Origin of the sequence: Trichormus sp. NMC-1 (assembly GCF_001858025.1) — a bacterium.
Lineage (GTDB): Bacteria > Cyanobacteriota > Cyanobacteriia > Cyanobacteriales > Nostocaceae > Anabaena.
The window spans coordinates 32,863-90,533 of sequence record NZ_LZQD01000009.1 but is presented as its reverse complement, the minus strand read 5'-3'; the positions used below and the strand labels follow the sequence as shown (position 1 = coordinate 90,533).

General features: G+C 39.5%; 55 protein-coding genes, 1 tRNA gene and 2 pseudogenes. 20 read left to right on the top strand and 38 right to left on the bottom strand.

Going from position 1 to position 57,671, the window contains the following annotated elements; translation table 11 throughout:
- Window positions 1-14: 14 nt before the first annotated feature.
- Window positions 15-152 carry a photosystem II reaction center protein PsbN gene (gene psbN / locus A9Y75_RS22345; RefSeq protein ID WP_071191731.1) on the top strand — a complete coding sequence of 46 codons (138 nt, stop codon included), beginning with the start codon at window positions 15-17 and terminating at the stop codon, window positions 150-152.
- A 268-nt stretch (window positions 153-420) separates the two neighbouring features.
- Here the strand turns inward: psbN and A9Y75_RS26905 are convergent, their stop codons facing one another.
- A complete protein-coding gene (locus A9Y75_RS26905; RefSeq protein WP_343232448.1) occupies window positions 421-612 on the bottom strand; it encodes a DUF3352 domain-containing protein in 192 nt (63 codons plus the stop codon).
- Window positions 613-764: 152 nt separating this feature from the next.
- On the opposite strand from A9Y75_RS26905, the gene A9Y75_RS29865 reads away from it, so the two are divergent.
- Window positions 765-938 carry a hypothetical protein gene (locus A9Y75_RS29865; RefSeq protein ID WP_236721495.1) on the top strand — a complete coding sequence of 58 codons (174 nt, stop codon included), beginning with the start codon at window positions 765-767 and terminating at the stop codon, window positions 936-938.
- Window positions 922-1,326: a biopolymer transporter ExbD gene (locus A9Y75_RS22340; protein ID WP_071191730.1), complete on the top strand. Its 405-nt coding sequence runs from the start codon at window positions 922-924 to the stop codon at window positions 1,324-1,326. Before A9Y75_RS29865 ends, A9Y75_RS22340 begins: the two co-directional genes overlap by 17 nt.
- A gap of 81 nt (window positions 1,327-1,407) precedes the next feature.
- Here A9Y75_RS22340 and ccsB read toward each other — a convergent pair whose 3' ends face one another.
- The 4 genes from ccsB to A9Y75_RS22320 all read right to left on the bottom strand — a co-directional run bounded on the left by ccsB (window position 1,408) and on the right by A9Y75_RS22320 (window position 5,794).
- Complete coding sequence (ccsB, locus tag A9Y75_RS22335; protein ID WP_071191729.1) at window positions 1,408-2,451, bottom strand: c-type cytochrome biogenesis protein CcsB; 1,044 nt, start codon at window positions 2,449-2,451, stop codon at window positions 1,408-1,410.
- Between the two features lie 633 nt (window positions 2,452-3,084).
- Window positions 3,085-4,773, bottom strand: a complete 1,689-nt coding sequence (locus A9Y75_RS22330; protein ID WP_071191728.1) for a DUF3352 domain-containing protein — start codon at window positions 4,771-4,773, stop codon at window positions 3,085-3,087.
- Between the two features lie 194 nt (window positions 4,774-4,967).
- Window positions 4,968-5,591, bottom strand: a complete 624-nt coding sequence (locus tag A9Y75_RS22325; protein ID WP_071191727.1) for a chorismate lyase — start codon at window positions 5,589-5,591, stop codon at window positions 4,968-4,970.
- 122 nt (window positions 5,592-5,713) lie between these two features.
- Window positions 5,714-5,794 (bottom strand) — tRNA-Leu (locus A9Y75_RS22320).
- Between the two features lie 255 nt (window positions 5,795-6,049).
- Here A9Y75_RS22320 and accC point away from each other — a divergent pair.
- A complete protein-coding gene (gene accC / locus A9Y75_RS22315) occupies window positions 6,050-7,396 on the top strand; it encodes an acetyl-CoA carboxylase biotin carboxylase subunit (RefSeq protein ID WP_071191726.1) in 1,347 nt (448 codons plus the stop codon).
- Between the two features lie 98 nt (window positions 7,397-7,494).
- Here the strand turns inward: accC and A9Y75_RS22310 are convergent, their stop codons facing one another.
- Window positions 7,495-7,788, bottom strand: a complete 294-nt coding sequence (locus A9Y75_RS22310) for a YggT family protein (RefSeq protein WP_016952644.1) — start codon at window positions 7,786-7,788, stop codon at window positions 7,495-7,497.
- A 245-nt stretch (window positions 7,789-8,033) separates the two neighbouring features.
- Here A9Y75_RS22310 and A9Y75_RS22305 point away from each other — a divergent pair, with 245 nt between their 5' ends.
- From A9Y75_RS22305 to A9Y75_RS22290, 4 genes are all read left to right on the top strand, one after another.
- Window positions 8,034-8,153 (top strand): photosystem II reaction center X protein, encoded by a 120-nt coding sequence (locus A9Y75_RS22305; RefSeq protein ID WP_028083398.1) that lies wholly within the window; start codon window positions 8,034-8,036, stop codon window positions 8,151-8,153.
- Window positions 8,154-8,367: 214 nt separating this feature from the next.
- The gene (locus tag A9Y75_RS22300) at window positions 8,368-9,276 is read left to right on the top strand and encodes a Ycf66 family protein (protein ID WP_071191725.1); all 909 of its coding nucleotides are present in this window, start codon (window positions 8,368-8,370) and stop codon (window positions 9,274-9,276) included.
- A gap of 47 nt (window positions 9,277-9,323) precedes the next feature.
- A complete protein-coding gene (locus A9Y75_RS22295) occupies window positions 9,324-9,878 on the top strand; it encodes a TolB family protein (RefSeq protein ID WP_071191724.1) in 555 nt (184 codons plus the stop codon).
- Window positions 9,879-9,922: 44 nt separating this feature from the next.
- Window positions 9,923-10,450 carry a TolB family protein gene (locus A9Y75_RS22290; protein WP_071191723.1) on the top strand — a complete coding sequence of 176 codons (528 nt, stop codon included), beginning with the start codon at window positions 9,923-9,925 and terminating at the stop codon, window positions 10,448-10,450.
- Between the two features lie 58 nt (window positions 10,451-10,508).
- On the opposite strand, the gene A9Y75_RS22285 is transcribed toward A9Y75_RS22290, so the two are convergent.
- Window positions 10,509-11,507, bottom strand: a complete 999-nt coding sequence (locus tag A9Y75_RS22285) for a succinate dehydrogenase/fumarate reductase iron-sulfur subunit (protein WP_177176275.1) — start codon at window positions 11,505-11,507, stop codon at window positions 10,509-10,511.
- Window positions 11,508-12,517: 1,010 nt separating this feature from the next.
- Here A9Y75_RS22285 and A9Y75_RS28795 point away from each other — a divergent pair.
- The 4 genes from A9Y75_RS28795 (at window position 12,518) to A9Y75_RS22265 (ending at window position 16,097) form a co-directional block, all read left to right on the top strand.
- Window positions 12,518-12,664: a hypothetical protein gene (locus A9Y75_RS28795; RefSeq protein ID WP_177176270.1), complete on the top strand. Its 147-nt coding sequence runs from the start codon at window positions 12,518-12,520 to the stop codon at window positions 12,662-12,664.
- A gap of 439 nt (window positions 12,665-13,103) precedes the next feature.
- The gene (locus A9Y75_RS22275; RefSeq protein WP_071191720.1) at window positions 13,104-13,541 is read left to right on the top strand and encodes an AbrB family transcriptional regulator; all 438 of its coding nucleotides are present in this window, start codon (window positions 13,104-13,106) and stop codon (window positions 13,539-13,541) included.
- A gap of 430 nt (window positions 13,542-13,971) precedes the next feature.
- Window positions 13,972-14,841, top strand: a complete 870-nt coding sequence (locus tag A9Y75_RS22270) for a CPBP family intramembrane glutamic endopeptidase (RefSeq protein WP_177176269.1) — start codon at window positions 13,972-13,974, stop codon at window positions 14,839-14,841.
- A gap of 131 nt (window positions 14,842-14,972) precedes the next feature.
- The gene (locus A9Y75_RS22265; protein WP_071191718.1) at window positions 14,973-16,097 is read left to right on the top strand and encodes an RNA-guided endonuclease TnpB family protein; all 1,125 of its coding nucleotides are present in this window, start codon (window positions 14,973-14,975) and stop codon (window positions 16,095-16,097) included.
- Window positions 16,098-16,147: 50 nt separating this feature from the next.
- Here the strand turns inward: A9Y75_RS22265 and A9Y75_RS22260 are convergent, their stop codons facing one another.
- From A9Y75_RS22260 to A9Y75_RS22245, 4 genes are all read right to left on the bottom strand, one after another.
- Entirely contained in the window at window positions 16,148-17,269 is a 1,122-nt protein-coding gene (locus A9Y75_RS22260) for a geranylgeranyl reductase family protein (RefSeq protein ID WP_071191717.1), read from the bottom strand.
- A gap of 212 nt (window positions 17,270-17,481) precedes the next feature.
- Window positions 17,482-18,030, bottom strand: coding sequence for a ribosome recycling factor (frr, locus tag A9Y75_RS22255; protein WP_071191716.1), 549 nt, complete (start codon window positions 18,028-18,030; stop codon window positions 17,482-17,484).
- Window positions 18,017-18,745, bottom strand: a complete 729-nt coding sequence (gene pyrH / locus A9Y75_RS22250; protein WP_071191715.1) for a UMP kinase — start codon at window positions 18,743-18,745, stop codon at window positions 18,017-18,019. The genes frr and pyrH overlap by 14 nt, the downstream gene beginning before the upstream one ends.
- Before the next feature lie 81 nt (window positions 18,746-18,826).
- A complete protein-coding gene (locus A9Y75_RS22245) occupies window positions 18,827-19,408 on the bottom strand; it encodes a thioredoxin family protein (RefSeq protein WP_071191839.1) in 582 nt (193 codons plus the stop codon).
- A 342-nt stretch (window positions 19,409-19,750) separates the two neighbouring features.
- On the opposite strand from A9Y75_RS22245, the gene A9Y75_RS22240 reads away from it, so the two are divergent.
- Window positions 19,751-20,641 (top strand): alpha/beta fold hydrolase, encoded by an 891-nt coding sequence (locus tag A9Y75_RS22240; protein ID WP_071191714.1) that lies wholly within the window; start codon window positions 19,751-19,753, stop codon window positions 20,639-20,641.
- A 143-nt stretch (window positions 20,642-20,784) separates the two neighbouring features.
- Here A9Y75_RS22240 and A9Y75_RS28790 read toward each other — a convergent pair whose 3' ends face one another.
- The 5 genes from A9Y75_RS28790 to A9Y75_RS22215 all read right to left on the bottom strand — a co-directional run bounded on the left by A9Y75_RS28790 (window position 20,785) and on the right by A9Y75_RS22215 (window position 27,321).
- Window positions 20,785-20,988, bottom strand: a complete 204-nt coding sequence (locus tag A9Y75_RS28790; RefSeq protein ID WP_177176268.1) for a hypothetical protein — start codon at window positions 20,986-20,988, stop codon at window positions 20,785-20,787.
- Between the two features lie 318 nt (window positions 20,989-21,306).
- Window positions 21,307-21,582, bottom strand: a complete 276-nt coding sequence (locus A9Y75_RS22230; protein ID WP_071191712.1) for a hypothetical protein — start codon at window positions 21,580-21,582, stop codon at window positions 21,307-21,309.
- A 662-nt stretch (window positions 21,583-22,244) separates the two neighbouring features.
- Window positions 22,245-24,413 carry a peptidase domain-containing ABC transporter gene (locus tag A9Y75_RS22225; protein WP_071191711.1) on the bottom strand — a complete coding sequence of 723 codons (2,169 nt, stop codon included), beginning with the start codon at window positions 24,411-24,413 and terminating at the stop codon, window positions 22,245-22,247.
- 87 nt (window positions 24,414-24,500) lie between these two features.
- A complete protein-coding gene (locus A9Y75_RS22220; protein ID WP_071191710.1) occupies window positions 24,501-26,030 on the bottom strand; it encodes an HlyD family efflux transporter periplasmic adaptor subunit in 1,530 nt (509 codons plus the stop codon).
- Window positions 26,031-26,613: 583 nt separating this feature from the next.
- The gene (locus A9Y75_RS22215) at window positions 26,614-27,321 is read right to left on the bottom strand and encodes a diacylglycerol/polyprenol kinase family protein (protein WP_071191709.1); all 708 of its coding nucleotides are present in this window, start codon (window positions 27,319-27,321) and stop codon (window positions 26,614-26,616) included.
- Window positions 27,322-27,372: 51 nt separating this feature from the next.
- Here A9Y75_RS22215 and yidD point away from each other — a divergent pair, with 51 nt between their 5' ends.
- The gene (yidD, locus tag A9Y75_RS22210) at window positions 27,373-27,618 is read left to right on the top strand and encodes a membrane protein insertion efficiency factor YidD (RefSeq protein ID WP_071191708.1); all 246 of its coding nucleotides are present in this window, start codon (window positions 27,373-27,375) and stop codon (window positions 27,616-27,618) included.
- Window positions 27,619-27,659: 41 nt separating this feature from the next.
- The gene (locus tag A9Y75_RS22205) at window positions 27,660-28,337 is read left to right on the top strand and encodes a M15 family metallopeptidase (RefSeq protein ID WP_071191707.1); all 678 of its coding nucleotides are present in this window, start codon (window positions 27,660-27,662) and stop codon (window positions 28,335-28,337) included.
- Between the two features lie 52 nt (window positions 28,338-28,389).
- On the opposite strand, the gene A9Y75_RS22200 is transcribed toward A9Y75_RS22205, so the two are convergent.
- Window positions 28,390-28,863: a TspO/MBR family protein gene (locus tag A9Y75_RS22200; RefSeq protein ID WP_071191706.1), complete on the bottom strand. Its 474-nt coding sequence runs from the start codon at window positions 28,861-28,863 to the stop codon at window positions 28,390-28,392.
- 27 nt (window positions 28,864-28,890) lie between these two features.
- On the opposite strand from A9Y75_RS22200, the gene A9Y75_RS28785 reads away from it, so the two are divergent.
- Together A9Y75_RS28785 and A9Y75_RS22190 are read left to right on the top strand one after the other, a co-directional pair.
- Window positions 28,891-29,124 (top strand): hypothetical protein, encoded by a 234-nt coding sequence (locus A9Y75_RS28785; protein ID WP_071191705.1) that lies wholly within the window; start codon window positions 28,891-28,893, stop codon window positions 29,122-29,124.
- 58 nt (window positions 29,125-29,182) lie between these two features.
- On the top strand, window positions 29,183-29,773 hold the full coding sequence (locus tag A9Y75_RS22190) for a DUF3611 family protein (RefSeq protein WP_071191838.1): 591 nt from the start codon (window positions 29,183-29,185) through the stop codon (window positions 29,771-29,773).
- On the opposite strand, the gene A9Y75_RS30280 is transcribed toward A9Y75_RS22190, so the two are convergent.
- The 5 genes and pseudogenes from A9Y75_RS30280 to A9Y75_RS22170 all read right to left on the bottom strand — a co-directional run bounded on the left by A9Y75_RS30280 (window position 29,764) and on the right by A9Y75_RS22170 (window position 33,687).
- Complete coding sequence (locus A9Y75_RS30280; protein ID WP_269086327.1) at window positions 29,764-29,895, bottom strand: hypothetical protein; 132 nt, start codon at window positions 29,893-29,895, stop codon at window positions 29,764-29,766. The genes A9Y75_RS22190 and A9Y75_RS30280 overlap by 10 nt on opposite strands.
- Before the next feature lie 108 nt (window positions 29,896-30,003).
- A complete protein-coding gene (gene era, locus A9Y75_RS22185) occupies window positions 30,004-30,978 on the bottom strand; it encodes a GTPase Era (RefSeq protein ID WP_071191704.1) in 975 nt (324 codons plus the stop codon).
- A gap of 126 nt (window positions 30,979-31,104) precedes the next feature.
- Window positions 31,105-31,479: pseudogene (era, locus tag A9Y75_RS22180) on the bottom strand (GTPase Era); the annotation flags it as partial.
- A gap of 335 nt (window positions 31,480-31,814) precedes the next feature.
- The gene (locus tag A9Y75_RS22175) at window positions 31,815-32,948 is read right to left on the bottom strand and encodes a succinylglutamate desuccinylase/aspartoacylase family protein (RefSeq protein ID WP_071191703.1); all 1,134 of its coding nucleotides are present in this window, start codon (window positions 32,946-32,948) and stop codon (window positions 31,815-31,817) included.
- Between the two features lie 100 nt (window positions 32,949-33,048).
- Complete coding sequence (locus A9Y75_RS22170) at window positions 33,049-33,687, bottom strand: histidine phosphatase family protein (protein ID WP_071191702.1); 639 nt, start codon at window positions 33,685-33,687, stop codon at window positions 33,049-33,051.
- Between the two features lie 125 nt (window positions 33,688-33,812).
- Here A9Y75_RS22170 and A9Y75_RS22165 point away from each other — a divergent pair, with 125 nt between their 5' ends.
- Together A9Y75_RS22165 and A9Y75_RS22160 are read left to right on the top strand one after the other, a co-directional pair.
- On the top strand, window positions 33,813-35,207 hold the full coding sequence (locus A9Y75_RS22165) for a carotenoid oxygenase family protein (RefSeq protein ID WP_071191701.1): 1,395 nt from the start codon (window positions 33,813-33,815) through the stop codon (window positions 35,205-35,207).
- A gap of 214 nt (window positions 35,208-35,421) precedes the next feature.
- A complete protein-coding gene (locus A9Y75_RS22160; RefSeq protein ID WP_071191700.1) occupies window positions 35,422-36,477 on the top strand; it encodes a J domain-containing protein in 1,056 nt (351 codons plus the stop codon).
- 27 nt (window positions 36,478-36,504) lie between these two features.
- Here the strand turns inward: A9Y75_RS22160 and A9Y75_RS22155 are convergent, their stop codons facing one another.
- The 5 genes and pseudogenes from A9Y75_RS22155 to A9Y75_RS22135 form a co-directional block, all read right to left on the bottom strand.
- Window positions 36,505-37,341 carry an alpha/beta hydrolase gene (locus A9Y75_RS22155; protein ID WP_071191699.1) on the bottom strand — a complete coding sequence of 279 codons (837 nt, stop codon included), beginning with the start codon at window positions 37,339-37,341 and terminating at the stop codon, window positions 36,505-36,507.
- Window positions 37,342-37,639: 298 nt separating this feature from the next.
- Window positions 37,640-38,233 (bottom strand): nucleoside triphosphate pyrophosphatase, encoded by a 594-nt coding sequence (locus A9Y75_RS22150; RefSeq protein WP_071191698.1) that lies wholly within the window; start codon window positions 38,231-38,233, stop codon window positions 37,640-37,642.
- An 81-nt stretch (window positions 38,234-38,314) separates the two neighbouring features.
- Complete coding sequence (psbP, locus tag A9Y75_RS22145; RefSeq protein ID WP_071191697.1) at window positions 38,315-38,860, bottom strand: photosystem II reaction center PsbP; 546 nt, start codon at window positions 38,858-38,860, stop codon at window positions 38,315-38,317.
- 100 nt (window positions 38,861-38,960) lie between these two features.
- Window positions 38,961-39,540: pseudogene (locus A9Y75_RS22140) on the bottom strand (hypothetical protein); the annotation flags it as partial.
- A gap of 20 nt (window positions 39,541-39,560) precedes the next feature.
- Window positions 39,561-39,764 (bottom strand): ribbon-helix-helix domain-containing protein, encoded by a 204-nt coding sequence (locus A9Y75_RS22135; protein WP_071191696.1) that lies wholly within the window; start codon window positions 39,762-39,764, stop codon window positions 39,561-39,563.
- Between the two features lie 274 nt (window positions 39,765-40,038).
- Here A9Y75_RS22135 and A9Y75_RS22130 point away from each other — a divergent pair, with 274 nt between their 5' ends.
- The gene (locus A9Y75_RS22130; RefSeq protein WP_071191695.1) at window positions 40,039-43,488 is read left to right on the top strand and encodes an Eco57I restriction-modification methylase domain-containing protein; all 3,450 of its coding nucleotides are present in this window, start codon (window positions 40,039-40,041) and stop codon (window positions 43,486-43,488) included.
- A gap of 188 nt (window positions 43,489-43,676) precedes the next feature.
- On the opposite strand, the gene A9Y75_RS22125 is transcribed toward A9Y75_RS22130, so the two are convergent.
- From A9Y75_RS22125 to hpsC, 11 genes are all read right to left on the bottom strand, one after another.
- On the bottom strand, window positions 43,677-45,068 hold the full coding sequence (locus A9Y75_RS22125) for a PP2C family protein-serine/threonine phosphatase (protein WP_071191694.1): 1,392 nt from the start codon (window positions 45,066-45,068) through the stop codon (window positions 43,677-43,679).
- A 1,586-nt stretch (window positions 45,069-46,654) separates the two neighbouring features.
- On the bottom strand, window positions 46,655-48,640 hold the full coding sequence (gene ftsY / locus A9Y75_RS22120) for a signal recognition particle-docking protein FtsY (RefSeq protein ID WP_083389711.1): 1,986 nt from the start codon (window positions 48,638-48,640) through the stop codon (window positions 46,655-46,657).
- Between the two features lie 146 nt (window positions 48,641-48,786).
- The gene (gene nusB, locus A9Y75_RS22115; protein WP_071191693.1) at window positions 48,787-49,428 is read right to left on the bottom strand and encodes a transcription antitermination factor NusB; all 642 of its coding nucleotides are present in this window, start codon (window positions 49,426-49,428) and stop codon (window positions 48,787-48,789) included.
- Window positions 49,429-49,499: 71 nt separating this feature from the next.
- Window positions 49,500-50,210 carry a DUF502 domain-containing protein gene (locus A9Y75_RS22110; RefSeq protein WP_071191692.1) on the bottom strand — a complete coding sequence of 237 codons (711 nt, stop codon included), beginning with the start codon at window positions 50,208-50,210 and terminating at the stop codon, window positions 49,500-49,502.
- A 343-nt stretch (window positions 50,211-50,553) separates the two neighbouring features.
- Window positions 50,554-51,408, bottom strand: coding sequence for a glycosyltransferase family 2 protein (locus A9Y75_RS22105; RefSeq protein ID WP_071191836.1), 855 nt, complete (start codon window positions 51,406-51,408; stop codon window positions 50,554-50,556).
- 530 nt (window positions 51,409-51,938) lie between these two features.
- The gene (locus A9Y75_RS22100) at window positions 51,939-52,775 is read right to left on the bottom strand and encodes an HpsJ family protein (RefSeq protein WP_071191691.1); all 837 of its coding nucleotides are present in this window, start codon (window positions 52,773-52,775) and stop codon (window positions 51,939-51,941) included.
- Between the two features lie 301 nt (window positions 52,776-53,076).
- On the bottom strand, window positions 53,077-53,745 hold the full coding sequence (locus A9Y75_RS22095) for a TIGR04282 family arsenosugar biosynthesis glycosyltransferase (RefSeq protein WP_071191690.1): 669 nt from the start codon (window positions 53,743-53,745) through the stop codon (window positions 53,077-53,079).
- Between the two features lie 146 nt (window positions 53,746-53,891).
- Entirely contained in the window at window positions 53,892-54,458 is a 567-nt protein-coding gene (locus tag A9Y75_RS22090) for a type II secretion system protein (protein WP_071191689.1), read from the bottom strand.
- The gene (gene hpsE, locus A9Y75_RS22085) at window positions 54,455-55,504 is read right to left on the bottom strand and encodes a hormogonium polysaccharide biosynthesis glycosyltransferase HpsE (protein ID WP_083389710.1); all 1,050 of its coding nucleotides are present in this window, start codon (window positions 55,502-55,504) and stop codon (window positions 54,455-54,457) included. Before hpsE ends, A9Y75_RS22090 begins: the two co-directional genes overlap by 4 nt.
- 229 nt (window positions 55,505-55,733) lie before the next feature.
- Complete coding sequence (locus A9Y75_RS22080) at window positions 55,734-56,387, bottom strand: type II secretion system protein (RefSeq protein WP_083389709.1); 654 nt, start codon at window positions 56,385-56,387, stop codon at window positions 55,734-55,736.
- Between the two features lie 170 nt (window positions 56,388-56,557).
- On the bottom strand, window positions 56,558-57,671 hold a 1,114-nt coding region (hpsC, locus tag A9Y75_RS22075; protein ID WP_343232447.1), incomplete at its 5' end, for a hormogonium polysaccharide secretion pseudopilin HpsC.

Below are 57,671 nucleotides of genomic sequence, written 5' to 3'. Positions count from 1 at the left end.
ATAAACCTAAATTTATGGACTTAGAACCCGGTTTAGTGCTTGGCGTTTCTTTCTGTGCAATCCTAGTTGCCATTACTAGTATGGCAATTTACACATCTTTTGGGCCTCCTAGCACTCAGTTAGACGATCCTTTTGAAGACCACGAAGATTAATCAACTTATCCGAAATTAGGCTGAAAACCCTGGAATCAAAACCTTCCTGCAACCTGCAATCTGCTGTATCACTGATTTAATTCCGACTATTCTGATCCTATCTAGTTTTGGTCATTGCTAATTGGGTGATATCAAGTCCCGCTAATTGCTATTCAAAAAAACTCCACCCCTCCCCCTTTCTCCCCATCTCCCCATCTCCGCGTCCCCGCGTCCCCGCGTCAGCCCCAATGATCAGTATTTAACCGGAAAGAATATAACTCCCCAGTTCCTATTGACCGACTTTCTTAAGTTCTAAAAAAATGTCATAGCGCCGACTACGACTATCATCAACCGCAGTTGTTACACCAATATTCCGTGTCGCTGCGAGAAATTTCTGTTGATTGGGAAACAAAGAATTGAGAGTAAAACTTTTAACAGTCCTATCCACATCCAAGAAAAATTGACCATTGGGTGGATTCAGTTCTGTGGGGACTGTTTGTTGAAAAGAGAGATTACTAGCTAAAGAATTATTAGGCAGGAGTAAAACCCTTTTGTAGTAAGAGTTTCATTATCAATTGATGTCCTAACCACCCTGTCTACGGCTATAAAAACCCAAAAAGTTTTGAGATTTTGGTGTCTTTTCAGCCAGAGATGAAAGCTTCTCATCCTTTCAGCGTTTGGTTTTGCTGGTGTTTGTTTGTGGCGATCATTTTTGCTATCTGTCAAGAATATAGCGGACAGCTAAAATTACTATACGGCTGTCGCTACGAACAAGGAGGAGAGAAAACCTATGCGCCTACCAGATGAACCAGATATTCCAGCACAGATCAACATCGTCCCCATGATTGATGTGATATTTGCGATTTTGACTTTTTTTATCATGTCAACGCTATTTTTAACCCGACAAGAAGGTTTACCTGTAAATTTGCCAAAGGCGGCGACATCACGGCAATCCCAAATTCCTACTAGAATTACTGTGACGGTAGAATCATCTGGACTCGTCAGCCTGAACAAAAAGCCGACTACAGTTGATGCTTTAGCTGAGGAAATACGTAATTTAATGGGTACAGATTCAGAATCTATCGTAATAATTAATGCGGATGCTCAAGTTGAACATGGGAATGTGATAGCGGTGATGGATAAAGTGCGTCAGGTGAAAGGTGCAAAATTAGCGATCGCTACTCAAAAGCCTTAGAGTAAGATTTGGTAAGTTTGTCGGAATTTTTAAGTTTTTATTTTCCCCCTCTCTGTGGAGAGGGAGTCAGAGGGTGAGGTTCTAGAAAAACCAACCGTAAGAATGTAAACCCTTACCCAAAAGATTTACACCGAGATAGCAAATCCAAACAACAACAAAGCCAGTAGCGGCTAAAATTGCTGGTTTGCGTCCTTGCCAACCGCGAGTGATTCTAGAATGCAGATAAGCGGCGAAAACTAACCAAGTGATTAACGCCCAAGTTTCTTTTGGGTCCCAACTCCAGTAAGAACCCCATGCTTCATTAGCCCAAACACCACCAGCAATAATACCGATTGTGAGTAGGGGAAATCCCAAACCGATAATGCGATAACTGATATTGTCTAGGGTTTCCGCTAAAGTCAGGCGTTGAGGTGAAAGAATTTCAGCCGTGGAAATGGGAGTAGTTGTTACTGCATCCAAAACAGCAGTACCATTACCATTGTTGTTGCTTTCATAACGAGAAAAGCCATTGTTTTCCGATGGAGGTGTTGGCGGTTGAGTAACTAATTCTCCAGCTTTGAGCAGTTTGTAACCGTTGCTGCGATAACCACCATTACCAACAGAACTACCTTGTAATTGGATATTTTGTCCGCGAGTCACAATTAAAAATGCGATCGCTAACAACGCTCCCACCATCAAAGCCGAATAACTCAACATCATCACACTGACGTGCATCATCAGCCAATTCGACTTTAAAGCAGGAACTAAAGGCTCTGACACCTGCATTGTTGATGGTAGTGTCAAAGTAGCAAAAGCCGCAATTCCCATGGCGACAGGTGCAGTGACAACCCCAACCAAACGACTACGGCTGTTATTTTCTGCAATTAAATGAACAGCGGTAATTCCCCAAGTTAAGAAAAATAGAGACTCGTAAAGATTACTAAGAGGAAAATAACCAGCTTCTATCCATCTTGCTCCTAATAGGGTAGCAATACACAAATTAGCGATCGCCATTCCAGCTGTCCCCAAAGCCGCAGTCACCGATAAACTCGGAAAAGCCGCCCCCACCCAATACACCAACATGGTGCAGAATAAGATGGCAAAGGACGCATTATCTAGCCAGTTCTGGAGTACAACCAGATTCATAAACTTTTCTCTCCAGTGGATACTTGAATCAATTATCAGTTATCAGTTCTCAGAGAGAGTTAAAGAATAAACCTAACTCAAAAAAAGATCACTTACAGCAGAATTCAGGAGTTAGAAGTCAGTAGGGGTTTAGTAGCGAGAGCAACATGAGTATCAACTTAAGCTCAAACCGTTTTCCCACAGCCGTTCTACCCCACCCCTTAGTCCCCTCCCCTCTTGAGGGGAGGGGAAGTTTTACGTTAGTAAAACGGGGGTGGGGTTCTTCTTGCTGGATTGATTGGTCATTGAGTAAGTTGGATATAACGTCATTACAAGTCTTTCACGTTAAGTTGACACCAATGAGCTTTTGCTTTACCCGTACAGGAGTAAAAACCCCTTGATACCCGATTGTTGGTTTAAATTTCCTACTTCCTGCAACCTGCAATCTGCTGTATCACTGATTTAATTCCGACTATTCTGATCCTATCTAGTTTTGGTCATTGCTAATTGGGTGATATCAAGTCCCGCTAATTGCTATTCAAAAAAACTCCACCCCTCCCCCTTTCTCCCCATCTCCCCATCTCCGCGTCCCCGCGTCCCCGCGTCAGCCCCAATGATCAGTATTTAACCGGAAAGAATATAACTCCCCAGTTCCTATTGACCGACTTTCTTAAGTTCTAAAAAAATGTCATAGCGCCGACTACGACTATCATCAACCGCAGTTGTTACACCAATATTCCGTGTCGCTGCGAGAAATTTCTGTTGATTGGGAAACAAAGAATTGAGAGTAAAACTTTTAACAGTCCTATCCACATCCAAGAAAAATTGACCATTGGGTGGATTCAGTTCTGTGGGGACTGTTTGTTGAAAAGAGAGATTACTAGCTAAAGAATTATTAGGTTTGGGAAGAATTTTATCGGTAATGGGAGCGCCCAAAACAAAGAAAGCCACATCATCATCTAACCAGCCATGAGTAGCCGTTAAAGTTCCAAAAGGTGAAATCCAGTTGACAACAGGTTTACCAGCCACCTTCGCCTCTTGAATCTTAAATTGGTATTGATTTTGCATCGCCTCATCTAGCTGTTTTAAGGAATTTTCCCCAGCTTGGCGTAGGCTTTGCCCGCCGTAGGCATCGTTTGCCTGTACCATAAATACTAAACCTGACCGAAAATTATCTGGTGAACCATCGTTGGGAGTATTAGGAATCACCGCCACAGAAAATTCTCCTTTCATCCAAGTCAGCAAATCTTTCTCTAAATCCAGATTTGTCAAAGATTTTACACCCTGTCGCACTTGTTCTGGCGAGATGGGTGATAAAGGATTTCTTTGAGAAGTAGAAACATAGTCTCCCCAAAGCCGCTGTAAGTTACTCCCAGACAGCATCATGAAAGTTTCACTAGGAAGACGATTTTGCATTTTCCCAGCTTTATTCTCTACCGCCAACACCCGCTGACTATTAGGATTTAACCAAGAAACACCCTTTAAGCCTATTCCTTTGTCCTCTAAGATCACAGTTCCCGCTAAACCTTGGTTATTTTGAAGTTGAGATAAAACCTGAGCAGGTAAAGGCCGATTCCTATCCGTAGCAGCTATTCTCGCAGCGGTGGGAATATTGACGTAAAACTGGGCAAAAGGTTGATAACTGGAAATTTTTGGGAAATTCTCAACAAAGCCACCGCTTGTCGCTAAAGATACTTTAGTTTTATAAGCATCAATTGTTCTTTCTGCGGCTTGAGGATTATCGGTGATGACGAGATACCGCTCATCTATTAGCGCTGCTGAGAGATTTTCCCCAGCTTGTCCCTCAGTTTGTTTAATGGCGATTCCTTGATAAATCCGGTCAATCCATTTACCTTGTTTGAGCGGTTTAGGTTGTGCCAAGATATTATTGGCGATTTCTGGATTTTTGATTGGTAGCACCATTACCACTGATTGCTCAGAAGCAACTTCCGCATTAGTAGCTATTGGTTTAGGTGCAGGTTTTCCCACCGGGGGAGCCAAAATTGCAATGGTGACTTCATCACCTACCCAAGGTTGAATATCTTTCTGGAAATCGTAACCATTATTAGCCAGAAATCGTTGTTGCAATTGTACTAAATTCTTATCCAGTTCCGCTTGGGTTTCTGATGTCCCAAACTCCCGCAACTTCTGCCATTGTTTAGTATCCGTCGTCAAGGAAACTGTTAATAAGGCATCTTGAGGAATAATATTTGCACCCACCGGCAAATCTCTAGATAATGGTTGTCCTTGGGTTAAAAACCAATATGCTACACTCCCCGCACTAATCAATAACCCAGCAGCTGAGAGTGTCAGCAGCAAAGACGGTTTCTTTTTTTTATTCATCACATCAAACACAAACCGTAGTTGTTAGTAGTAACGCTATAGCGCCTCAGATACTATTGATAACTTCAGCACTGACTACAAACTATTTTTTCTCCGATACAAAAAAGCTAACAAATGCTAACAAATGTGCGCTTTTTCTTCCTGCTTCATCCTGTTCGTGTCGGCACTATCCAGTCCACAGGCTAACACCTAATTCAATTACCATTAGCACTCATCTGTGTGTTTCCCAAATATTTGGTTAGATAAGGGGAAAATACTTCATAAATCAAGGTTAGAGGCTGTCCATGATGCCAAAACAAATAATGACGACCCCAAAAGGGACCAACTTCATCAAAGCCTGACTCTAACGCAGCTGAGTAACCACAGTAAATTCCTCGAATATCTCGATACAACTCGGTGCGAATCCGAGCTAAACTCGCCCAAATTGGTAAGGAACGGTTTTGCAGATACTCATCTACATGACTCGCTTCCCACCATGAAGTAGCATATCCCAATCGCTGTCCAGAGGCAGTACGTAGCCACACCTGTCGGCGCAGTCTGGGACTGGGAACAACTTGAATTAAGTCGGGAGCGTTATCCGGGTTTGTGCCAATTAACGACATATCGATAACATCCACTTCTATCGGCTCACAAGTGAGTAATTGTAAGTGTCTGGTGGGGGAGCCATCACCCAAAAGTAGCAATTGCCAAGCAGGTGCTAACTGAGTGTGAGACAAACCTTTTTGAATATCTTCCTCTTTACCTTGCCAAATCGGATTTAGCCTATGCCAAGCGGTTGGCAATGTCAAGTTATTTGTTTGTGTAACAGTAGTAGTCAATTTTATTTACAAAACTTCACCTATCTCTATGAAAGCACAAAAAACCCAGTGTCCCAAGGGGAATCTGGGTTAGATAAGCTGACAAATATATTATCAGCACTTGTCAATTAAGACCTAAAAAATGCGGATGGCGAGACTCGAACTCGCAAGGCAAAGCCACACGCACCTCAAGCGTGCGCGTATACCAATTCCGCCACATCCGCACGGGTTGCCTAGATTTAGAATATAGCATAAAAAAGAGAATATCCCAAATATTTCCCAAATTTCTTTATTGGGGTGATGGGGTGATGGGGAGACGCGGGGACGCGGAGACACGGAGAAATAATTATCTACTGCCCCTGCCTCCTGCTCCCCTGAACGCTTACAAAATTTGTGAGAATTTGCAGTAATGCGACAGCTTTATCTCAACGGGATGGGAGAGAATGTCAATCTACTGGTACTAATATCAAAGCTAGAAAATGAAGTTTGACAAAATTTTAATTGCTAATCGGGGAGAAATAGCACTTCGCATTCTCCGAGCTTGTGAAGAAATGGGAATTGCGACTGTTGCTATTCACTCCACTGTTGACCGGAACGCTCTCCACGTCCAACTTGCGGATGAGGCAGTTTGCATTGGCGAACCTGCCAGCAGTAAAAGTTATTTGAATATTCCCAATATTATTGCCGCCGCCTTGACGCGCAATGCCACCGCCATTCATCCTGGTTATGGCTTTTTAGCTGAAAATGCTCGGTTTGCAGAAATTTGTGCTGACCATCACATTGCCTTTATTGGCCCTAGCCCCGAAGCTATCCGGTTGATGGGGGATAAAGCCACGGCCAAAGAAACCATGCAAAGAGCGGGAGTACCGACTGTACCGGGCAGCGATGGTTTGGTAGAATCTGAGCAAGAAGGTAAGAAAATTGCTCAAGAGATCGGCTATCCTGTGATGATCAAAGCCACAGCCGGTGGTGGTGGACGCGGTATGCGCCTTGTCCGCTCAGAAGACGAGTTTGTCAAACTTTTTTTAGCAGCCCAAGGAGAAGCAGGAGCCGCTTTTGGTAATGCTGGCGTTTATATAGAAAAATTTATCGAACGTCCCCGCCACATTGAATTTCAAATCTTGGCAGATAACTATGGTAATGTCATCCACTTAGGCGAGAGAGATTGTTCAATTCAGCGTCGCAATCAAAAGCTACTGGAAGAAGCCCCTAGCCCTGCGCTCGACTCAGCCCTCCGGGAAAAAATGGGAGATGCTGCCGTCAAAGCAGCCCAATTCATCAACTACACTGGCGCAGGAACTATCGAGTTTCTTCTGGATAAATCCGGTAAATTCTATTTTATGGAAATGAACACCCGGATACAAGTTGAGCATCCTGTCACAGAGATGATTACTGGTATAGACTTAGTGGTTGAACAAATCCGCATTGCCCAAGGTGAAAGACTGCAACTGACTCAAGATCAAGTAGTTCTACGGGGTCATGCCATTGAATGCCGCATTAATGCCGAAGATCCCGATCATGATTTTCGTCCCTCTCCTGGAAAGATTAGCGGCTATCTACCACCTGGAGGACCCGGCGTGCGGATTGATTCTCATGTATACACAGATTACCAAATTCCCCCCTATTATGACTCTCTCATTGGGAAGCTAATTGTGTGGGCTCCAGACCGCCCCACTGCCATTAACCGCATGAAACGCGCTTTGCGGGAATGTGCCATTACCGGACTACCAACTACCATCGGGTTTCATCAAAAAATCATGGAAACTCCGCAGTTTTTGGAAGGCAATATTTACACCGATTTTGTCCAGGAAATGAAATTGCAGTAATTGGCAAGATGGGGAGATGGAGATCGGAATGCATCCCCGCGTCTCCCCCTCTCCGCGTCCCCGCGTCTCCCCCTCTCCCATCTCCTGCCTCCAATCACCTAATTCACACGAGACATCATGGTCAGTAATCCTTGCTGACCTAGTAAAATTTCTCGAATGAGGCTCAAAATAGCAACCCAAATAATGGGGGTGATATCCACTCCGCCAATAGGTTGTACTAGCTTTCGCAATGGGACTAAAAAGGGTTCCGTTGGCCAAGCGATGAGATTAAAAGGCAAACGATTGAGATTCACTTGTGGATACCAAGTGAGAACGATACGGAAAATAAACAAAAATGTCATCACTCCCAAAACGGGTCCGAGAGTCCAAGAGGTCAGGTTAACACCAGTCATCACTTTCAGCTACTATCTGTGAAGAAATCAAAAACTTGGGGTCTGCCAAAAAAGTTTAAGCTTTGTAAAGCATTCTCTCTCTCATTTTAACCAAATGCTGTCGTCTTACCTGAGATTGGTGTCTTTTTTTGTCGAGAGATGAAGCTGATAATTGATAATTGATAACTGATAACTGATAATTGCTTCTCAAGAAAGTGATACAAGATTAAAATTAGGATGAACAGTGTAAAAAAAGGTTGAGAACTATGACACCCTCTTTAGCAAATTTTCTTTGGAGTCTGGTTTGGGGTACTGCAATTGTGGTTATCCCTGCAACAGTTGGGCTGATTTTCATTAGCCAAAAAGATAAAATCCAACGTTTTTAATGCTTGGGGACTAGGGACTGGGGAATGAGGACTGGGAAATTGATATTTCGTATCTGCTCCCCAGCACCTATGCCCTAATGGTGCTAAAAAGCTTCAGAGCTTCTTTGCCAGATGCTTTGAAGCTTAATTTGAAGCTTAAATATATGGTCAATAGTTTAGAGTAGTGATTTTAATTGTGACTCGCTAACATAGATTTGATATTGGGAAAACAGAAATGATAAATTTTGGGCTGAATTCAGCTGGTGTTTTGGCTCAGGTTAATTTTGGGACGAACTCAGCCAGTATTCTAGGAATTTTCCTGGCTGTGGCTGGAGCAGCACTGTATTTTCTTCGCACTGTGCGTCCAGAACTTTCACGAGATCAAGATATCTTTTTTGCAGCAGTAGGCTTGCTGTGTGGTTTTATTTTGATCTTCCAAGGATGGCGGCTAGACCCAATTCTACAATTTGGTCAGTTGCTTTTAGTTGGTACTACTGTATTTTTTGCCGTTGAAAGTATTCGTCTACGGAGTATAGCGACCCAACAAGCTAAACGGAATACGCCAATTGTGGACGATGAGCGCGAGGTCAGCAGAAAATATTCTTACTCTGAGCGGCGGAATTATCAAGCTGAGATGGATGCAGATTTGGAACCACTGCCTTACGAGGAGGAAGAACGTCCTCAACGTGCTAGGATTCGCGGTAGCAGAGATGAAGAATCAGGGCGTGATGATTATTATGAGGAGCAACCTCCCCGCCGTTCAGAACGCCGCAATAATAGGGACAAACCAGAAACAGGAGAAACGAACCGTCGTTCTAGCTCTAGGCGTTCAGTGAGTCGTCCTACTGAAAGTTATGAAGAAGAAAATTGGGGTTCTGTTTCTAGGGGAGTTGATGATTGGGAAAGTCCACCAGAGGATGTAAAAAAAACACCCCGTCGTACTAATAACCGACCCCAGCGTCCAGAAAGTCGTGAGGATGATGTTGCTCCCAGACCGAGAAAGCGTCGTCCACCCACTGATTCTACTCCCGGCAGACAGAGGGATGATGATGAGGCAATTCCCACTGATTATGTGCCATACAACCCAATCGAAAAGCCAAGTGAGCGACCAGATAATTCCAACGATTTTGATGACGATATTTAAATCATTTGGGGTGGTGGTAGTGTCGGAGGAGAGGGAAAAAGTTTGATGTGAAAACATTTATCTCTAGATTTTGGCTCCAAAAACCAATTCATTGGAGCCTAATTTGTGGTTTGACAAGTTTACTTATATCCTGTGGTGCTAATGAGATTTCTTTAGGGCCTACTTCTCTGAATAGTCGCTATAAGGAGGAGCAACCTGCATTTAGTGGAAATGGTCGGTTTTTAGCTTTTGTATCCAATCGCAATGGTAGTCAGCAGTTGTTAGTGTACGACTTAGAAACCCAAGTTTTTATTCGTACACCGGGTTTAAACAGACGGGAAACAATTGCCGAAAGTCCTAGCCAGAGCTATACAGGTCGTTATATCTGTTACATTACTAGCGACCAAGGCAGACCAGTGATAGCATTGTACGATCGCTCTATACAACAGTCACAAATCCTCACTCCCACCTATCGGGGTTGGATCAGAAATCCTTACATCAGTCCTGATGGGCGTTATGTTGTGTTTGAATCTGCTAGTCGTGGACAGTGGGATATTGAAGTTTTAGATCGAGGTCCGACTGTGGAGTTAGATATTCCCAATGGTGCAACTGTAAACAATTAAAAATTAAAAATTAAGAATTAAAAATGAAGAATAATTAATAACCAATGACCAATGATAAATTACTTATTATTTTATTTTTATGCTCTAGTTTGTTGACTGGGTGTTTTGGCTACCCGCGTTTGTTAAGTTATCCATTTGATGCCGGTGGTCGGAGTCTCAATAGTCTGGCTTCAGAAGTAAATCCCCAAATTTCTGGGAGATATATTGTGTTTACGACTGACCGCAGGGGTAGCCAAGATGTCTATATGTTCGATACGGTGACTCGAAATTTGGTGGATTTACCGGATTTGAATTCCTTTGATAGCATCGCTTCTCATCCTTCAGTGACTCAAGATGGTCGTTATATTGTGTTTGTGGGGAGTCGTCAGGGACGATCTGGGATTTTTCTCTATGACCGGGAAACTCGTCAATCACGGAATTTAACTACTAATCTGCAAGCGGAAATCCGCAATCCTACAATTAGTGCTGATGGAAGTAGGATTGCTTTTGAGTTTAGTAATAATGGGCAATGGGATATTTTACTGTATGACCGTTCTGGACGACAGTTGAATATCCCGCAAGAACCGAGGTGAATACAATTAAAAATTAAAAATTAAGAATTAAAAATTAATTGTACTCACAACTCAGGATTCATGATTCGGTTTTTTGGACGGATTCGATGAGCGATCGCACTTGTTGTGTCCCTTCTGATGGTTCAAAGGAGAGGGGGAATTTACCCCGGACGAGCATTCGCAAGCCTAAAGGTGCAAGGCTGAGTAATCCTTTTAAATCGCGGAAGTAGTTACCAACTACTTGGATACCAAATTGACGTTCATCAATCCAACCACCTGCTTTCACTAACTCGATCAATACTTTGCGGTGACGAATTGAACGGCTATCGCTGGCTTGTTTGCGATCAAGAATTTCTTGTTTAATTTTGGTGATTTGTTCTAATGGTGCAACTTCCATTGGACAAACTGAATCGCAGTATAAACAGCGAGTACAACCCCAAACGCCTTTAGTACCTTCGTTATAGTTTTCTAAACGATTTTCAGTATCACTATCGCGGGAATCGGCTACCATGCGATATGCTTTGGCCAGAGCATGGGGGCCTACAAAGTCGGGATTGACTTCGCGAGCGTTGCATTCAGAGTAGCAAGCACCGCACATAATACAATTGCCAGTTTGATCGAGGAGCGATCGCTCTTGTGGTGTTTGCAAAAACTCTTTTTCTGGTACTTGTCGTGCTGCTGTACTCACATAAGGAGCAACAGCTTCTAAGTTATTCCAAAAACTGCTCATATCCACAACCAAATCCTTAATTACGGGCATATTACCCAAAGGAGCGATGGTGATTTCGTGAATGGTATTATCTTCGGTTTTCGATGATGAAATTTGTGGTAATCTAGCTAGTTCACTGCCAACATTTTCCTTACAAGCTAAAGCTGAACGTCCATTGATTCGCATCGCACAGCTACCACAAATCGTATTGCGGCAATTTTTGCGAAATGCTAAAGTTCCATCTTGTTCCCACTTAATCTGATTGAGGCAATCTAGGATTGTATTACCTGGTTCTACCTGCAAAGGATAAGTTTGCACAACAGGGACGGAATTTTGTTGCTGCCGAATAATCTTAAAAATAACTTCCATTGTTACCCACCAAATTATTAAAATTGCCTCACCTGGCTCCGAAATCATCAGTAAAGCCAGGTTATTGGGAAAAATAAACAGCTAAGAGGCTGACATTTAATGATCTCATGATTTCAATTCCAGGATAACCATTAAGATTTTAGTTGTAGAAATGCCGTCGGGGGCATTTGTCTCCAAAAAGCATATGGTTAGATTTCATTTACTTGTTGGACAGTACAAGGTAGGGGTGTTTAACCGTGCCAATTTTAGATTTTGGATAATGGAATTGTTTTTTGTACCCTTACGGGGAAGCAAGCTATATGCCCTAAACCTTGAGGGTGCAGTCAGTCTCAAATCTAAAATCTAAAATCCAAAATTGTTTGACCTAGAAAGGTGCTTGCCTGATTAAATGTACCTTAGACTATCATTACATCTTAAAGTCTGCTCCGGGATGAAGGCTTGGGGACTGGACTTTTCCACCTTTACAGGTATGAAGCATAAATTTTGAAAAATCTTTTTTTATTTTCGCCAACCAGCAGCGAGGGATTTACTGATAACTACTTTAACCTTGTTCCTTTACACTTGACACTTCTTTAGTCAAGTCCCAGTTATAAAAATTCTTCCAGCAGTAGGGAAGAACGATATTTTAAATATGTAGAAGTGTTAAAGCGGATGACAATCATCTGGTCGTGACTATCAAGCAGCGGATAGATGTGGTAAATTGATTCTTCCCCTAGACAGACTTACAGAATAATTGGAGAGATTTGGCCTGATGCTAATAAAAGGGTGGAAAATCCAGCCTGGTTTTTGTTTCATCTCTATCAAGAAAACTGTAGATTTAACTCACTCACTCAAAATTGCTCCTCTCAATTAGATAAATTTTGATAAAAGCCATGACCCAATACTCATGAGAGCATAAAGCCAGAGGAAAATCCACACTGCTTTTTCTCTACCCAAGTTCAGGGATTAAAAAAAAAGTTGCTCCGCAAGTTGAATTTTAAATTAAACAAATATTTTGCTATTATTAGTCCATGCTAGTATTTAATAGAAAATTACGAAGGAACAAAACCAAAGCTAATAACCGCACAAGTGCGGCTGTTGCTGATTTGTTTATTCGTAATGTAGAGATAAGAAAATTCACATCTCTACTGGCTGGACAAAAGGGTGTATGTCCGTAAGACCATAAGCAAATACTATGCTGTCCTAAGCTTGAGATGAGGAGTGGGGACTACCCTACAAGTCAAGGTCAAGAAAGGCAAGCACAGAAAGTGGAAAACCTGCAATTTGTTGTCTCTACGACTTTTTTGTAGTAGAACTAACCTGATTTGTAAAGGTGGCTTAAAATTACACCCCTACAGTAACGCCAAAAGATAAAATACTTTTATTTCTAATGGCGAATGATGGTTAAAAGTGCTGTAAAATCACCTAAATAAATGTCTGTGAATACCATGACCTCTAATTTATTGTGGATAGAGGTGCTTGGGCTGTTCATATCAGCAGGAATTCACTCCTCACCCTAGAGTCTTCAGTAGCTCTATGCAGTGGCTAAGAAGCCAAATACTGGAATAAAACGACATTGTTGATCAGCTTGGAGAGATTAAGGAAATTTTGAAAATAATGACTGAAACTGCAACCGCCGCATTAACTGGAAAAGCACTACTTGCTAAAGTAAAAGAGCTTTCTAATTTACCACGCCGAGAAAGAGCAAAGCAGTGCGGCTATTACACCGTCACTAAAAATAACCAAGTTCGTGTTAATCTCACCGATTTTTATGATGCTTTGCTGTCTGCTAGAGGTATTCCTCTTAGTCCAGAAGCACCTAAAGATGGACGTGGCCGCGAACCGACATACCGCGTAAGTGTTCACCAAAATCGTCAAATTGTCATTGGTGCTACCTACACCAAAGCAATGGGCTTAAAACCTGGTGATGAGTTTGAAATTAGGCTCGGTTACAAGCATATTCACTTGATTCAGTTGGGTGAAAGTGATAAAAAGTTAACATCCCAGGATGTAGACTCTGACGAAACAGAGTTAGAAGATGAAGAGGAAAATTAAATTTTTCTGATAGTAGGGGTAAGTTTTGGGTGAGTGCTTGATAACTTGTCCCTACTGCTACAGATAACTAGTACGGCAGTGCGGAATTAAAAATTAAAAATTAAAAATTAAAAAAGCAGATTACACCAGCTGTTGAAGAATTTTTAATGGTTGGTTGACGGCTGCTGTTGTGTACTAGGATTTGTAGCTTAAAAATTCGTTCACAGAAAAATTCCGATTTTACCAACAATTTTAGATTTCAGAAAAGCCGATTTGAGATTTTTTTGTTTGAGGTTGATGCGGGATTAAAGTTTCTCTAGGCCAAAACCCTTTGTGGGTGACATAAATCCAAAATCCAAAATCCAAAATTGCTGGAACTTGTGCATGAGTCACAAATTCTAGTAGAGTCTTGATTAATAAACAAGAACTCTATTTTGGATAGAAGTATATCGTGTTCTTTTTGTCGGTTTCAATAGCATTTTTAGAGCCATTGACCAATACTTTACTGACATTTCTTAAAGATTCGTCAGTACTGCTAGTTGTCATGGCTTTTTTCATTACTTGGGTAGGGTGCTGGTTGCCAATAGCAGTGATAATTGGGATGGTTATAAATTGGCAACTTAATAAACCTTTACAACCAGATCAAAAAATACCTTTATTGGTTTCTCTCTATTTATTAGCACCCTTGATTCTCTGGGGAATAAATGGGCTAGGACTGGGGTCTTTTGCTGATTATGGTTTGGTTGTTAACCGTTCTATTTTTGGTTCCTTACTGCTGGGTTTTGGTTTGGGTGTGTTGGGATTAGTTGTAGTGTTTACCTGCCAATTTTGGCTCGGTTGGTGCTATTTAGAAAAATCAAATATCAAGTTAATACCAACTATTTTGCTACCAATTTCCTTGGTGGCTTTATTTGTGGGTGGGATAGAAGAGTTAGTTTTTCGGGGTTTTTTGTTAACTCAGTTAGAGAAGGATTATGCAATTTGGGTGGCGGCGATTATTTCCAGCTTGATTTTTGCTTTACTACATTTAGTTTGGGAACAACGGGAAACTGTACCGCAAATCCCTGGATTGTGGTTAATGGGAATGGTTTTGGTGGTGGCCAGATTCGCTGATAGTAATAATTTAGGAATAGCTTGGGGACTTCATGCCGGATGGGTATGGGCGATCGCTACCATAGATACAGCAGAACTTATTACCTACACAGGAAAAGTCTCAGAATGGCTAACAGGTAAAAACAAAAAACCCCTAGCTGGTTTGGCTGGGGTTCTGTGCGTTCTGGGAACAGGAGTGATTCTTTGGTTATTTTCTCAGTCTGTTTGAAATTAGTGGTAATTCGTAATCATCATCCTAAAATTAAGAATTATCGAAAAATTGGGTTTAAAGCCCCGTCCTTCTAGGACGGCTTTCTCTTAGTATGGAGATTTATGCTGAATCCGAAATAAAATCCTAGCATGAAAACCCTGAAGTTTAAGCTGTATCAACACAATCGGAATAGATATCTCAAACGCACCATCAATGCTGCCGGAGTTATCTATAACCACTGTATTGCCCTGCATAAACGATACTATCGCATATGGGGTAAACACTTGAACTGCTCTAAACTTCAAGCTCATATTGCCAAACTCAGGAAACGTCATCCCTTCTGGCAACTAGTAGGTTCCCAAGCAGTACAGGATATCTGTCAACGCATTGAGAAAGCCTATCAACTATTCTTTAAGCAACACCAGAAGGGGGTAAGACCACCCGGATTTAAGAAAGCTAAAAGATATAAATCCTTCACCCTCAAGCAAGCCGGATACAAATTTATGGGAGGTAACAGAGTCAAGATAGGTCAGCGAGTTTATCAGTATTGGAAGTCTAAAGAGATAGAAGGAACAGTCAAGACCCTAACTATCAAACGCACATCCCTAGGTGAGTTGTTTATGCTAGTTGTTGTTGACAGTGAAACCGAACTAATGAGCAAATTCGAGACGAGTAGAATCGCTGGATTTGATTTTGGTTTGAAAACATTTCTGACTGTCTCCAATGGCACTAAGATTGAATCACCATCTTTCCTCAAGCAATCCATAAATGCCATCAAGCAAGCCAGTCGTCAACATTCAAAGAAAGTTAAAGGTTCCAATAATCGAGAGAAAGCTAGAAAGAACTTAGTTCGCAAGTATGAAAATATCTCAAATCGCCGTATTGATTGGTTCTGGAAACTAGCCCATAACCTCACCGATGAATTTGATATCCTCTGCTTTGAAACATTAAATCTGAGAGGAATGCAACGCCTCTGGGGAAGGAAGATATCAGACTTAGCTTTTGGAGAATTTCTGCAAATTCTGGAATGGGTTGCTCAGAAAAAAGGGAAGTTTGTGGTCTTCATAGATCGATGGTATCCCAGTTCTAAAACCTGTTCTGCTTGTGGACATGTCTTGAAAGAGTTGGATTTATCAGTCAGAGAATGGCGTTGTCCATCTTGTCAATCTGTCAATGGACGAGATGAAAATGCTGCTAAAAATATTTGTGCGGTCGGGGCATCGACCGCTAAGGTAGGTGATGTTAGACAGGGTTTCCCTGCAATTGCTGTTTGAGCTTAGAATCCCCGTGCGTTTACGCCGGGGAGTATGTCAAGAATTATTACCTAACCACCAAAACCAGGGATTAAACGTTTCAATGCGCGACCGGCTACATCGCCATAGCGCAGTTCTCCACACAGGATTTTACCCATGATTTGAGCGCCAGAGGGACGTTTAACACCCACTTTGTAACCAATACCAGGGAAGCGATAAAATGCTCCGGCTAACTTTTGCGCCCAAGCCATTTCTGAACCCCATTGTTCGTTAACGGCGTTGCTATATTGCTCTAAGGCGTTGATATCCCCACTAAGAGCATCGTTAATAGATGCTGCGGCTAGGACACCACTAAAAATAGAGGGACGAATACCTTCGGCGGTAAAAGGATCAACTACACAAGCAGCTTCACCAGCTAAAACTGCATTTTGGGTATGCAGCTTTTGGTTTCCATCCCAAATACACAGGGGATGACCATACTGCTTGCTATTTGTGACATTTACATTAAAAGATTTGGCGTATTCATCTAAAATTTTCTTAAAATCCTGGGGTTCGCCACCAATAAATGTACCAACCCCGATAGAATAACCGTCAGCTTTGGGGAAGTTCCAGATATAACCGTTTTTGACTAAACCAAACTCAAAGTGAATTGTCGATTTTTTCTCTACATTTGCTGGAATTTCAGCTTCTAATGCTCCTGCTAGACGGCGTTTACGGTCTTTGAAGCCGAGCCATTTTGCCATTGGACCCTTTGCACCATCAGCGGCGATTAAGTAGCGGCCTTCTACTAATCCGTTTGCTGTGTTAACTTGCCAATAATCGGTTTTAAATTCAATGCCTGTGACTTCTGTATTGTCTCGTAGTTCAGCACCTTGGCTTTGAGCTTGCTGTACTAAGAAATGGTCGAAAACATCTCGCCGTACCATCCAGACTGGTTCTTTGGTGGCGATTTTGGCTTCTACGGGGTCGCCTAATTTCCAAGTGAAGCGGAGAGAGTCAGCTTTGACAGAAATTGCGGGGCTAAAGTCAAAGTCAAACCATTGTGCGATCGCTGGTGACACACCACCACCACAAGGTTTATATCGGGGCAGGGATTCTTTTTCCAAAACTAAGACTGAGCGTCCCCGCTTGGCTAAATGATATGCTGCTGTTCCACCCGCTGGGCCAGCACCGATGATGATGCAGTCGTACATAATGGCTGAATTTTTGCTTTCTATTTTAATTAGTTGATTTTCCAGTATATATAAGGCTTTCGGATTTTTGGTAAAGTTTCAATAAATATAGGGAAGGGGAATAGGGAAGAGTCCAGAAGGGATTAATGTTTTTCTCCTGAACTCTTGTAGCTGCTCTTACTCAATACTCGGTACTCAATACTCGGCACTCGGTACTCGGTACTCGGCACTGCTTAGACGGTGGTGATGTCTTTTTCTTTGTCTGCCAACAATTCATCAATTCTGGCAGTGTACTTATTTGTCAGTTTTTGCAGTTTGTCTTGCTGATCTCGTGATTCGTCTTCGGACATTTCCGCAGCTTTTTCCTGTTTACGAATCGAGTCGAGAGCATCACGACGGATATTGCGAATGCCTACCCGACCTTCTTCAGCATACTTAGCGGCCATTTTGACAAATTCTTTCCGGCGATCGCTTGTCAAAGGTGGAATATTGAGCCGAATCACAGAACCGTCATTACTGGGGGTTATACCTATATCTGACAAAGAAATTGCTTTTTCAACTATGTTGAGACTGCTCTTATCGTAAGGCTGAATCAGGATTGTTGAAGCATCAGGGGTGCTGATATTTGCTAGAGATTTCAAGGCGGTGGGTGTACCGTAATATTCCACCTGTACCTTATCTAGTAGACTCGCATTGGCGCGACCAGTGCGAATGGTATTAAAAGAGCGTTGAGTAGCCTCAACGCTATGCTGCATCTTACTTTCAGCTTCAGCTAATTTCACAAGAACCTCCCACAAGGGTACCGATTGATTCTCCCATTACTGCTCGGCGGATATTACCTCGCACCGTTAAGTCAAATACAAGAATGGGAATATTATTTTCTTTACACAAGGCAATTGCGGTGCTATCCATGACTCGCAAATCTTTAGCCAAAACATGGGCGTAGGTGAGGGTTTTATAACGCTTGGCATCAGGATAAATGTGAGGATCAGCGTCGTAGATTCCGTCTACTTTGGTGGCTTTAAAAATCACTTCTGCATCTATTTCGGCTGCTCTTAAAGCGGCTGTGGTATCTGTAGTAAAGAAGGGATTTCCCGAACCTGCACCAAAAATTACCACCCGTCCTTTTTCGAGATGACGGATGGCACGACGACGAATATACGGTTCTGCTAATTCTTGCATAGCGATCGCAGTTTGTACCCGTGTCTGTATCCCTATCCGTTCTAGCGAATCTTGCAGCGTCATGGCATTCATTACCGTGGCAATCATCCCTATGTAGTCAGCAGCTGCCCTGTCCATACCTGCTGATGCCGCTTTGACACCTCGAAAAATATTACCGCCGCCTACGACGATGGCCATTTGAACGCCAGTGGCTATCACCTCTCCTACCTCTGCGGCTATCTCTTTGACCACTTCTGGGTCAATACCATAGCCCATGTTGCCCATCAAGGCTTCACCACTCAGTTTAAGTAAAACCCGTCGGTAATTCGTTCCCATGAAGTTTCGCTTTATCAAAAAAGTTGCAATTGCCTCCAATTTAAGATAGCAGTACAATGACTATCTGTGTCTAGTTCTGGTCTATTTCCGCCATACTAATGGCGTACCAACTGGTTGTGTTTGTACTGGCTGGATTTCTTGACCTTGAAATAATGCTGCGATCGCATTTCTTAAATAATCTGTTCCCTCTGCTAATGGATCTTGGGGATGATCGTCAATTTGACCTTTGTACCGCAAAATTCCATGATGATCGATTAAAAAAGCTGTAGGTGTGATGATGGCACCAAAGCTACAAGTCACATCCTGGGTTGAGTCCCGTAGGTAGGGAAAGTTTAACTCATGTTGCTGGGCAAAAGCTTTCATATTCTCAAAATTTGACCCAGGGCTAAAGTCTTCTCCATTTTTAACATCATTGTCATTGGCATGACTACCATTTAAACCAATTAGTGTGAACCCGCGTGGGGAGAATTCCGCTTGAATACTTTTTAGTCTACTAACATACAACTCTACATAGGGACAATAGTTACACATGGATATGACACATACAGAGCGTAAATTTTCTAAATAACGGCTGAGATGGTGTACGCGCTCATCAACTCCTGGTAACTCAAAATCTGGGGAATAACTGCCAATCGGCGTATCAATTGTTTCTAGTATAGTCATCTTCTCTTGCCCGAAGGAACTAGGAACAAAAACTTTTTCAAAATCAGCGTCGGTTTCCAAGTGTAAAACCACGCTTGAGCATCTGTTTTATATCCAATTAATTTTATATACTAATTTAGCAGGCGTAAATTGTAAAACTACTCAATCTAGTGCTAGTACAGCACGGCGTAAATAAACCAACCATTCTAAATCTCCAACAATCTTATGCTGTCTTCGTTTTGACTTTTGACTTTTGACTTTTGACTTCCGCCCTGCGGTACTAGTGCTATTTTTATCGTCTCAACGTATATTTTTTATGTAAATTTTATATAAAAATATTGCCAAGCAGCACGTAAATTTTCTATGAAAAATCCCACGGATGCATTTATATCAACAAAAACCTGGCTTTGGCAAGGTTTCCCCATATGTTACCAAACCCAAGGAACTAGTGGACCTGCTGTGATTCTGGTGCATGGCTTTGGCGCATCGTGGTTACACTGGCGCAAAAATATACCAGTTTTAGCAGAAAATTGTCGGGTTTATGCCATTGATTTGATTGGCTTTGGTGGTTCAGCTAAACCTGCACCTGGTGAGAAAATTACCTACACACTAGAAACTTGGGGACAGCAAATAGCCGATTTTTGTCGGGAAGTGGTGGGTGAACCTGCTTTTTTGGTAGGTAATTCCATTGGTTGTATTGTCGCTCTGCAAGCTGCGGTAATTAACCCGGATATGGCGTTAGGAACTGCATTACTTAACTGTTCTTTGCGGTTACTGCACGATCGCAAACGTGTTACTTTACCTTGGATCAAGCGTTTTGGTGCGCCAATTCTACAAAACTTTTTATCTATTAAACCAGTAGGTGATTTCTTTTTTAGTCAATTAGCTCAACCGCAAACAGTCAAAAAGATTCTTTTACAAGCCTATGCGAACGGGGAAACAGTGACAGATGAGTTAGTAGATATTTTGATGACACCGGCAAAAGATCCTGGTGCTGCTGCCGTATTCTTGGCTTTTACTGCTTATTCCAGTGGACCTTTAGCGGAAGACTTATTACCTATATTATCTTGTCCAGCGATTATTTTATGGGGAACGGCTGACCCGTGGGAACCTATTAATTTAGGTAGAGAGTTAGCCCATTTTCCCCAAGTACAAAAGTTTATTCCTTTAGAAGGTGTGGGGCATTGCCCTCAAGATGAAGCTCCGGAGTTGGTAAATCCCATTTTACAACATTGGATTAGTGATCAGGCATAAAAAATAGGGAGAATGCACCTACTTTCTCAAAAATTGATTTATTTTGAGCGATTTATAGGATGCTTCTCCCGCTAATTGCAAAGTTAAAACTCTGCGGCTATTCACTAGGTTTTGCTAACTTGAGCTTTTCAGAGAATCAGCAACTAATCACATCTAGCTCTGCATCTTCTTACAGCCCTTCTTATGCATCTACGGAGACAGCTCCTATCTTTGCCGTTGTCTTCATCATCATCATTATCATCATCATCACCACCTTTTCTGCCACCAGAGATAAATTGTTGATCCTCTGTGGATAGGTCAACTAATAAATCAGAAAGTAAATCGAATTTAGTCATTGTTGCCGTCATGATTGTTAGCCTCATTTATTTAATATAGGTTTTCAAAACCTATTGCTTTATTTATATCTATGTTTTTGATAATTTTAATTATACTTTGGTTATAAATAAGGAATATATTTTTATTTCTTTTGGATTATTATCAATGGTGTTTTTTCTATTTAAATAATTTCAATTTAGTCTATTGATAAATAAAATGCACCCTTGGTATTGACATACCTGGATGGGTGCAAAATTATGGCTATAACTTTGACGTTTTTTTCAACTCTGCGCGTGTCAATTATCCCAAATTATTTCCGAATTATGGAATCACCGAAAAGACATGAATGATTAAATTCTGACATTATAAGTAGGGCGATAGACAAGGGGGCGGTAGATTAAAAAGCGATAGCTAGACCCACCCCCATTACCTCCATTATCCCCATTATCTTCTCCGTTATCTCCGTTATCTTCTTCGTCTTCGTCGTCTTCAGAGGAGGAAAAACCTTTACCTTTACTCATGCTGCCTTTTTTACAGGATAGCAGAGAGCATCCTCCTGCTAAAATCTCCTGTTCCTCTGTCGATAAATCAACAATTAAATCAGATTGCACGACTTGATTTGACATGATTTTTAGCCTCATTTAGTGATATAGGCAGTACATACCTATATATCTATTTATAAAGAGAATTTTAAATATTTAATTAACCTAAAGACATAAAAAAATAATAAAAATATGACTGAAGAATTGGTTATAAATATATTAAATTATTATTGCCAATAGCCAGATTTTTGACAATATTTATATCACCTAAAAGTGAGAATTGTAGTAATCACCAGGTATAGACATATCTACAAAAAATTTTATAAAGTAACTATAGAAAAATGTCGAGAGTAAAATTCATCTCAAAATCTAAATAGCTCACTAAGAAGATGGATTTTTTTAAAAATTTATTAAAATTTTATCCTAGTTATTTTTACAAAAATTAAATTTTTGCTGCCCAAGATAGAAGCATCTATGAGGATTTGTAAGAATTTATATTTAGTATTTTTTGTAGTATAATCACCTGTTGCAATAGTTAAATTACTATTACCTTCGTGGTCAATATCAGTTTTTTTGTCAACATAAATTACCTTCAGCTAAAATAGAAGATGCTTGACCAATAACTACATATTCCTGTTTTACTCGCGACAGATATTTAAATAATTGATGTTGATTGAGTTAAGGATTTTTAGATATATTATTGTTGGTGGCAACGATAGGGCAACGAAAGCTTTGATGATATTAATTTATACAGTTAAAAACTGCAAATGTTCTCCAGGTTTTGACAAGAAGGTATCAGGAGTTCCTTGAATTTGTACCTGACCTTTTTCTATAAGGACAATCCAATTAGCGCGATGAATGACACTGGGACGATGGGTAATTAAAATAGTGGTTTTACCTTGACGATATTCCAAAAGACGATCTAGAACATGAGCTTCACTGATGGGATCTAGTCCTGCGGTAGCCTCATCTAAAATCAGTATAGGTGGATTTGTGAGAATTCCGCGAGCGATCGCTAATCTTTGTCTTTGTCCACCGGAAAGATTTGCTCCAAATTCCCCTAATACGGTTTGATATTTATTAGGTAATTGACTGATAAAACCATCTGCATCAGCAATATCGCAAGCTTTAACTATTTCTTCAAAAGGAATAGAAGGTGTTCCTAAACGAAAGTTTTCCAAAATTGAACGACTCCAAAAATGAGGTTCTTGGGGGACATAAACGACTTGTTGTCGTAAACAATCTAAAGCAATATCTTGGATATTAAGATATCCGATGCGGATATTACCAGAATCAGGTTGATATAAGCCACCCAATAATTTAGCTAAAGTGCTTTTACCACACCCAGACTTCCCAATTAAAGCAATTACTTTTCCTCCGGGAAGCTTAAGAGAAAAATCATCTAATAAATCAACTCTTCCAGGGTGATGGAATTTGAGATGGGAACAACTAATATCTGCATCACCAAAAATTTGTACAACTGGTTTGGGACTTCCTCCTACTACTTCTGGTGTAGCATCAATAACTTCTAATAATCGGGAAACTGCGGTTTGGGAGCGAAAATATTCATCAACAAAGTCAACTAATGAGCTAATTAAAGCTAAAACATTCACCTGTAAAGCGTTAAAAGCTAACATTTGACCAATGCTTAAATTTCCCTGAATTACTAAAATACTCCCAAATCCTAGTAAAATGACACCACCAATTGTAGATAGAAGTTTAGCAATAGTACCGTTGATAATTGCTATTTGAATTGTACTGAAAGTAAGATTGGCAAGACGGCCAAAACGACTTTGAAATTCATCCCAAAATTGAGGAGCAGCATTTGTAGTTTTGACTACCTGTGCGCCTTTAAATGTTTCTACTAAAACACCTTGATTTTCTGCTCCTAAAACTAAAATACTACGGGTTTTTTGTTGAAGAATGGGTAAAAAAGGTAAGACAGATAAAGTCATTAATCCAGCAATTAATAAAACTGCTGTCGTTAATTGCCAGCTATAAAATAACATTAAGCAAAAAGAAATTACAGCAATAAAAAATTGACTAGGTAAAACAATAACAATCTGTGATACTAGCTGGTTGATTTCATTAATATCTCGTAGTCGGCTGGCGATTTCGCCACTCCGACGAGATTCATAATAACTTAAGGGTAATTGGAGAAGTTTCCGCCCAAATTCTAGGACTAAACCTAATTGTAATCTTTGCCCAAAATGAGAAATCATTAAGGATTCAAATACTTGCAAACCTGCACTAAATAAACTCATAACTACAACTGCAGAAACCACAACTGTAAGTAACTGCACATCCCCACGCACGAGAACATCATCTGTTAATAATTGAATCAAAATAGGAGTTCCCAAAGCTAATAAACCCAGGACAATATTGATCATTAAAACCTGAGTTAGCAAGCCACGATAGGGTAAGATGCGGCGGAAAAAACGCGTGATACCACCTTTTGATTGTTCTTGAGGTTGTTCAAAAAATTGATCTGGATCTGGCTCTAATAAGAGCATGACCCCTTTCCAACCATTAGTGAATTCTTCTTTAGTAAGATAACGAAGCCCGACAGCAGGATCAGCAATAACGTATTTTTTGCCTTTTTTACCATATAAAACCACCCAATGGTAGCCTTGCCAATGGATAATTGCCGGTAATGTAATTTCGGTAATTCTGTCTATAATTTCTGGGGAAGCTTTGACGGCTCTAGCATTAAAACCAAGATTTTCAGAACCTCGCTTTAAACCTAATAATGTTGTTCCTAATTGTCCAGTGCCTACGGCTTCTCGGCTTTTAGTCATGCTTAAAAAGCGTCCATAATGCTTGGTAATGGAAGCTAGACAAGCGGCTCCACAGTCTTCTTCACTTAACTGTAAAGTACACTGGTAATTTTGATGAGGTTTGAAGATATTGAACATAATTATTAAGAGGAGTTTAGTAGGTTGGCTTGCGCTGTTGCTTAACTCAATCTACTGTTTTGTACGATTTTCAAAGAATGTATTGAATTATGAGTTGGTGATTAATTTGGCTTTTCTGAGGATGAATTGCAGTACAGTTTCCCGACGAGAAATAATATCAGCGCGTCCTTCCATACCAGATTTGAGATGACACAAGCGATACCTTCTGTCAGCTTCGCTATCGCTTTTTCCTAGATATAGGGTTTCTGGTTCAATGGTGACTTCATAGGTAGATGCTTGGGGTGTACCTATAACTGGATTATTTTGTGTAGTTGCTAGAGCATCTGGTGCGACTGTTTTCACAGTTCCTTTGAGAGTTCCATACTCTGGATAGGGACAAGCAGAAACCTGCATTTGTACTGCTTGATTTGCTTTTACTTTGTCAATATCTTTTGCGGAAACATTAGCTTTGATAATTAAAGGAGCATCAAGAGGAGCAATTTGAGCAAGAGCTTCACTTAGTTGTACACTCTGTCCAGGGTTGCGGAGTTTGAATTGCATGAGTGTGCCGGTAGTTGGGGAACGAATCACACTTTTTATCAATTCATTTTCGAGTTGTTGTAGTTCTTGACGAGTGCGAATTTGTTGTTTTTGTAGTTCTAAACGTTGTTGAAGTAATGTTTCTCCTTCTTTTTTTAAAGCGGCTAAAGTAGCTTCACCTCTGGACTGTTCTTGTTGAATTCGTTCCGATGCTACGGTTACAGTTGAGTTACTAGGATTAATGGCAATTTTGGCTTTTTGTAAGTTGATTTGTGCTAATTTTACGGCTTGTTCTTTTTCTTCTTGGAGATTTTTAGAACTAGATTTTGCTTGTTCTAATTTGGCTTGAGCAGATTTTACAGCTTGGTCTTTTTCTTCAACTAAATTCTTAGACACTGCTCCTGTTCCCATTATGCTCTGTAAGCGATCTCGCTGCAATTTAGCCAGATTTAAGCCGGCTTCTGCTTCTTGTACAGTTGCTATTAATACTTTTTCTGTTTGTAATCTTTTGAGTTGATCCTGCGCTAATTTTACAGCTATTTCTGCTTGGCTCATTTCCGCATTAGCTTTAATTTGCTGATCTTTATAGTTGCGTTCAGTACCAGTCAACTCAGCTTGTGCGGCTATAATGGTGCGGTCATTTAAATTGGTTTGAGCAATTATTTGAGTATTGATTTGATTGATTTGAGCATCAATTTGAATAAGTTGTAATTGATTTTTATCAAAAGTAGTTTGCAGTTGTTTTTTTTGAGATTGTAGTTGGGAATCATCCAGGTAAGCAATGATTTCTCCCTGATTTACCAACTGATTTTCTTTAACTGCAATTTTTTTGACAGTTCCCGTCATTGCAGATTCAACTAACCTTAATTCTCCTAATGGTCGAATAGTTGCAGGAACTTTCACTGTAACGTTGTAATGTAATACAGAGGTGAGACTTACAGCTACTACAAACATAGTAATCATCACTCCCCCACCGATATTTATCCATTTACCAATATGGGGAAGAAATTCATTAGCTTCTAGTATATGCAAATCTTCTGGAGTCGGGTTATTGAAGTTATACCAAGAATTGTTTTCTTGACGTTGCCAGGAATCCACGGTATTGCACCTTTAGTTATGAATAAATAACTTGATTTTCAAAACACAAGTAATCAGAAAAAGAGAATATTTGTGTCTCTTTCCTACTTTGTATAAGCCTACATTTGAGAATAGTTGATACTGGTTTATAATCACCAGTGCTAGGTGCTTCCTCAAAAAATCGCCAATCTTAAATTTCAGTACCATCAGTTAGTATCTCTTGTTCTTTACCTGATAAAGCCACAAGCATTTGATTTGACATGATTGTTATCCTCACCTACTTAATTAGGCGTTTCACAACCTAAGAACTTAACTATAAGCATTGTTGCCTAGGAATTCATAAATCTACGGGTAGAAAGTAAAGTTTGCAAGTTTACCTCTAAGAGTAGAGACAAAATAGTTTTTTTTGACTAAAATAGAATTATTAAAAGATTAATTGTATTAGAGAAAATCTAGATAATATTTAGTTTTTGTTTTTACAAAAATCGCCTGAATCGCCCCAGGCATTCAATTTTTTCATTCAATAAAGAATTCAATATCTATATTTTTAGATATCTCTAATTATAAAAAAATCATTTTCCTATATTTCTAAATCCAGAATTATTCAGTATCCAGACAGTAGCTGAGTTAACATATAAGCACAGATAGCACTACCGATAGGAACTGTTAAATTATCAACTCCCAAAAAAGAAAAGGCTTCTAAAACTGTAGCAATTAAGGCTACCATTAATGAGACTATCCAAGTTTGCCAAATGTTTCCTTGGGTAAGCAGTAAAATAGCCACACAAATAAAATAACTAATTAAAGTAACTGTGAAAGAACCTTCCCAACTTTTTTGAGAACCAAAAATTGTATATTTATGTTTGCCAAAGCGTTTCCCAATTAAAGCTGCTAGTCCATCTCCCCAAGCCATAATCATAATTCCTAAAACAGCGTATTGGGGTTGATGTAAATGCCAAAAACCTGCAACTAAAACTCCTATACTCACAGCATAGAAAAATGTTCCCAAGCTTTGACGACCGACGCTATTAATACCAGGAAGAATTGGGAATAGATAGGATAATAAGGTGATAAAACTCGCTAAAATTGAAGCTGTAATTCCCACAAATGGGGGAATATCTAACCACCAAGCGATTAAAATAACGTTACCTGTGCCAATATGCACGATTTTACGGATGATTTCGGGTTCGCTATCAGTAAAACGACTAACTACCCAAGCAATGCCAATAATTAATCCCACCCAAGCCGCAGCAGGGGCAATTTGCAGCGACAATGGTGAAAGGGTTCCTAAACTGAGGGCTGTGTTAAACAATGATGGAATAGAGGTATTTTTAACTTTAATCCTACTTTATTAGATTTGGGTATGAAAATATTATTGATTTGGCTAATTAAGGGTTATCGCTTATTTATTTCTCCCCTGTTTCCCCCCACTTGTCGCTTTCAACCTACTTGTTCTATGTATGCTATTCAAGCTATTGAACGGTTTGGGGTGTTCCGTGGTGGTTGGATGGGTATTATGCGGATTTTGCGCTGTCATCCTTTTCATCCAGGGGGTTATGATCCTGTTCCAGAGGTGGAGTCAAAGTCTTGTTGTGAACATGAGAAGTGATAGATTATTCCTTTCATTTAGAATTATATCTTTGAAAAATCATGCGACCATATCACCAAATCCCGATTATTGAATGTGGTGAACCTTTAGTACAAATTCCTCTAGAATTGTTTGCGGTGGAATCTCCTCACCCTTATGAAAAGTTAGGTGCTACTTATGGGGAACATTCACCTTATTTTCTGCGCGAAAGTGTAATTGCAAATTTGATTCAGGCGCAAAATTATTTACAATTACTACATCCCTATTGGTATATTCAGATATTCGATGCTTATCGTCCTGTGGCTGTACAGCAGTTTATGGTAGATTACAGCTTTGGGGAAGCGTTGCGAGACAGGGGTTTGACAGCAGCGCAATTATCACCTCAGCAACGGGAAGAAGTTTGGGAAGCGGTTTATGAAATTTGGGCTGTACCCAGTTTAGATATGAATACCCCTCCTCCCCATAGTACGGGGGCTGCGGTAGATATTACCCTAGTGGATGAAAATGGACAAGTTGTCGATATGGGTTCACCGATTGATGAAATGTCCGAGCGATCGCACCCTGAATATTATGCTAAGAGTAATCAACAGTATGATGCTCACCGTCAATTACTGCGAGATATGATGTTAAAAGCCGGTTTTCAACGCAATCCTAGAGAATGGTGGCATTTTTCTTTTGGTGATCAAATGTGGGCTTGGTTGCAGAATCAACCAACTGCTCGTTATGGTAGGTTGGTTTGATTAAACGCAGAGGAACGCTGAGGTTAACGCGGAGGTTCGCTGAGGTTATTGTTTACGCATCCTGGGGGTTGAGATGAATCATTTTCCAAGTTGTATATGTGCCGATAGGACTCCACAGTAAATAAGGAAGCAGTAATAATGCAGCCCAAATAGAAATAGGTAATACTGCAATGGTTACTAAAAGACAGATAATGAAACCTGTACCTCCGAGAATTGTACCCACCTTTAAACTGCGAAGCCGGAACATTACAGGTGTGTAAGCAATGGTAAATATTTCTAGAAGTAGGTATAAACCCATCATTAACCAAGTTGTACCAGTACCGGGGTTGTGTTCCCAGACAATATAAGCTGACCAAGCACCACAAATAAATATTACAGTCCAAATTAGCGGAATTGCGGCTTCAAAAGTAAGCCATCTGGGTCTTTGTAAGTGCCTGAACCACTGGCGATCACTAGGTGTAATGAGGTTAGCCCCTAATGCAACTAAGAAAGCTACACCCCCGATTACCATCCAAGATTTAATCATACTTTTCTATCTTTGGTGCTGATTTTCATGACGACTGATGCAGTAATATTATCAGTCGATAATGTGGTTAATTGTACATATTGGAGATGGGGAGATGGGGAGACGCGGGGACGGGGAGATGGGGAGATGGGGGGACGGGGAGATGGGGAGACGCGGGGACGGGGAGAAATTATGATTTACTGCCCCCTGCCCCCTGCCCCCAATCTATATCTTATGGCTTCATATTTGGTGGTAATTATGTCTGTAGGTGGGGGTATATAGTCAGTTGATGGAACTAGGCTATGTAAATAGGGAACATACCAAGCAACCAGTGATGAATATGCATACTGAATCCGAAGTGCGATCGCACGACCAGCACCAAACATCGCTTGCACCTAAACTACAAGATATTGCTAAAACTATTCACCTCACAGGTTGGCTGAGTTTCTGGGTACAATTGGGACTGGCTGTGGTTTCTGGTTTAGTTTTGTTGTTTGCTATTACTGGTCGTGATTTTGCTCAACAACAAAATGCTGGTTTAGGAATTGGGATATTTTGGGGTATTTGCGGAATTTTACTGCTATTGTTCAGTGTATTTTGGAATTTTCGCTACACACGCTTCGGTAAACGCCTAGCCAATCCTAATTCAACTTTGCATCCTAGTAAGGCAGAAACCGTTACAGCTATCCGACTGGGAATTATAATCAGTTTAGTAGGGATGTTATTAAGCATTTTTGGTGCAGGAGCCACGGTGGCTGTGCTAGTAGGCAAATCTGTATCCCAACCCCCAGGAGTAGCATTTACTGACCCTTACAGAATTATTCGCGCAATGGATGTATTTGTAGAAGTGGCAAATATTAATGGCATTGCGGCTCATTTTGTGGGGACTGTGGCTTCACTGTGGTTACTGGAGCAAGTCCATCAATCGTAATTCGTAATTCGTAATTCGTAATTCGTAATTCGTAATTCGTAATTCGTAATTCGTAATTCGTAATTCGTAATTCGTAATTCGTAATTCGTAATTCGTAATTGGGGACAGGAGAAAGATATCAATAATCATCCTCCGCGTCCCCGCGTCACCCCATCTCCGCGTCACCCCATCTCCCCGTCACCCCATCTCCCCGTCACCCCATCTCCCCGTCACCCCATCTCCCCATCTCCCTATTCTTCCACGCGATACCCTAATTCGGCTAACCTGATTCTTGATTGTCGCCATTTGGGTTGAACTTTGACAAATAATTCTAAGTAAACTTTCCCAGCAATGAGTTTTTGGATTTGTTCACGAGCTTCGCTACCAATTGCTTTGAGCATTGTGCCACCTTTACCAATCAGAATTCCTTTTTGGGAATCGCGTTCGACGTTGATGGTAGCGAGTACACGGGTAATAGCTGGGGTTTCTTCTACTAGATCAATTGCGATCGCTACTGAATGAGGTACTTCTTCTCGCGTCAGTAGCAAAATCTGTTCCCTGATTAATTCTCCCATAATGAAGCGTTCTGGTTGGTCTGTCACTAAATCAGGTGGATAATAAAACGGTCCTGATTCTAAATTTCCAATTAATAATTCTTGCAGATTTACTAATTCTGCACCTGTTTTGGCAGAAAATTTGACACTTTGCCATTGATGAGAATTGGCTAATTCTGTGTAACTTTCATCTAGTTTCTGAAAATCTGATGGTTGTTCGTCGCTTTTGTTGATACCTAAAACCACTGGTGTTTGACTACGACTCAGTAACTCGGCAATATAGCGATCGCCTGAACCACAAGCTACTGTACCATCAACTACAAACAGTACTACATCTACTGACTCAATAGCAATTTTGGCATTTTTTACCAGCACTTCCCCCAATTGATGATGAGGTTTATGAATTCCTGGTGTGTCTACAAAAATTAGTTGGGCTTTTTCAGTAGTTAAAATTCCTCGCAAGCGATTTCGCGTAGTTTGGGCTACTGGTGAAGTGATGGCTATTTTTTGACCGACTAAATGATTCATCAGAGTAGATTTACCGACATTGGGACGACCAATAATGCCGATAAAACCTGATTTAAATTCAGGAGGAGCCTGGGGAATTGTGACTTCTCCTGCCATAGAGAAGGTATAATTATCAATACTACTCACCTTTGACTCCACCTTCATATTTCACACTGGGGATAAATTGGTTTTTTTTCAAATCAAAAACAGACATAAAAATTACCCTGGTCTGTGCGGGGTTGTCCTTATTTTCAGTTTAATCTATTACTGAATATATTTTCATCTTTTCGCACAAGCTACTGTACCATCAACTACAAACAGTACTACATCTACTGACTCAATAGCAATTTTGGCATTTTTTACCAGCACTTCCCCCAATTGATGATGAGGTTTATGAATTCCTGGTGTGTCTACAAAAATTAGTTGGGCTTTTTCAGTAGTTAAAATTCCTCGCAAGCGATTTCGCGTAGTTTGGGCTACTGGTGAAGTGATGGCTATTTTTTGACCGACTAAATGATTCATCAGAGTAGATTTACCGACATTGGGACGACCAATAATGCCGATAAAACCTGATTTAAATTCAGGAGGAGCCTGGGGAATTGTGACTTCTCCTGCCATAGAGAAGGTATAATTATCAATACTACTCACCTTTGACTCCACCTTCATATTTCACACTGGGGATAAATTGGTTTTTTTTCAAATCAAAAACAGACATAAAAATTACCCTGGTCTGTGCGGGGTTGTCCTTATTTTCAGTTTAATCTATTACTGAATATATTTTCATCTTTTCGTCGTAAGAATTCAGGAGTCAGGAGTCAGGAGTCAGAATATTTGTTGGTAGTAGGAATCTATAGAAGCAAGTTTTTCAGGAAATTATCAAGAATGACTCGAAAATTATGATTCATCCTGTATCCTTACTTTTCATAAAAAGATATCAGCAATAATACAAAGTTAGGAAAATTGTAAAATTACAAGTTTTCTGACTGCTAAATTTTTCCAATTTATGACTGAAGCATTCCCAAGACAGACTCACCTTGATTTACAGCCTGATTTGTTGACATATCATAAACCAATCCATCTGCTTCAGCACAGATATCAATTACAGTAGGTAATTTACCTTCTTTATTAAAACTAATAATTTGATACAGTCTATCTCCCGCTTTGACACTACTACCCAATTTAACTCTAGATTGAATCATACCACCTGCAATAGCATAATAAGTTTTTCTGTGGCTACTGGTTGCAAAATACATTTGATGAGATTGTGTTTGCGGTAGCATCAAGTCAGGATTTTGTAAAACCCTTTTTTGTGCTAGATAGTTTTTTACACCCCGCACACCTTGAGCGACTGAATCAGATTTTATCTGCATTCCTGTTCCCAGTTCTAATGTCCAAGCTTCGATATCAAATCTGATATTTTTACCCAGTTTTTCAAAAGCAGATTCTAGTGCTAACCAAGGTTTGATAAAAGCTTCATCAAAAGCATCCCCATCATATTCATCTAATAAAATCCCATAATCAAGTAAGAAGTATTTGGCGCTATCTTCTCGCTTGGGGAAATAATAAAAATAGTCTAAACCTTGATCACCAGAAGAGTGTAAATCAATTAAGTAGTCTGCATCTAAACAGAGGGCTTGTAGTTGATAGCGAAATAGTTCAGTGTAGGGGACACTAGCAGGAGAATTAATTTTTTCTAAATTTTTGGCAAATTTACTTTTAATTGTAGTTAAATAATTTTGTCTGACGACCTCTATATCAAGATGCAATTGAGATTGAGTAAAAGCTACTAAATCATCAGCTTCTTTCTCATAGTCCCAAAAAATGCGATTCCAGTTCTTACCTTCATAAGCACAAAACCTCCCAGGAGAGAAATGTTGAGCGCGTTCATTTGTTCCCATAGGATTACAAACAGGAACTAACCAAATCTCTCCAGCCAAATCAGTGTGATTTATTGATGATAAAAACTCGATTAGCTGATAAATAACGGCATTACCAGAAATTTCTGCTCCATGTAAATTAGATTGAATATAAACCTTTTTACCAGGATGAAAACCGATAAATTTGTAAACTTGAAGAAAGAGGATATCACCTGAAGCCATTTGACGTAAAGGAATAGTTTCAATAATGGGAAACATAATAAAATTGGTGATAATTTGATGATTGGCGAATTACCTATAGGGTAGAAACATTCTCTAGAATGTCTCTACATGAGGTTACAATTTTTTATTAGTGAGTTTAAGTTCCTGGTAAATTCCGCAATCTATCATCTAAATGAGTCCGGTCTGCCAAAGCTTTTAACATTGGTCCATGTTCAGTAAATTCGATAATACTTAAAGAGCTAACAGGACATCCCCAACGATAACGAAAGCGTCCGACATCAATTCCTAATAAACTACAAAGAATGATTCTGATAGTTGCCTTATGAGCAACAACTAAAACATTACCATCATCGTAAAGATGCTTAATTTCTTCAATTACTTGCATAGCACGAGCAGCAATGGTGATTGCTCTTTCCCCACCAGTTGGAGCATACCAAGCAGGGTCAGCTGACCAACGGATATAATCATCATGATATTCACGACTGATGATTTCTGGGGTTTTTCCTTCCCATTCACCATAGTTAATTTCCTTCAAACCATCTCGCAGTTCAGGTTGCATTCCTATAGCTGTACATAAAGGTTTTGCTGTTGCTATGGTTCGTCGCATGGGACTAGAAAAAATTGCTTTCCAAGGGGTAGAACTGTAAGCAGCAGCAAAAGCATTTGCCATTTCTAAGCCGTCAGGGGTGAGTTCTGAGTCTATTGCACCGCAATAGGCATTCATACGACTAGATTCTGTTTGTCCATGACGGAGTAGATAAAGAGTTAGGCTCACGGTATATTCTCACTGTGGTTGAAATTGCCATTGTCAATATTCAGAGAATAACCTGATTGTTGGCCGGCAAAATGTGCGATCGCTCATTATATTAAAGAAAGTGCCAATCAAATTTAATATTGACAATGTTAACAACCGCCGTAAATCCCTATCTTGATGGTAATTTTGCCCCTGTTTCTCAAGAAATCACCACTGATACACTGCAAGTTATAGGTGAATTACCCGCTGATCTTTCTGGGATGTTTGTGCGAAATGGACCCAATCCCCAACGCTCACCCATTGGTCAGTATCACTGGTTTGACGGTGATGGAATGTTACATGGTGTACAAATCAGCAACGGTAAGGCCACTTATCGCAATCGCTACGTTCGCACCAGAGGCTGGAAAATCGAAAATGAGGCGGGTAAAGCTGTCTGGAGTGGATTTATGGAACCACCCCAACAGGATAATCCTCATGGCATCGGCAAAAATACCGCTAATACAGCCTTAGTATGGCACGCAGGTCAATTTTTGGCATTGTGGGAAGGAGGTGCGCCACACAATATCCAACTTCCTGAATTAGACAGCATTGGTGAATACACTTACAACAACCAGCTGATTTCTGCTTTTACTGCTCACCCAAAAGTAGATCCAGTGACTGGGGAAATGATGTTTTTTGGTTACTCGTTTGCACCACCATACTTACAATATGGCGTAGTTTCAGCACAAGGGGAATTATTGCGAACAGTACCAATTGATATCCCTATGGGGGTAATGATGCATGATTTTGCCATTACTGAAAAGTATAGTATTTTCATGGATTTACCCGTGACTTTCAGCCCAGAAAGAATGCAACGGGGAGAACCAATGATGATGTTTGAGAACCAACGCCCCAGTCGCTTTGGCATTGTCCCGCGTCACGGAGACAACAGCAATATCCGCTGGTTTGAAAGTTCCCCCTGCTACGTCTTCCACACCCTCAACGCCTATGAAGAAGGAGACGAAGTAGTACTTATTGCTTGTCGCATGAGTTCTACCACCATTCTCATGGGTGGTTCACAAACAGATCCCACAGCAGATATACCCCTCCTCCACCGCTGGCGGTTTAACCTAATTACAGGTGCAGTCAAAGAAGAAAAGCTAGACGATGTACCCGCAGAATTTCCCCGTGTTAACGAAAACCTCCTGGGAAGAAAAACCCAATATGGCTACGCTGGCAAAATGGCAACAAGTCCTGTACCTTTATTTGAGGGAGTAATTAAGTACAATTTCAGTCATGGCAAATCCCAAACCCATGAATTTGGAAAAGGACGCTATGGTGGTGAATCAGTATTTGCACCCAGCCTGAATGCCACCACAGAAGATGATGGTTGGCTAATCACCTTTGTTTATGATCAAAATTCAGAAACTTCGGAATTAGTAGTCATCAATGCTCAAGATATAACCAGTGAACCTGTCGCGCGGGTAATTATTCCCCAACGAGTACCTTACGGTTTCCACGGTGCTTGGATTTCAGAAGCACAATTGAGCAATTCTCTCTAATTCAAGTTCAAGTAAATTCTAGGAATACGGCATCTCAAATATTGCAAGTCAGCAGATAATATTAAAGGTGTCGTATCAATTCAATACTTTTCGGTTAAGAGTTTTTGTAGGTTGGGTTAAGCGACAGCGCAACCCAACAAATGCTTACAAGTGTTGGGTACTTTTAACCTTTACTTAATTTATCTATTAACCTTGAAACTTACCTACTTTTTTTATGCCTCGAAAAACTAAATCTGCATCCCCAGCTACCCCAGCAATACCACTGGCACTCTCTGAATTGCATATCTATTTAGAGGGTTTAGAAAAAGAACACCAATCAATATTGAAACAGATTAAAAAAAAGCGGACAGAATTAAATAATTTTGTGGAAAGAATGCGCTCTTTAGCCACAGATGTATTTCATCAAGCTACTCCCAGTTTCAAGAAAATGGCGGAACTTGATCAAGAAATTCATGCGCTGTTTAATGAGATTTTGACTACGAGAAAATTTGGTAAACAAACAGAAAAACATATCAAAGAACTTTACCTTAATCTCCAGATGACAGGAATAATTAGCCCCAAATCTGTTGGTAAAGATGATGATGAAGAATTAGATGAACTGTTTGAAAATTCTGAAGAAATGGATAGCGATGAAACTAATCAAAACCGCCATCAATATTGGGAATCACAACAGGAAGTAGAATCTAGTTCTGCCAGCAGAACCGAAGAATCAAGAAAAGTTCGGCAGACATTTCTGAAGTTAGCGGAAATCTTTCACCCAGATAAGGTAAAAGACAGCGAAACGCAAATGTCACACACAGAAATCATGAAGGAAATTAATAAAGCCTATCAAGAAGGAGATTTAGCGCGACTTTTAGAAATTGAACGTCAGCACCAGTTAGGGGAATCTATTGATAGCAATAGTGAGGATGATTTGACGCGCAGGTGCAAGAATTTAGAACAACAAAATGAAATTCTGAAAAATCAATATGAAAAATTAAAACAGGAACTACGTTTAGCTAAAAATACTCCTGAAGGAGCAATGGTTTCAGATGCTCGCAAAGCTGCTAAACAAGGGATTAATTCTATTGATTTAATGGTGAAAACACTAGAATCTCAGATTAGTATTGTTGCTGATATTCGTGATTTTGTGAAGGGATTTAGAGAACAAAAAATTACTATTAAAGAATTTCTCGATGGTCCTCCAAGTTTGCGTTCTTCAAAGCAGGAAATGATGGAGGAACTCTTAGAACAAATGATGGAAGAATTAGGTGGTATTATTATCTTTTAAAACCTGAATCTTTTTAACTGCAATTTATCACTTTGGGTAATTCTGGTTTTTTGAGACTAAATCAGCAAAGTCACGCAAAGTCTTTCCATACTTGTCTCCTGCAACCGAGTAAACATCATTATGATTTGCTGTCTCTACCCACAAAGAAAGTTTGGGTGAGGTTACAGAAGCAAACAATTTTTGTCCATGAGTAAAAGGAATCACATTATCCAATTTACCATGCATTACTAATACGGGACTTTGTACTTTTTTGATTTTATCGAGATTTCTAAATTTATCAAAAGGCAAAATTGGCAAAGGTACAACTACCCGAAAAGCTGAAGTAAATGTACTTTCAAGAATTAATCCTGCAACAGGTTTTCGTGCTGCTAAATCTACCGCTGAACCACCTCCAACAGAACGTCCAAAAACAATAATCTGCTGTGGTGGAATTTTTAAATCTTGAGTCAAATAATTATAAGCAGCATCAATATCTTGATAAGCATTATTTTCTGTAGGTTTTCCCTGACTCGTACCATATCCACGATAGTCATAAGCAAAAATATTGAAACCAAAATCGCGTATTTTTTGCAATATTTCCTGAATATCTCCTAAATCTTCGGCATTACCATGAGCATAAAGAACTGTATATTTAGCTTGCGGATTTTGTAAATAAATGGATGAAATTTGCGTATTTTCTGCACTTGTGATTTTGATAATTTCCTTAGTATCTTTATAGCTAGATGGTTGCGGTAAGAAAATCATACTATCTGCACGAAAATAAACATATCCCGCAAAAAATATATAGATAAAAAGTAATGATTTAAACATTCTTTTCCAGCTTAAATCACCTATTAGGAGTTTTTTTAGACGCTGTTTATCCATTACAGCACTTCCCAGTTTTATGAAGTACAAGAACCCCACCCCCAACCCCCTCCCCGCAAGCGATGAGGGGGCTAAGATGTACCTCATAAGAGCGGAAACATCTGTATTTACAGCACATTTTATCTGAGTGAAGTATACAAATTATTTGTCTTTTCAAAAGATGACACCTAACTTATTAGTCTGAAAAATCTCTTCTTCCTTCGCGCTCTTTGCGTCTTTGCGGTTCGTTTATTTCATGCCTTATATTAAGTTGGAAGCTTAGATAAAAAATAAACTTACACATTTGGAATACTCCCACTTATTGCCAGAAATCAGTAACTTCATAACCCAATTCGGTGATCATGTGGCGTAACAGAGGTAAACTCAGTCCAATTACATTGCTGTGACAACCCTCGATTTTTTCTACAAACAAACTACCAAAACCTTCAATAGCAAAGGCTCCAGCACATTTGAGGGGTTCACCTGTGTCCACATAGGCAAGAATTGCGCGATCGCTCATTTGAGCAAAGTATACTCTCGTCACTTGACACTTGACAACACTCTGATTTTTTGTTGTGTCAATTACAATATGACCAGTATACAAGTCACCAAAGTTACCTTGCATTATTTGCCAACGTGCGATCGCTTCCTCTGCATCCCCAGGTTTGCCATAAATCTCACCATTCATTGCTAAAACTGAATCACAACCCATAATCAAGGCTGATGGAAACTGAGATATTACAGTTTCTGCTTTACACTGAGCCAGTGTTTGCACTAATTGTGCAGGATCATGATGTTGAATTTGCGACTCATCAAAATCACTAGGACAAACTATCGGTTCAATCCCCACAGTTTGCAGTAAACGACGACGCGCTGGAGAAGCAGATGCAAGTACAAATTGAGGAATTACCATAGTCAAGAATATGGGAACAATCGGTAATGGGTGATGGCTGATTAGAAAAACTCTGCTCCCTATCACCTGTCACCTGATTAATTAATACACTTTAAAAGAACCTACAATTTCATCAATCATGGGTTGCAGTCTTTTCCACCGCTTTTCAGGAACTGAGGCATTAAAGGTAAAAAGCTTGCCACGACTCACAGCTACACTAGAGATATTGTGTCGTTTTTGCTGATTAGGAAGTTGAACCTCATACTCTAGAAAGTAGTATATTTTACCATCAGATTCTTTTTGCACCGCATTGACTAATTCTGCGGAACGGCCAGAATCTGGAGGAGCAAGAGCAGCTTTTCCTAATCTATATCCAACTTCTGTAGGTGTCCCCAATTCTGGTAAAGTTTTTCCATCAGGAACAGGACTAATTACCACAGAGACATTTTCTGAGACTTCAATTAAATCATGAAAAACTACATCGGGACCGTTGGCAACTTTAACTTGCAACCACCCATTAGGATATAAAAACTGATAACCATCAGCACCATCTACAAAGCTTTTGAGTCCAGCAGCAGAAGCTACATCAGTGTTACTGAGACTGAAGCTAAATACTAATAACAAAATTAACGCAATTTTTTTCCACATTTATCAAAATTCCTTTGGACCCGAAGCAATATAAGGCAAGCGTTATTGCACCATCCCATTTTCCCATAAAGGTTACGCTTTAGATTAGGAAAAGGATCTTGATATTTTTTTGTAGCCTTTGATTGGTAATTGCTTCAACTGCTTGGGCAACTTGAGTTAATACCATTGTAGGATCTTTTGTCTGAGTCAGCACAGCAAAGGGTAATAAACCGGGAACAGTCAGAAATTTATCTGTTGGTTGTTCCCATAGACGTATGACATCAAACTCATGGTAAGTTTTCTCTAATCTAAAGTTGTTTTCATTGACTAATTCTGACCCTGTTTTTCGTAAATAGATGACTATTTGACGCATTCTTTTGTTAGGAAAGCGTCGATACACCCTGACTCGATAATCTAACATCCTAAAGGGCATATCTTCGTCAGTGTCGGTTTGAAATTCGCTATGTAGAACTAATTCATCTGATTGTAATAAGATTAATGAATCAGCGCGAATTGGTTCGTTTGATAATTCTGTGGGGCTGTAGGGGCGAAGCATTCGGGCGATAACTTATCCCTGAAACTGTTGATTTTCTGTCCGAATGCTTCGCCCTTACGATTAATTTAATCGGTGAACCTAGTAACCATGTTGCTAAGTCGTCTTTGCAGTTTTCAGCTAGGAATTTGCAGATGTTGTCATACATGGGAATTTGCAAAAATGTGATTAGTTGTTTTTAATAAATAAAAATTCACTTTCCCAACCTAATTCTAATTCATCAACCAAAGCGCAAGCAGCCGCTAATGCTTTATCTTGTTGTTTTTCTTGCCATTGTCTCAAGAGACTTTCAATCAACGCACTACGGTTTTCAACTTTTTGATCAATGTAATTTAGTAGTTCATCTGGCAATGAAATTGAGATTTTAGCCATATATTACCCAAAGTCATACTATAAGTAGTATAGCTTATTTTCATATTTTTAATCTAGTAGTCAGAATATAGAATTTGATTTAGTTGTGGTGATAATTCTCAGGTAAGATTAATCTTTCCAGGTGTATCTGTCATGGTTCTATTTCTATATCTTCTCTTATTTACATGATAGCTGGTGATGGTAGTATGATGTATACTATATGTTATGTTTGTTTTTGTCTACGACTCCCGTAAGGGATATGTTTATCAACTCAACCTACTGAAAATGTGAAGATATGAATCAGCAAGTTTATAAAACTTTATTCCAGAAAAAGGCGTTAAAAAATGCTTTGGGTAATTTTAAATTTCCTTCAGACTTAGAGGAACGTCACAAAATTGTTAAAAAATGGGTTAATGCTTTAAAATCAGGTACTCTTGATCAAGTAAAAGAAGTTTCTTTACATGGTGATTTTCTCAAAGATATATTTCAAGATGTTTTAGGTTATTGTTCTATTATTGAAGGTGCTGGTAAAGTTTGGGAAATTCATGCAGAACAAACAATTGCTGATGGTGGTGGTTCTGCTGATGCAGCTTTGGGATTTTTTACCGCTACAGAAAATAACAAGGGAAAGGTAAACTTACAGGGTAAAGTTGTTGCACCAATTGAGTTAAAAGGGACAAAAGATGATTTAGATAGACCCGCATCAGGCAGAAAAGAATCAGCAGTTGATCAGGGTTGGCGTTATGCTAATTATACACCTGATTGTCATTGGATTATTATTTCTAATTATCGAGAATTGCGATTATATCATACTAATAAGACTCCGGCTTATTATGAAAAGTTTTTATTAGTTGATTTAGCAAATTTAGAGGATTTTAAAAGATTTTATTTTCTGCTTTGTCGGCAAAGTTTTTTACCAATTAAAGATATATCTAAAATTGATACGTTGTTAGTAACTTCTGAGGAAGCACAAGAGAAAATTACTAAAGAACTGTATGAAGAATATAAGCAAGTAAGATTAAATATAGTTAAACATTTTCGCTTTTTTGCTTCATTAGATATTCCTAACCGTAATCAAGTATTAATTGAGAAAGCACAAAAAACTTTAGACAGAATTTTATTTATTGCTTTTTGTGAAAGTAAAAGACTATTACCAGAAAAGACAATTACTAAAGCCCATGATAGCAAAGATGCTTATAATCCTCGGTCAATTTGGGAAAATTATCAAGCTGTTTTTCGTTGGGTTGACCAAGGTAATGAAGATCCACCAATTCCCGGTTATAATGGTGGTTTATTTAAACATGATCCAATTTTAGATGAACAATTAAATATTCCAGATCCTTTATGTAAGCAACTTAAAGAACTAACGCGCTTTGATTTTGATTCGGAAGTTTCTGTAGATATTTTGGGGCGAATATTTGAACAGTCAATTACAGATTTAGAAGAATTAAAAGCGGATGTTGCTAAACAGGAATTTGATAAAAAACAAGGTAAACGGAAAAAGTTAGGCGTATTTTACACTCCTGCTTATATTACTCAATATATTGTCGAAGTTGCAATTGGTGGATATTTGCAAAAACGCGAAGATGAATTAAGAGAAAAGTTTAAATTAGAGGAATTTGCAGATACACCTCAAAACCGAAAAAGGGAAATTGAATTTTGGGAAAGTTACCGTGATGAGGTATTAGTAAAAACGCGAGTTATTGATCCTGCTTGCGGTTCTGGTGCGTTTTTAATCGCGGCTTTTGATTATTTTGCAAGTCAGTATCAACGAGTTAATGATAATTTGCGATTTCTGAAACATCAAAGTAATAAAAAATCCGATGTAGAGACGTTCCATGGAACGTCTCTACAATCTTTACCGGAAATGTCTATTGAATTAGATAAAACTATTCTCAGTAATAATTTATTTGGGGTGGATTTATCTCCAGAGTCGGTAGAAATTACTAAGTTATCTTTGTGGTTAAAAACTGCAACTCAAGGAAAAACATTAACTTATTTGGATGATAATATTAAAATCGGTAATTCTATCGTTGCTGATTCACAATTTACAGATTTACCTTTTATTTGGGAAAGTGAATTTTCTCAAGTTTTTACTGAAGGTGGTTTTGATGTGGTAATTGGAAATCCTCCTTATATTCGTCAACTTTTATTATCTGATATAAAATCTTATTTACAAGAAAGATATAAATGCTATCATGGGTCGGCTGACTTGTATGTTTATTTCTATGAGAAAGGTTTAAATCTTCTGAAATCGGAAGGAATACTTTCTTATATTGTGACTAATAAATGGTTGCGTTCTGGTTATGGTGAACCTTTGCGACGGTTCTTTTCTCAGGAAAGTGTGTTTGAACAAATTATTGATTTTGGACACGCACCAATTTTTGAAGACGCTGATACTTTTCCCTGTATTATCGCAGCGAGGAAAATTACCCCACCCCAACCCTCCAATATCAAAAGTTTATCCTCATCTTCCCCCCGTAGCGGGGGGACTGACGGGGGTGCGAGGAGGGAGGAAGAGGAGGTTTTAGTTTGTTCTGTTCCTCGTGAGGAGTTGAAAAATATTAATCTCACTCAATATGTGCAGAATCAAGAAAACAGTTACACTATTCCTTGGTCGCGTTTTACTGCTAATGCTTGGAGTTTAGAACCACCTGCGGTTGATGATTTAATGCGGAAAATTCAACGGGTAGGAGTTCCGTTAAATGAATTTACTGGTACTAAGTCGTATTGGGGAGTTTGTACAGGTTTTAATGAAGCTTTTTTAATAGATGAAACAACTAAAAATAAATTAGTTTCATCTGATCCAAAATCAGCAGAAATTATTAAGCCTTATTTAAGAGGTCAAGATATTAAAAGATGGGTTCCTGAATGGGAAAATTTGTGGATGATTTTTACTCGTCGAGGAATTGATATTGATGCTTACCCAGCTGTTAAAAATTATTTATTTCAATATCAAAATAAACTGGAACCTCGTCCTAACAATGTAAATAAAGATGATTGGCAAGGACGTAAATCTGGTAGTTTTAAATGGTATGAAATACAAGATGCTGTTAACTATTGGCAATTCTTTGAGCAGCCAAAAATTATATATCAGGAAATACAATTTCACTCTTCTTATAGTTATGATCATCTTGGCTATTTTACTAATAATAAAGCTTTTATAATTCCCTCATCTGATTTATATATTTTAGCTATTCTTAACTCTCCGCTTATGTGGTGGCATAATTGGCGATATTTACCACACATGAAAGATGAGGCTTTAAACCCTGCTGGTTATTTAATGGAAACTCTACCCATTGCACAACCTACAGCAGAAATACGCGCAGAAGTAGAAACAATTGTCACGCGGTTAATTGAAATTACCAAAATCAACGGACAAGTTTATAAAGATGTTCTCGACTGGTTGCAAATAGAATACAAAATTGAGAAACTGGGAAATAAACTAGAAGATTTCTCAACTTTGGAATTTCCAGACTTTGTAGAAGAAGTTAGAAAAAGAATGCCAAAACCAAAAACTACTAAAAAATCTTCAGACCCTTTAAGTATACCAGCATTTACAGCTTTACGCAAAGCACATAATGATTATGTTCCAGAAATTAATAGCCGGAAAAACGAAGCTTTAAAATTAGAAAATCGTCTTTCTGATTTAGTGAATCAAGCTTATCAACTCACACCCGAAGAAATTGATTTAATGTGGAAAACAGCACCACCAAGAATGCCGATTTCCAGAGTTGATAAGTAATAGAACTTGAAAACATCAGATACCCAGATCCCCGACTTCTTTAAGAAGTCGGGGATCTATTTGTCTATTTGTATCTATGTTAAAATAGTAAATTAATAACCCATCCAAACAAGATTGCAAAAACATCATGGTTTCTATTTCCAATACAGAAATCCAGTTGTATAATATCGAATTTTTACCTTAACCCATCACAAAATCTGTAAAACCACCATTGTCATATCATCAGTATTTTGCTTATCTGGTCCGATGAATTCCTGAACTTTATCAAATAAATAATCGACAATTTCCTGTGGACCATTGCAATAACGACAAGCGAAGTTAAAAGAAGTGATAAAATTTTCTTCATCAAAGCGATCGCCCCCAGCCGCTGCCGCATCAGTTAAACCGTCTGTATAATAAATCACTGTATCTCCTGGCTCTAACTGCGCTTGGGCATCTTCATATTCGCTATTAGCATCCAAACCAATCAGCATCCCTATAGTATCCAAACGGCTCACAGTTTTCGTCGCTGCGTGCCACCAAAAAGGCGGATTATGTGCTGCATTACTATAGGATAAAACCCGCGTTATGGGGTTATATTCCGAGTAAAACATCGTGATAAAGCGGTGAGAATTTTCCAAATCTGCATACATGACGCGATTCAAATTTTGGAGAATTCCAGCAGGAGAATTACCATGTAATACTTCTCCCCGTAACATTCCCCGCATCATCGTCATAATCAATCCTGCGGGGACACCTTTACCCATCACATCCCCAATTACCAAACCCCAACAAGCTTCTTCGGCACTAATGTATTTATGTGGTTGTAATTGTTTGTGATTTGTGGGAATAAAATCATAATAATCTCCACCCACACGATTAGCCGGTTTACAACGTGCAGCCAAAACTACACCGGGAATACTAGGACATTGACGTGGTAAAAGTCGCCGTTGAATTTCTGCACCAATTTCTAATTCTTGATCTAGACGTTCCTTTTTCCTCAGTTCTACCGCTAGTTCATCATTTTCAATTGCTACGGCTGTTTGATCTGCAACTAATCTAACTAACTTTTGTCTAGTTTCCGTCCAACTATATTGTGGATCACGGCTCAATACATAGAGCCATCCCCTTTCTGTATGCTTAACTAAAATAGCCGTGCCAAAAATTTGCACATCTGGCCCCAAATAGCGATGCATCTCATCATCCAAAATCCCTGTCGTTGTTGTTAGCGGCACAGAATTTGATAAAAGCGTAATTTGACTACTGGCAGTTTCCAGAGCTTTTCTAATATTTTTTCGTTGTTGACTATCTTGCCAATGCAGTTGCTCTAACCTAATTTGACCATTAGGTTTATAAAGAAATAAAGCGCTACCTTCTGCATCAGTAACTCTTGTGGCCATGAGTGGAATCAATTCCAAAAACTGATTCAGATTATTAAAACTTCTGAGGGCAAATCCTAAAGAACTGAGCAAATCTTGAATTTTGTTTTGTTCTCGGTGTAACCTGGCCACCAGTTCTTTCAGTGCCACGACTGGAGTGACATCTGTCGCGGCACTACTATTACTTTCAGTTGGGTGAGAAGGAACTTGAGACACAGGCAAATACGCTATTGCTTTTTAGATCAGCAGATTTATGATTTCTTATAAATCCTTGGTTTTTGGCATTGCTAAATCATATTGGACAAAATTATTGATTTTAGCAAGAGTAGAAAGACTTAGTAAATAATGTTGGTCAGTATGGCATTCGCTGATGGCATTTTTGGCTATTTATGGCGATTTTACAGAAATATCTTGCTTTATTTGTCAAAAATAAAACAGTCACAAACTGTAATTTTGATGGTTGCTAAACGGCTTTTCATTTTTTCATAACTAAATCAGCAATTCATATACCTTGAGAAATAAAAGTTTGTTGTTAGCAAAATAGTCTTTTCATCTGACAGAGTAACTATCGACAATCAGCGATTAAGGAACAAGATGTATTTTAGGTGAGTTTCTTGATGAGTTCGTTGACAATTTAAATTGCTAAATAGCTCAAAAAAAGTATTTGCGAGTCAATTGGTAAATAAAGTCAGTGAGTAAAGTTTAGAGTGTTAATCTAGCTTACTGACACCACTTTATTTTTTGAGGATACCTTCTCTGGTACTCAAGCAACAGTATAGATGCATTTAAGAAACCACTTGGTAACTTAAACATAGAGCTTTAGTGTGCAATTCTAACAGAAGTTAGCCATTAATTGTAAAAAAACAATTATTTTAGAAATTCGGGGTTCCCATTGCCAAAATGTCCCATAATTAGGGCTAAAAATAAATCACCCCATCCCCCTGCTTTCCCAGATAAGCGGCACTAGTACACAACGGCGTAAATAAGCCACCCATTTAAAATGCCTAAAACCCTGACGGAATGGTAATTACGAATTACGTATCCCTAGCGGGACCGTAGGACGAATTACGAATTACGAATTACGAATTACGAATTACGAATTACGAATTACGAATTACGAATTACGAATTACGAATTACGAATTACGAATTACGAATTACGAATTACGAATTACGAATTACGAATTACGAATTACGAATTACGAATTACGAATTACGAATTACGAATTACGAATTACGAATTACGAATTACGAATTACGAATTACGAATTACGAATTACGAATTACGAATTACGAATTACGAATTACGAATTACGAATTACGAATTACGAATTACGAATTACGAATTACGAATTACGAATTACGAATTACGAATTACGAATTACGAATTACGAATTACGAATTACGAATTACGAATTACGAATTACGAATTACGAATTACGAATTACGAATTACGAATTACGAATTACGAATTACGAATTACGAATTACGAATTACGAATTACGAATTACGAATTACGAATTACGAATTACGAATTACGAATTACGAATTACGAATTACGAATTACGAATTACGAATTACGAATTACGAATTACGAATTACGAATTACGAATTACGAATTACGAATTACGAATTACGAATTACGAATTACGAATTACGAATTACGAATTACGAATTACGAATTACGAATTACGAATTACGAATTACGAATTACGAATTACGAATTACGAATTACGAATTACGAATTACGAATTACGAATTACGAATTACGAATTACGAATTACGAATTACGAATTACGCAAAGCGGTACTAGCCATTCAATAACGCTTCTACAAATTCATAGCTAGAGAATGGGCGCAGGTCTTCAATTCCTTCTCCTGCACCGATAAAACGAATCGGTAAACCCAATTGCTTAACAACGGCCAGAGCCACACCTCCTTTAGCTGTACCATCTAGCTTAGTTAAGACAACGCCGCTCAGTTGGGCAGCTTGGGAAAAGACTTCAGCTTGCCGGAGTCCGTTTTGTCCTAAGGTAGAATCTAGAACCAAGAGAGATTCTACATGAGCATTGGGGGCTTTTTTGTCAATAATTCTGCGGATTTTACTCAATTCGTCCATTAAGTTTTTCTTGTTTTGTAGTCGCCCAGCGGTATCTATTAACAGTAATTCGGTTTCCCGTGATTGGGCTGCTGCGATCGCATCAAATACAACTGCGGCGGGGTCTGTGTTCTTCCCCGGATTGGCAATTACTTCTACACCGCTTCTGCTTCCCCACACTTTTACTTGTTCTACAGCAGCTGCGCGGAAGGTGTCAGCAGCACCAATCAAGCATTTATAACCAGATTTTTGGGCTAAATGGGCAATTTTGCCGATTGTGGTAGTTTTACCTGCACCATTCACCCCTGTAATTAACCAAATGGTGAGGTTGTCTTTTTCTGGGGCAAAGCTAGATTTTGGCGATGTTTGAGTTGGTGTATCTAGCATATCCCGAAGGATTTGTTTCAAGAATGCGATCGCTTGTTCTGGTGGGGTGATTTCATCCCGCAGTTTTTTCTGTAAAGCATCAATAATAAAATCTGTCGCTTCTACACCTACATCTGCTTGTAGGAGTAATGCCTCAATTTCTGTTACAGCTGCTTGATTTAAAGGGCCTTGACCAACAATTGACTTGAGTTGGTTAAGGATATTTCGCCTGGTTTTATCTAAACCTTGACGTAGCTTTTTCAGCCAGGTAATTTCTTCTATAGAAACATCTTCTGCCCGTCTGCCTTGGGCTGCTAAAACTTCAACTGACCAGACAAACCCATCATCAAATTCTATTTCCGGAATTTCTGCTTCTATCTCTGGTGTGGTTGATGCCGAAGTTGGTGTAATTGCTGGTTCTTCAACTTCAATCGCGTTAGCTATCAATCTTTCCTGCTTGGCTTGTCTTTCGGCGGCTGCCCGTTCTAAAAAGGATAAGTTAGCTGGTTGTCCCTCGCTGACTGTGGCTTCTGGGCTGGAAATTTCTGTTGTTTCGGCAATGGCCTCGACTGGGGCTGATTCCTCAATCACAGATATCTCTTCAGCTGCGGTTGATGGTGTGACTTCCGCCGCTAAGGGTTCTGTTGTTTCGGCAATGGCCTCGACTGGGGCTGATTCCTCAATCACAGATATCTCTTCAGCTGCGGTTGATGGTGTGACTTCCGCCGCTAAGGGTTCTGTTGTTTCGGCAATGGCCTCGACTGGGGCTGATTCCTCAATCACAGATATCTCTTCAGCTGCGGTTGATGGTGTGACTTCCGCCGCTAAGGGTTCTGTTGTTTCGGCAATGGCCTCGACTGGGGCTGATTCCTCAATCACAGATATCTCTTCAGCTGCGGTTGATGGTGTGACTTCCGCCGCTAAGGGTTCTGTTGTTTCGGCAATGGCCTCGACTGGGGCTGATTCCTCAATCACAGATATCTCTTCAGCTGCGGTTGATGGTGTGACTTCCGCCGCTAAGGGTTCTGTTGTTTCGGCAATGGCCTCGACTGGGGCTGATTCCTCAATCACAGATATCTCTTCAGCTGCGGTTGATGGGGTGATTTCCGCCGCTGGGGTTTCTGTTGTTTCTTCTAATATTTGAGATTGTTGTTTTTGCTGAATATTTTTATATGCGGCTTTAGCAAACGCTAACAAATCCGCCGTGTCTGGCGTAGGTGCTGCGGATGGTTCTGGTGGTGTTTCTTCTGTAGGCTGATTTTCCCCCTGTGGCTGTTGTTCAGGGGTATCGGGAGTATCGTTATGTTGACGGCGGAACCAATTAAAAACCATTGCAGCAGTACTATATTATTTAGTAAATTATGAAATTATCAGTTATTAGTTCTTAGTTTAATTTAATTCCCCACCTTTTCCTGCTAAAAAAGCGGTTTATCCTCACTTGGAACCCTTACATGAAACTGGTGAAGTGAGGACAACACCTAAGCCGTTTGTTTATGTTCTGTGACTCGGCGCAGCACACCATTAATAAAACGATGTCCTTCATCTCCACTGTAGCGCTTGGCTAATTCTACAGCTTCGTTGATGGCAATACTGGCGGGAACTCCCATCAATTTCATTTCTGCCACAGCTATTTGCAAGATATCGCGGTCAATTTGCGCGAGGCGGCTGACTTGCCAATCTACTAAGGCTTCAGAAACAAGTGTATCAATGAGATTCCGGTTTTCGTAGACGGTGATGATAATTTGTTTGGCGTAATTACGAACGTCTTTGTCTTGATTCGCTAATTGAATTAATTCCGGGAAATCAACGGCTGTACCCAATTGATTAATGGCTGTTTGGGTGTAAGTAATCGCTTCTTGGAGCATGGTTCTAGCTGTATTTAGGTCTGAAGCCCTAGTTTGGCTAGTTAAAAGGCGATCGTTGCTGCGTTGAAGTTCGCCTGCTGCATTGTTGAGGGTATCTTGCACTTCTGTGGTGAGAGTGCGTACTGCTCCGAGTACTAATTTGGCTACTAATTGTTCATCTGGTAGTTTATCTAATTTTTTGGGGTTGACTGGCAACTGGCTGAGGCTTAACAACGCCAATTCGCGTGCTATTTGCTGAGGTTTACGAGGTTGCATAATGGTAAGAGTGATTAGCTAAAAGGAGCAAACTCATAATCATATCAAGTTTTGCACCGTGAAATCATAATTTACGTTTTGTCCACAGGAATCACATGATTTTGGGTTCCTATGGGTGATATTGCTTTTGGTAAAATTAAGGGTGCTAGGGGTGTATTGGCGGAAACAATCCCACCAGAGACTACTATTTTAAAAGCATCTTCCACAGATAGCGAAAGGTTGACTACTTCGTTTTCTGGAACTACTGCATACCATCCAGTGGTAGGGTTGGGGGTGGTGGGAACGAAAACGCTCAACATGGGGGTAGACATCTGAGCTTGGATATCACTACTAATTACACCTGTGACAAAAGCGATCGCCCAAATTCCTCGTCTGGGATATTCTAATAAAACCACACGCCGAAATTTGCCATTGGAATCTTTAAGTATTGTTTCCAATAGTTGCTTGAGGGTTTTGTATACCTGACCAGCTAAGGGAATCGCTTGCAATAAACGCTCACCAAAGTCTAGTAACCATTTACCAGCTATATTTCGAGCCATCAAGCCAATGATCAGGATACTCAGTAGTGGTACAGCCAGTCCAACTACTAAGTTCAGTACATTGACTAATATAGGATGTAAACCATCAAAGGGATTTAGCTGTTTGGGGATTTGGGTGAGGAAGTTAACTACCCAACTGGCAATAGTAATAGTCAGCCAGATGGTAGTTGCTAGGGGAATCACCACCAACAAACCAGCAATCAGGTCATTTTTTAAGTCCTGTTTCAGGCGTTCAACTACCAAGCCCCTGTTCTCCTTTTTTAGGCTATTAAAATTTTGTGATTGGTATTCATAGTCCCTTGGCTAAAAGCTGTCGGCACTACTTTAGGTAGAATATTCAACCTATCTTCCCAAGAAAAGCATCAGTGGTGGGTTTTTCACTAGTGTTACTTTTCTTTGTAATACTTGTAAATGATTGTTGCAAGTTTCTTAGATAATACTTATCCTAACGTGCCATATCATCAGATGCTCATAATTATAGACAGCAAACAGCAATGGATAGACTGAGGATATCTAGTGACTGATGAATAAGTCACAGATTCCCTGGCGCAAATTTTAAAAATTAAGTTTTGTTAAGAAAATTAATTTACCCGTCATTTTTAGCTTCGTCAGCTACTAAATTGGGTGTGGGTAGATATTTCATTTCCCAGACTTTAAGCAAAATTAAATATTCATAGAATGCTTGCAAGGTACACCAAGCTAAACCAGGGTTTCCGTCTAAGCAGCCACCCAAGAAAAAATACATATACACAAAGCGGATTACTGGTCTAGCAGGTATACGCAAGGATAAGTCTTTGAGGGCGCGTCGTCTTTCAACTTCTGATTTGCCAAAAAATAAATCTCGCCAGTTAACTTCTCCATTTTGTAATTGATACAAAGTTTCTTTAGCTTCATCAGTGGAATAACGGTTATGTTTTTCCAACCAGCGGCTTAAACCTTTACTAGAAGTGTAATGAGGATAGGTTTGTTTTAAAAAGCTTGTTGTACCATTACACACTTCTCGTTCCGTATGACCATAGTCTGTAAACCAGACTTTACCGTGGCGAAAAAGGCGCAATTGGTAACGGGGATATTGGGTGCTATAGCGAATCCAACGATTCATAAACATCACCCTTTCCGCAACGTAGTAGCCGATGTAGTCGGGATTTTGAGTAGCAGCGACGCATTCAGCAAAAAGTTCTGGTGTCATGCGTTCGTCGGCTTCGAGAATGTACACCCATTCATATTTGGGGATGACAGATTCTAGCATCCAGGTGCGTTGTTTCCCGTGGCTTTCAAAAAGATGTTGGACGACGCGGACAGGATAACGATTAGCAATTTCTACAGTGCGATCGCTACTGCAAGAGTCTACTACAATGATGTCATCAGATAGGAGCGCTGACTCAATACAGGCAGCAATATCTAATTCTTCGTTATATGTAAGTATGTAAATTGAGAACATTTCCGGTTTTTTAGCGCTTTGAAGTGATTCATAATCAGCTGCCAATGCTCGGTCACAAGGAGACGCGGAGACGGTGGGACGCGGGGACGCGGAGATTCATTTGTAGCTTTAATTAAGTGAATTCAATACTTATAGCAGGAGTCAGGAGTCAGGAGTCAGGAGTCAGGAGTAAAACCCTCTTGTAGTGGGAGTTTCATTATCAATTGATGTCCTAACCACCCTGTCCACGGCTATAAGTAGAATTATTTAGACATTTTTGAACAGGATAGAACTTACGCAAAACAGAACGGAAGTAGGGGTAATTCATGAATTACCCCTACGCAAGAATCAGGTTTTGAGTTCAATCTTGCGTAAGTCCTACAGGAATGAAATTGCTGTTCCCTATTCCCTATTCCCTGTTCCCTACCATAACTTACTTACACAAGCAAAGCCTGTTTTCTGAGGATATATGTATTAGTCCACCGGTGTGGACTTGGTTTGTATAGCCCCTGATTTATAGTCAGAGGGCAACATACTTAACGCCTAGTAGATTAACGCGCTGGAGCCTTACGTTTTGCACTTTGTAAAGCACCCATACCCCTTAATCCTGTCCAACCGATGATGATATAACCAATGGACAACAGCAAGCTGCTGAAACCAATCCTGAGTCCAGATTTCCAAGCATTGTCTTTAGCTTGTTTTTCTACTTCTTCTTTGCGCTGGCGAATTTGGCTACGTCTGTCATTAGCAAGTGTTTGAGGATCTGTTCGTTGAGCAATCAATTTGTCAAGCTCTTGGGGATTTGCTTTAGCTTTCTGAAGTAAATCCTTTTGGTCTGCGGGAAGTTGGGGGTTATCAAGTGCTTGTTTATATTTCTGCTCGTCTTTGAGTAGTTCAGTAATCTGAGCTTTTAGTTGGGTTCGCGCTTGTTCTAACTGAGCTTTGGCCTGAGCATTGTTCAGTTGCGCTTGGATTTGGGATAGCTGGTTGTCCAGTTGATTTTCTGCTTGCTGGGCTTCTTGGGAAATTTGAGTTACTGTTTGGGTGCTGGCTTGGCGCACGTTGTTCAGGTGCAGGGGAAAAATTAGTAAGAACATCAAACCTAATATGCTGGAGATGATCAGAACAGGAAATCTTAAATCAATACCTTGGGGACGGTCACTTCCCACTTCATCTATCCAATATCCAGCCAATAGCATCCCTAAGCCTACTAGGGGAACAATTCCTCGGTCAACTAAGGCTGTAGCCAAGGCAATTTGTGATTGCTTATTGGTGGGACTAAAACCCAATAAAAGAATCACGAAATCCACGAAAAAAGACAAAATGCAAACTATCCCCACTACCTTAAGTGTGAGTGAAGTATTTGAAGCCGCAACACGGTTAACCATATTTTTGTAAATTCGTTGTGAATAAAACTGTTTGCTATCTATAAAGTTACAACTCTTGGAGCAGAAAGCCCATCCGATTGATACTTACTTTCTGCTTAACCATCCTTTTTCTGTGAGTATCCAACTGCCTATGGAAAGACTAGCTTAATTATATCTTGCCAGACTTTTGGTTTTAAACTATACCATATTACTAACTGTAGTTTATATTAATTTCATTAAATACTATGTGATTGAAGTTGCAAATAAATATAAATATATCAGCGTAAAAAACGAAAAGATGTGAATAAAGAATCATAAATATTTACACAGACTTACTTAGACTATCTTGTGGTTTGACATCACCCGTCAGGATTTGTTCCCAAATAGCTAAATCTTCTGGACGGTCAATATCAGCCAAGGTAGGTAAGTGAAAAAATGATAAGTTTAGCTTTAAAGCAATTTCTAGAGTCTGTTGGTATACTTGAGCCGTTCCCCAGGCGATGTCATAAAATAACTCTGGGATAAATTGTCGTAAACCAATTAAGTAATATCCACCGTCAATTGCAGGGCCAAGCACAAGATCAAAAACCTGTAGTTGCTCAAATGCGGTTGCTAAAATTTGCTCATTCACCCCAGGACAGTCAGTGCCAATGATAATTACATATTCTGCACTGTTTTGAAAAGCATCCGCAAGCGATCGCACTAAACGCTGACCTAAATCTCCTTCACCTTGAGTCTGGTAAACCAAATCCAAACCCAGCCAATCTTGCATAAGTTGCAAATTACCCCCCGCAAACTGCACTTGTGCAGATACCGCAGCTACTTTTTGCAATTCCTGCACATGAAAAATTGTATGTTCGGTCATCTGCTTTTGCAGATTAGCAGCACCAACACTACCCAAAGCAGGTATTAGTCTTGTTTTTGTCGTTCCAGGTTCTGGATAGCGGGTAAAAATAATCAGATGTTGTTTAGCGTTTACTAGTGATTTCATGTGCGCCAACAAAAATCAAATAGGAGTCCTATACAGCGGATTCCTTGGTTATAAGGTACATCATAGCCCCCTCATCGCTTGCGGGGAGGGGGTTGGGGGTGGGGTTCTTGTACCTCATGACACTGGGAAGTGCTGTATTTCTAATTCTAATAGCAAAAATCACCTTTTGCGTTGGCTTTATCTTGCTGTTTTGCAGTTCGCATAGCTCCTAAAATAGTAGAAACAAACACACATCGTTTTGTTGTTCCACCAGACTTATTAGACAGGGTAATTCTTCCTAATGGTGGCTTTCTCACACTACCCAAGTAATCAAATTGGATTTGTCGAACGCCATTAGACAGTTGTAGAGTTGTTTCATCATCTAAACGTATATTAGAATCTAAGTTATTCCAGTTAGCATTTGATGAATTTACACTACTACGGTGAATAGCCCATTGAACTATACCATTTTGTTCCCTAAAACTAGCTTGCCAAGTCAATTTTTCCTTTTTGGCTTCACTTTGAGCTTGGCGCATTGCATTGTATACTACATTTTGAGCAATGTTCAGACGGCGAGTGTTCACAAAACTCAGCCAACCGGGTGTTACTATTGCGGATAATACGCCAATTATTAATAACACAGGCATCATTTCTAGTAAAGTAAAACCACTATCATAGTTATTACTTACAGCTTTTTTATTCTTCGCTAAAAATATTTTTATATATGCATTCATTTGGGAATACTTTTGAATCTTCGTGTAGAGATAATCTGTTGATTTGTATCAACATTAAAGTTGAACGAGATTAGAGGATGTTTGAAATAGCCCTTTGTCAACAGATAAAAGGGGCTAATAAAGCTACTTATAAACAGTTGTAATTCACAAGCAGCCACTAAATCATTTTTTAATTGGGTTCGATATTTTAGCCAATGCACACAAATCTTACGAAGATCATTAATCATGTACAGTAAAGAAAAAATTGGACTTAACCAAGGTTTTATATTTACCATGCGAGTCACATAACGGCTCAGTCCAATACCTCTGAAAAATGGGATTAGATACTCTTTTTGTAACCGTGAAATTGGGATTTTATGATCAATCTCCATTTCCGGATTGTACCAAATTTCCCATCCAGCTTTTTGGATATAAGACAGCATTTCTAAATCTTCACCAGTCAGCATATTCCCGTTGACTCTACCAGTTAAAATAGGGTCAGTCGGTACATTATCTATCCAAGCTTGTTTGCGGACAACCAGTCCAGCAGAAGGTGGTAGTAATTTTTTTCTGGCTTCATAGAGTAGAGGTAAATTTCCTCGCTCTGTAATTGCTAAAAATGGGGCAATTCTTTGAAAATTTGCGGGTGGTTCTACTTCCCAGTCAGGATGAACTTGGCTACCATAAGCCCCAGCTTGGGGATGTTTTTGGGCAAAATTATAAGCTGTTTCTACCCAATTTGAGTTTGGGTAATTGTCATCATCTAAAAAACCAATTAGTTGACTTTTCGCTACTGCTATTGCTTTGTTTCTAGCGTACGCTGCACCTTGTTTTGGTTCAAAGCAGTATTTTAAAGGATAGGGACATTGCCAATTTCTTTGATAAGTGCGGACAACTTCAGCTGTATTATCTGTGCTGTTGTTATCAACAACAATTATTTCCCAAGATAGATGCTCAGTTTTCAGTTGATTTTGCAGACGTTCTAGTAACTCAGGTAAACGATGTTCACCGTTGTAGGTGGGAATAGCTACAGTAAAATCAAAAGGAAAATCAAGGCAATTATTCATTGCTTTTAAATGATATTTTTATTGAGGACAATTTCTGAATCAAAGTCTTACAGAAACACTTAACCAATACGAAGTCCCTTTTTACTGGATAATTACTTCTGCTGAACCGAACTAGCAATTTAGCAAGTCTATGAAACCAAAAATTTTACCCAATGTTTCTATTGTGCTATGTTTGTGACTATTTTTTATATAGTATAATTACTAATCTTTGCTAAACGTATTACTACAATTAACTGGGCTTACAATTTGCATCTGTAGCTGTTTGCGTACCACCAATAAGTGTTCTTACGATTATACAGCGTCTCAACCCACTGGCAGCAGTAGTTCCTGCACTAGGTATAGCTACCATAACTATTAAATCTAATGGATTATTATCAGTGGCAGTAGTCGGGGTTTTCAAAGCGCCCATGTAGTCAAAAGTAATTGTTCCAGAACCGGGTTCAGTGACACCTATACTTTTACCGGTAACTGTTGTATTATAATTATTCGTAAGATTGGTATACAATAAGACTTGTTTTTCTTGAAGGTCGATAGCTAAACGCTTCCAACTATCATCTGAAGGTGCAGTAGTTCCCGGATAAACGACATATTTAGGGATGTTGTCTATGACTTTAAAACTCGCACTATAGGTAAGTTTCTTCTTTTTGGCTTCTGTCTGTGCTTCTCGCATAGCAGAAACAACGCCCTCAAAAGCTTTATTTAACCGTTGTCTTTGCACAAATCCCGACCAACTAGGAGCCATGATTGCTGCTAAAATTCCTGCAATTAGCAGCACTATTGAGAGTTCTAGTAGGCTGAAACCAGAATTTCCCTCAAATGAGTCACGTGCTGAACAACGGTGTTTATTCTTGATATTCCTGCTATGTAATTGTAGTAAATTCATGATCAATCCTTTTTTTATGATTAGAGAGGCTTCTGATTCTCCTTGTTTTCCCTACAAGACAAGGGGTTAGATTTATGGTGCTTGTGCGTTAATAACGATACTGTCAAGACATAATATTACGTAAGGTTTTGACTCTATTTAGGCTCTATTTTGACTCTATTTTGAATTGTTTAATTGGTGTATAAAAATCCGCGTGCTTGTACGATAGCGTTGACTGAAGGAAAGTAGGTTGCTTGGTTTTTATCAGTGTAAGTTGTGTTACTGCTTTGGATTCTAGCTAAAGCATTACCTCGGATAAACACCTGTGCGGTAGTGGTCACTCTCCCTGTATTAATAGGATCTAGATAATTACTAACGCAAGCATAGAAGCTGCTTGGTGATGTTGTATTACTAGGTATCACTTGTGGTTGTTTACTAGTATTACTAAGACTATAATTAGCGTCAGTCAGGCATTGTCGTGTTAGATCAGGGATACTTCCAGTTGGATCTTTCACGGGGATGGTTTGATCTATATAGTCAATCAGTACTTGAGGTGTAGCTGTATATTTTGTTCGATCTGCTGTCCATAGTTTCATCTTTTGAGTTATACTGCCAGTTGTTGAATCAAGGTCAAATGGCTGGAAACCCGCATCAGGACAATATCCAGAGATAAATTTAGTAGTAGTATCGTATTTAGTAGGACAATCACTTATACCACTAGTGCCACTGATGCTTCGCACACCATCCTTAATTTCCCATCTAGCAATACGTGCAGTTCTAGACCAAGTAGGATAAATATTATTAATATTATGAATCAAATAATAAGCTACTAGGGAATATCTGAAGGCATCATCTTTACTTGCACTGTCATTAGGAACGGCGTTTGGAACTATTTCCCGCTTCCAAAAAACTAGTACAGGTAATCCATTGGGAACCACAGGCAGAGAATCATTAATACCACTTTCGAGGGGGAAGGTGGTATTGTTTGTCTTCTCAACACCTCGTTGATCATAGATGTAGACAGCTTGTTGTAAATCGCGGGTGATGAAATCCATTGCTGTTTGGATTTCTTGTTCAGAAGTTGCCTTAGCTTGTTCTTTTTGGTCTGTATTGGCAATATTAACTATTAATCCTAGTAATGGGGTCAGGATTAAAAATGCCATCGTCAAAGCTATCAACAATTCAATCAGGGTAAAACCATCAACTTGATTATTCACCCTGGGAGACTTAATAAATCCTCTAAGTAAGAATGTGATTGTTTTAAACATAGGTTTTACCTCTTTTAAATAGATAGATGCTGTGTTA

What these genes read in the sequence shown, in the direction of transcription:
- psbN (WP_071191731.1), top strand. Translation starts at nt 15, where the DNA reads ATGGACTTAGAACCCGGTTTAGTGCTTGGCGTTTCTTTCTGTGCAATC.
- A9Y75_RS22340 (WP_071191730.1), top strand. Translation starts at nt 922, where the DNA reads ATGCGCCTACCAGATGAACCAGATATTCCAGCACAGATCAACATCGTC.
- ccsB (WP_071191729.1), bottom strand. Translation starts at nt 2,451, where the DNA reads ATGAATCTGGTTGTACTCCAGAACTGGCTAGATAATGCGTCCTTTGCC.
- A9Y75_RS22330 (WP_071191728.1), bottom strand. Translation starts at nt 4,773, where the DNA reads ATGAATAAAAAAAAGAAACCGTCTTTGCTGCTGACACTCTCAGCTGCT.
- accC (WP_071191726.1), top strand. Translation starts at nt 6,050, where the DNA reads ATGAAGTTTGACAAAATTTTAATTGCTAATCGGGGAGAAATAGCACTT.
- A9Y75_RS22310 (WP_016952644.1), bottom strand. Translation starts at nt 7,788, where the DNA reads ATGACTGGTGTTAACCTGACCTCTTGGACTCTCGGACCCGTTTTGGGA.
- A9Y75_RS22305 (WP_028083398.1), top strand. Translation starts at nt 8,034, where the DNA reads ATGACACCCTCTTTAGCAAATTTTCTTTGGAGTCTGGTTTGGGGTACT.
- A9Y75_RS22300 (WP_071191725.1), top strand. Translation starts at nt 8,368, where the DNA reads ATGATAAATTTTGGGCTGAATTCAGCTGGTGTTTTGGCTCAGGTTAAT.
- A9Y75_RS22290 (WP_071191723.1), top strand. Translation starts at nt 9,923, where the DNA reads ATGACCAATGATAAATTACTTATTATTTTATTTTTATGCTCTAGTTTG.
- A9Y75_RS22285 (WP_177176275.1), bottom strand. Translation starts at nt 11,507, where the DNA reads ATGGAAGTTATTTTTAAGATTATTCGGCAGCAACAAAATTCCGTCCCT.
- A9Y75_RS28795 (WP_177176270.1), top strand. Translation starts at nt 12,518, where the DNA reads ATGCTAGTATTTAATAGAAAATTACGAAGGAACAAAACCAAAGCTAAT.
- A9Y75_RS22275 (WP_071191720.1), top strand. Translation starts at nt 13,104, where the DNA reads ATGACTGAAACTGCAACCGCCGCATTAACTGGAAAAGCACTACTTGCT.
- A9Y75_RS22265 (WP_071191718.1), top strand. Translation starts at nt 14,973, where the DNA reads ATGAAAACCCTGAAGTTTAAGCTGTATCAACACAATCGGAATAGATAT.
- A9Y75_RS22260 (WP_071191717.1), bottom strand. Translation starts at nt 17,269, where the DNA reads ATGTACGACTGCATCATCATCGGTGCTGGCCCAGCGGGTGGAACAGCA.
- pyrH (WP_071191715.1), bottom strand. Translation starts at nt 18,745, where the DNA reads ATGGGAACGAATTACCGACGGGTTTTACTTAAACTGAGTGGTGAAGCC.
- A9Y75_RS22245 (WP_071191839.1), bottom strand. Translation starts at nt 19,408, where the DNA reads ATGACTATACTAGAAACAATTGATACGCCGATTGGCAGTTATTCCCCA.
- A9Y75_RS22240 (WP_071191714.1), top strand. Translation starts at nt 19,751, where the DNA reads ATGAAAAATCCCACGGATGCATTTATATCAACAAAAACCTGGCTTTGG.
- A9Y75_RS28790 (WP_177176268.1), bottom strand. Translation starts at nt 20,988, where the DNA reads ATGACGGCAACAATGACTAAATTCGATTTACTTTCTGATTTATTAGTT.
- A9Y75_RS22230 (WP_071191712.1), bottom strand. Translation starts at nt 21,582, where the DNA reads ATGTCAAATCAAGTCGTGCAATCTGATTTAATTGTTGATTTATCGACA.
- A9Y75_RS22225 (WP_071191711.1), bottom strand. Translation starts at nt 24,413, where the DNA reads ATGTTCAATATCTTCAAACCTCATCAAAATTACCAGTGTACTTTACAG.
- yidD (WP_071191708.1), top strand. Translation starts at nt 27,373, where the DNA reads ATGAAAATATTATTGATTTGGCTAATTAAGGGTTATCGCTTATTTATT.
- A9Y75_RS22205 (WP_071191707.1), top strand. Translation starts at nt 27,660, where the DNA reads ATGCGACCATATCACCAAATCCCGATTATTGAATGTGGTGAACCTTTA.
- A9Y75_RS22200 (WP_071191706.1), bottom strand. Translation starts at nt 28,863, where the DNA reads ATGATTAAATCTTGGATGGTAATCGGGGGTGTAGCTTTCTTAGTTGCA.
- A9Y75_RS28785 (WP_071191705.1), top strand. Translation starts at nt 28,891, where the DNA reads ATGACGACTGATGCAGTAATATTATCAGTCGATAATGTGGTTAATTGT.
- A9Y75_RS22190 (WP_071191838.1), top strand. Translation starts at nt 29,183, where the DNA reads ATGCATACTGAATCCGAAGTGCGATCGCACGACCAGCACCAAACATCG.
- era (WP_071191704.1), bottom strand. Translation starts at nt 30,978, where the DNA reads ATGAAGGTGGAGTCAAAGGTGAGTAGTATTGATAATTATACCTTCTCT.
- A9Y75_RS22175 (WP_071191703.1), bottom strand. Translation starts at nt 32,948, where the DNA reads ATGTTTCCCATTATTGAAACTATTCCTTTACGTCAAATGGCTTCAGGT.
- A9Y75_RS22165 (WP_071191701.1), top strand. Translation starts at nt 33,813, where the DNA reads ATGTTAACAACCGCCGTAAATCCCTATCTTGATGGTAATTTTGCCCCT.
- A9Y75_RS22160 (WP_071191700.1), top strand. Translation starts at nt 35,422, where the DNA reads ATGCCTCGAAAAACTAAATCTGCATCCCCAGCTACCCCAGCAATACCA.
- A9Y75_RS22155 (WP_071191699.1), bottom strand. Translation starts at nt 37,341, where the DNA reads ATGGATAAACAGCGTCTAAAAAAACTCCTAATAGGTGATTTAAGCTGG.
- A9Y75_RS22150 (WP_071191698.1), bottom strand. Translation starts at nt 38,233, where the DNA reads ATGGTAATTCCTCAATTTGTACTTGCATCTGCTTCTCCAGCGCGTCGT.
- psbP (WP_071191697.1), bottom strand. Translation starts at nt 38,860, where the DNA reads ATGTGGAAAAAAATTGCGTTAATTTTGTTATTAGTATTTAGCTTCAGT.
- A9Y75_RS22135 (WP_071191696.1), bottom strand. Translation starts at nt 39,764, where the DNA reads ATGGCTAAAATCTCAATTTCATTGCCAGATGAACTACTAAATTACATT.
- A9Y75_RS22130 (WP_071191695.1), top strand. Translation starts at nt 40,039, where the DNA reads ATGAATCAGCAAGTTTATAAAACTTTATTCCAGAAAAAGGCGTTAAAA.
- ftsY (WP_083389711.1), bottom strand. Translation starts at nt 48,640, where the DNA reads ATGGTTTTTAATTGGTTCCGCCGTCAACATAACGATACTCCCGATACC.
- nusB (WP_071191693.1), bottom strand. Translation starts at nt 49,428, where the DNA reads ATGCAACCTCGTAAACCTCAGCAAATAGCACGCGAATTGGCGTTGTTA.
- A9Y75_RS22105 (WP_071191836.1), bottom strand. Translation starts at nt 51,408, where the DNA reads ATGTTCTCAATTTACATACTTACATATAACGAAGAATTAGATATTGCT.
- A9Y75_RS22100 (WP_071191691.1), bottom strand. Translation starts at nt 52,775, where the DNA reads ATGGTTAACCGTGTTGCGGCTTCAAATACTTCACTCACACTTAAGGTA.
- A9Y75_RS22095 (WP_071191690.1), bottom strand. Translation starts at nt 53,745, where the DNA reads ATGAAATCACTAGTAAACGCTAAACAACATCTGATTATTTTTACCCGC.
- A9Y75_RS22090 (WP_071191689.1), bottom strand. Translation starts at nt 54,458, where the DNA reads ATGAATGCATATATAAAAATATTTTTAGCGAAGAATAAAAAAGCTGTA.
- hpsE (WP_083389710.1), bottom strand. Translation starts at nt 55,504, where the DNA reads ATGAATAATTGCCTTGATTTTCCTTTTGATTTTACTGTAGCTATTCCC.
- A9Y75_RS22080 (WP_083389709.1), bottom strand. Translation starts at nt 56,387, where the DNA reads ATGAATTTACTACAATTACATAGCAGGAATATCAAGAATAAACACCGT.